At 68.2% G+C, this 55,508-nt stretch carries 57 protein-coding genes (2 of these 57 cut by a window edge); 26 read left to right on the top strand and 31 right to left on the bottom strand.

Going from position 1 to position 55,508, the window contains the following annotated elements; translation table 11 throughout:
* Window positions 1–58, bottom strand: the 5' end (the start) of a protein-coding gene (rpoZ, locus tag C6569_RS05510) for a DNA-directed RNA polymerase subunit omega (protein ID WP_106747897.1). The gene continues 332 nt to the left of window position 1, outside the view; only the first 58 of its 390 coding nucleotides appear in the window; it begins with the start codon at window positions 56–58; the stop codon falls past the left edge of the window.
* 341 nt (window positions 59–399) lie between these two features.
* On the opposite strand from rpoZ, the gene C6569_RS05505 reads away from it, so the two are divergent.
* The 4 genes from C6569_RS05505 (at window position 400) to C6569_RS05490 (ending at window position 2,895) form a co-directional block, all read left to right on the top strand.
* Window positions 400–1,047, top strand: a complete 648-nt coding sequence (locus C6569_RS05505) for a LabA-like NYN domain-containing protein (protein WP_106747895.1) — start codon at window positions 400–402, stop codon at window positions 1,045–1,047.
* A 6-nt stretch (window positions 1,048–1,053) separates the two neighbouring features.
* Window positions 1,054–1,695 carry a uracil-DNA glycosylase gene (locus tag C6569_RS05500; RefSeq protein WP_106747894.1) on the top strand — a complete coding sequence of 214 codons (642 nt, stop codon included), beginning with the start codon at window positions 1,054–1,056 and terminating at the stop codon, window positions 1,693–1,695.
* A 72-nt stretch (window positions 1,696–1,767) separates the two neighbouring features.
* Window positions 1,768–2,067: a hypothetical protein gene (locus C6569_RS05495; protein WP_106747892.1), complete on the top strand. Its 300-nt coding sequence runs from the start codon at window positions 1,768–1,770 to the stop codon at window positions 2,065–2,067.
* A 108-nt stretch (window positions 2,068–2,175) separates the two neighbouring features.
* Window positions 2,176–2,895 (top strand): superoxide dismutase, encoded by a 720-nt coding sequence (locus C6569_RS05490; protein ID WP_281260391.1) that lies wholly within the window; start codon window positions 2,176–2,178, stop codon window positions 2,893–2,895.
* Between the two features lie 119 nt (window positions 2,896–3,014).
* On the opposite strand, the gene C6569_RS05485 is transcribed toward C6569_RS05490, so the two are convergent.
* Window positions 3,015–3,407 (bottom strand): VOC family protein, encoded by a 393-nt coding sequence (locus C6569_RS05485; RefSeq protein ID WP_106747891.1) that lies wholly within the window; start codon window positions 3,405–3,407, stop codon window positions 3,015–3,017.
* An 86-nt stretch (window positions 3,408–3,493) separates the two neighbouring features.
* Between C6569_RS05485 and C6569_RS21675 the strand changes: the two genes are divergently transcribed.
* A complete protein-coding gene (locus C6569_RS21675; RefSeq protein WP_146144740.1) occupies window positions 3,494–4,195 on the top strand; it encodes an SLATT domain-containing protein in 702 nt (233 codons plus the stop codon).
* On the opposite strand, the gene smpB is transcribed toward C6569_RS21675, so the two are convergent.
* Window positions 4,196–4,669, bottom strand: a complete 474-nt coding sequence (gene smpB / locus C6569_RS05480; RefSeq protein ID WP_106747889.1) for an SsrA-binding protein SmpB — start codon at window positions 4,667–4,669, stop codon at window positions 4,196–4,198.
* Window positions 4,670–4,692: 23 nt separating this feature from the next.
* Window positions 4,693–5,577, bottom strand: coding sequence for a 4-hydroxy-tetrahydrodipicolinate synthase (dapA, locus tag C6569_RS05475; RefSeq protein WP_181313921.1), 885 nt, complete (start codon window positions 5,575–5,577; stop codon window positions 4,693–4,695).
* 159 nt (window positions 5,578–5,736) lie between these two features.
* On the opposite strand from dapA, the gene map reads away from it, so the two are divergent.
* Both map and C6569_RS05465 read left to right on the top strand, forming a co-directional pair.
* Window positions 5,737–6,489 carry a type I methionyl aminopeptidase gene (gene map / locus C6569_RS05470; protein WP_106747888.1) on the top strand — a complete coding sequence of 251 codons (753 nt, stop codon included), beginning with the start codon at window positions 5,737–5,739 and terminating at the stop codon, window positions 6,487–6,489.
* Between the two features lie 257 nt (window positions 6,490–6,746).
* Window positions 6,747–8,879, top strand: coding sequence for a lytic transglycosylase domain-containing protein (locus C6569_RS05465; protein WP_146144739.1), 2,133 nt, complete (start codon window positions 6,747–6,749; stop codon window positions 8,877–8,879).
* A 373-nt stretch (window positions 8,880–9,252) separates the two neighbouring features.
* On the opposite strand, the gene C6569_RS05460 is transcribed toward C6569_RS05465, so the two are convergent.
* Window positions 9,253–10,800 carry an EAL domain-containing protein gene (locus C6569_RS05460; protein WP_146144738.1) on the bottom strand — a complete coding sequence of 516 codons (1,548 nt, stop codon included), beginning with the start codon at window positions 10,798–10,800 and terminating at the stop codon, window positions 9,253–9,255.
* Between the two features lie 145 nt (window positions 10,801–10,945).
* Window positions 10,946–13,243 (bottom strand): NADP-dependent malic enzyme, encoded by a 2,298-nt coding sequence (locus C6569_RS05455; protein ID WP_106747882.1) that lies wholly within the window; start codon window positions 13,241–13,243, stop codon window positions 10,946–10,948.
* Window positions 13,244–13,435: 192 nt separating this feature from the next.
* Between C6569_RS05455 and purM the strand changes: the two genes are divergently transcribed.
* Both purM and purN read left to right on the top strand, forming a co-directional pair.
* Window positions 13,436–14,512 (top strand): phosphoribosylformylglycinamidine cyclo-ligase, encoded by a 1,077-nt coding sequence (gene purM / locus C6569_RS05450; protein WP_245898247.1) that lies wholly within the window; start codon window positions 13,436–13,438, stop codon window positions 14,510–14,512.
* Window positions 14,513–14,568: 56 nt separating this feature from the next.
* Window positions 14,569–15,108, top strand: a complete 540-nt coding sequence (purN, locus tag C6569_RS05445; protein WP_106747880.1) for a phosphoribosylglycinamide formyltransferase — start codon at window positions 14,569–14,571, stop codon at window positions 15,106–15,108.
* 2 nt (window positions 15,109–15,110) lie between these two features.
* Here the strand turns inward: purN and C6569_RS21890 are convergent, their stop codons facing one another.
* The 6 genes from C6569_RS21890 to ndk form a co-directional block, all read right to left on the bottom strand.
* A complete protein-coding gene (locus C6569_RS21890; protein WP_181313920.1) occupies window positions 15,111–15,284 on the bottom strand; it encodes a hypothetical protein in 174 nt (57 codons plus the stop codon).
* Window positions 15,275–15,715, bottom strand: a complete 441-nt coding sequence (locus C6569_RS05440; protein WP_146144737.1) for a hypothetical protein — start codon at window positions 15,713–15,715, stop codon at window positions 15,275–15,277. The genes C6569_RS21890 and C6569_RS05440 overlap by 10 nt, the downstream gene beginning before the upstream one ends.
* A 213-nt stretch (window positions 15,716–15,928) precedes the next feature.
* Window positions 15,929–16,561 (bottom strand): PilZ domain-containing protein, encoded by a 633-nt coding sequence (locus tag C6569_RS05435; protein WP_106747878.1) that lies wholly within the window; start codon window positions 16,559–16,561, stop codon window positions 15,929–15,931.
* A 164-nt stretch (window positions 16,562–16,725) separates the two neighbouring features.
* Window positions 16,726–18,828, bottom strand: a complete 2,103-nt coding sequence (locus C6569_RS05430; protein ID WP_181313919.1) for a molybdopterin-containing oxidoreductase family protein — start codon at window positions 18,826–18,828, stop codon at window positions 16,726–16,728.
* Window positions 18,829–18,842: 14 nt separating this feature from the next.
* Entirely contained in the window at window positions 18,843–19,829 is a 987-nt protein-coding gene (locus C6569_RS21670; RefSeq protein WP_146144736.1) for a hypothetical protein, read from the bottom strand.
* Window positions 19,830–19,987: 158 nt separating this feature from the next.
* Complete coding sequence (ndk, locus tag C6569_RS05425; RefSeq protein WP_106747875.1) at window positions 19,988–20,413, bottom strand: nucleoside-diphosphate kinase; 426 nt, start codon at window positions 20,411–20,413, stop codon at window positions 19,988–19,990.
* Window positions 20,414–20,573: 160 nt separating this feature from the next.
* Here ndk and C6569_RS21885 point away from each other — a divergent pair, with 160 nt between their 5' ends.
* Entirely contained in the window at window positions 20,574–20,975 is a 402-nt protein-coding gene (locus C6569_RS21885) for a hypothetical protein (RefSeq protein ID WP_181313918.1), read from the top strand.
* Window positions 20,976–21,102: 127 nt separating this feature from the next.
* On the opposite strand, the gene C6569_RS05415 is transcribed toward C6569_RS21885, so the two are convergent.
* Entirely contained in the window at window positions 21,103–21,810 is a 708-nt protein-coding gene (locus C6569_RS05415; protein ID WP_106750909.1) for an aquaporin, read from the bottom strand.
* Window positions 21,811–21,982: 172 nt separating this feature from the next.
* Between C6569_RS05415 and C6569_RS05410 the strand changes: the two genes are divergently transcribed.
* Window positions 21,983–23,842: an ABC-F family ATP-binding cassette domain-containing protein gene (locus C6569_RS05410; RefSeq protein ID WP_106750908.1), complete on the top strand. Its 1,860-nt coding sequence runs from the start codon at window positions 21,983–21,985 to the stop codon at window positions 23,840–23,842.
* 7 nt (window positions 23,843–23,849) lie between these two features.
* Here C6569_RS05410 and C6569_RS05405 read toward each other — a convergent pair whose 3' ends face one another.
* The 8 genes from C6569_RS05405 to C6569_RS05370 all read right to left on the bottom strand — a co-directional run bounded on the left by C6569_RS05405 (window position 23,850) and on the right by C6569_RS05370 (window position 30,963).
* Entirely contained in the window at window positions 23,850–24,716 is an 867-nt protein-coding gene (locus tag C6569_RS05405) for a VOC family protein (protein WP_106747874.1), read from the bottom strand.
* Window positions 24,713–25,396 (bottom strand): aspartate/glutamate racemase family protein, encoded by a 684-nt coding sequence (locus C6569_RS05400; RefSeq protein WP_106747873.1) that lies wholly within the window; start codon window positions 25,394–25,396, stop codon window positions 24,713–24,715. The genes C6569_RS05405 and C6569_RS05400 overlap by 4 nt, the downstream gene beginning before the upstream one ends.
* The gene (locus C6569_RS05395) at window positions 25,393–26,433 is read right to left on the bottom strand and encodes a Bug family tripartite tricarboxylate transporter substrate binding protein (protein WP_106747872.1); all 1,041 of its coding nucleotides are present in this window, start codon (window positions 26,431–26,433) and stop codon (window positions 25,393–25,395) included. Before C6569_RS05395 ends, C6569_RS05400 begins: the two co-directional genes overlap by 4 nt.
* A gap of 25 nt (window positions 26,434–26,458) precedes the next feature.
* Window positions 26,459–26,953 carry a MarR family winged helix-turn-helix transcriptional regulator gene (locus C6569_RS05390; protein ID WP_106747871.1) on the bottom strand — a complete coding sequence of 165 codons (495 nt, stop codon included), beginning with the start codon at window positions 26,951–26,953 and terminating at the stop codon, window positions 26,459–26,461.
* Between the two features lie 109 nt (window positions 26,954–27,062).
* On the bottom strand, window positions 27,063–27,746 hold the full coding sequence (locus C6569_RS05385) for a helix-turn-helix transcriptional regulator (RefSeq protein ID WP_106747870.1): 684 nt from the start codon (window positions 27,744–27,746) through the stop codon (window positions 27,063–27,065).
* A gap of 63 nt (window positions 27,747–27,809) precedes the next feature.
* Window positions 27,810–28,988: an MFS transporter gene (locus C6569_RS05380; protein WP_106747869.1), complete on the bottom strand. Its 1,179-nt coding sequence runs from the start codon at window positions 28,986–28,988 to the stop codon at window positions 27,810–27,812.
* The gene (locus C6569_RS05375) at window positions 28,985–29,437 is read right to left on the bottom strand and encodes a DNA polymerase III subunit chi (RefSeq protein ID WP_106747868.1); all 453 of its coding nucleotides are present in this window, start codon (window positions 29,435–29,437) and stop codon (window positions 28,985–28,987) included. The genes C6569_RS05380 and C6569_RS05375 overlap by 4 nt, the downstream gene beginning before the upstream one ends.
* A gap of 32 nt (window positions 29,438–29,469) precedes the next feature.
* A complete protein-coding gene (locus C6569_RS05370; RefSeq protein WP_106747867.1) occupies window positions 29,470–30,963 on the bottom strand; it encodes a leucyl aminopeptidase in 1,494 nt (497 codons plus the stop codon).
* A gap of 200 nt (window positions 30,964–31,163) precedes the next feature.
* Here C6569_RS05370 and lptF point away from each other — a divergent pair, with 200 nt between their 5' ends.
* The 7 genes from lptF (at window position 31,164) to C6569_RS05335 (ending at window position 40,249) form a co-directional block, all read left to right on the top strand.
* On the top strand, window positions 31,164–32,342 hold the full coding sequence (lptF, locus tag C6569_RS05365; protein WP_106747866.1) for an LPS export ABC transporter permease LptF: 1,179 nt from the start codon (window positions 31,164–31,166) through the stop codon (window positions 32,340–32,342).
* A complete protein-coding gene (lptG, locus tag C6569_RS05360) occupies window positions 32,342–33,424 on the top strand; it encodes an LPS export ABC transporter permease LptG (protein WP_106747865.1) in 1,083 nt (360 codons plus the stop codon). The genes lptF and lptG overlap by 1 nt, the downstream gene beginning before the upstream one ends.
* Window positions 33,424–36,087 carry an LPS-assembly protein LptD gene (locus C6569_RS05355; RefSeq protein ID WP_106747864.1) on the top strand — a complete coding sequence of 888 codons (2,664 nt, stop codon included), beginning with the start codon at window positions 33,424–33,426 and terminating at the stop codon, window positions 36,085–36,087. Before lptG ends, C6569_RS05355 begins: the two co-directional genes overlap by 1 nt.
* An 81-nt stretch (window positions 36,088–36,168) precedes the next feature.
* On the top strand, window positions 36,169–37,113 hold the full coding sequence (locus C6569_RS05350; RefSeq protein ID WP_106747863.1) for a peptidylprolyl isomerase: 945 nt from the start codon (window positions 36,169–36,171) through the stop codon (window positions 37,111–37,113).
* 32 nt (window positions 37,114–37,145) lie between these two features.
* Complete coding sequence (gene pdxA / locus C6569_RS05345) at window positions 37,146–38,132, top strand: 4-hydroxythreonine-4-phosphate dehydrogenase PdxA (RefSeq protein ID WP_425440711.1); 987 nt, start codon at window positions 37,146–37,148, stop codon at window positions 38,130–38,132.
* Window positions 38,129–38,977, top strand: a complete 849-nt coding sequence (gene rsmA, locus C6569_RS05340) for a 16S rRNA (adenine(1518)-N(6)/adenine(1519)-N(6))-dimethyltransferase RsmA (protein ID WP_106747861.1) — start codon at window positions 38,129–38,131, stop codon at window positions 38,975–38,977. The genes pdxA and rsmA overlap by 4 nt, the downstream gene beginning before the upstream one ends.
* A 126-nt stretch (window positions 38,978–39,103) precedes the next feature.
* The gene (locus C6569_RS05335; protein WP_245898246.1) at window positions 39,104–40,249 is read left to right on the top strand and encodes an MFS transporter; all 1,146 of its coding nucleotides are present in this window, start codon (window positions 39,104–39,106) and stop codon (window positions 40,247–40,249) included.
* 33 nt (window positions 40,250–40,282) lie between these two features.
* Here C6569_RS05335 and gmk read toward each other — a convergent pair whose 3' ends face one another.
* The 7 genes from gmk to fabD form a co-directional block, all read right to left on the bottom strand.
* Window positions 40,283–40,966 (bottom strand): guanylate kinase, encoded by a 684-nt coding sequence (gmk, locus tag C6569_RS05330; protein WP_106747859.1) that lies wholly within the window; start codon window positions 40,964–40,966, stop codon window positions 40,283–40,285.
* Window positions 40,967–40,968: 2 nt separating this feature from the next.
* Window positions 40,969–41,856 (bottom strand): YicC/YloC family endoribonuclease, encoded by an 888-nt coding sequence (locus tag C6569_RS05325; protein WP_106747858.1) that lies wholly within the window; start codon window positions 41,854–41,856, stop codon window positions 40,969–40,971.
* Window positions 41,857–41,937: 81 nt separating this feature from the next.
* Window positions 41,938–43,122, bottom strand: a complete 1,185-nt coding sequence (mltG, locus tag C6569_RS05320; RefSeq protein WP_245898245.1) for an endolytic transglycosylase MltG — start codon at window positions 43,120–43,122, stop codon at window positions 41,938–41,940.
* A gap of 79 nt (window positions 43,123–43,201) precedes the next feature.
* Complete coding sequence (fabF, locus tag C6569_RS05315; RefSeq protein WP_106750907.1) at window positions 43,202–44,455, bottom strand: beta-ketoacyl-ACP synthase II; 1,254 nt, start codon at window positions 44,453–44,455, stop codon at window positions 43,202–43,204.
* Window positions 44,456–44,554: 99 nt separating this feature from the next.
* Window positions 44,555–44,794, bottom strand: a complete 240-nt coding sequence (locus C6569_RS05310) for an acyl carrier protein (protein ID WP_106747857.1) — start codon at window positions 44,792–44,794, stop codon at window positions 44,555–44,557.
* Window positions 44,795–44,992: 198 nt separating this feature from the next.
* Window positions 44,993–45,730, bottom strand: coding sequence for a 3-oxoacyl-[acyl-carrier-protein] reductase (fabG, locus tag C6569_RS05305; RefSeq protein ID WP_106747856.1), 738 nt, complete (start codon window positions 45,728–45,730; stop codon window positions 44,993–44,995).
* 14 nt (window positions 45,731–45,744) lie between these two features.
* On the bottom strand, window positions 45,745–46,689 hold the full coding sequence (gene fabD / locus C6569_RS05300; protein WP_106747855.1) for an ACP S-malonyltransferase: 945 nt from the start codon (window positions 46,687–46,689) through the stop codon (window positions 45,745–45,747).
* A gap of 166 nt (window positions 46,690–46,855) precedes the next feature.
* Here fabD and C6569_RS05295 point away from each other — a divergent pair, with 166 nt between their 5' ends.
* Entirely contained in the window at window positions 46,856–48,079 is a 1,224-nt protein-coding gene (locus tag C6569_RS05295; protein WP_106747854.1) for a GTP-binding protein, read from the top strand.
* A 6-nt stretch (window positions 48,080–48,085) separates the two neighbouring features.
* Here the strand turns inward: C6569_RS05295 and C6569_RS05290 are convergent, their stop codons facing one another.
* Together C6569_RS05290 and C6569_RS05285 are read right to left on the bottom strand one after the other, a co-directional pair.
* Window positions 48,086–48,364: a hypothetical protein gene (locus C6569_RS05290; RefSeq protein WP_106747853.1), complete on the bottom strand. Its 279-nt coding sequence runs from the start codon at window positions 48,362–48,364 to the stop codon at window positions 48,086–48,088.
* A gap of 74 nt (window positions 48,365–48,438) precedes the next feature.
* Window positions 48,439–48,654: a hypothetical protein gene (locus C6569_RS05285; protein WP_146144734.1), complete on the bottom strand. Its 216-nt coding sequence runs from the start codon at window positions 48,652–48,654 to the stop codon at window positions 48,439–48,441.
* Between the two features lie 296 nt (window positions 48,655–48,950).
* Between C6569_RS05285 and rpsF the strand changes: the two genes are divergently transcribed.
* The 4 genes from rpsF to rplI all read left to right on the top strand — a co-directional run bounded on the left by rpsF (window position 48,951) and on the right by rplI (window position 51,351).
* Window positions 48,951–49,448 carry a 30S ribosomal protein S6 gene (rpsF, locus tag C6569_RS05280; RefSeq protein ID WP_106747851.1) on the top strand — a complete coding sequence of 166 codons (498 nt, stop codon included), beginning with the start codon at window positions 48,951–48,953 and terminating at the stop codon, window positions 49,446–49,448.
* Window positions 49,449–49,450: 2 nt separating this feature from the next.
* The gene (gene rpsR, locus C6569_RS05275; protein WP_106747850.1) at window positions 49,451–49,696 is read left to right on the top strand and encodes a 30S ribosomal protein S18; all 246 of its coding nucleotides are present in this window, start codon (window positions 49,451–49,453) and stop codon (window positions 49,694–49,696) included.
* A gap of 132 nt (window positions 49,697–49,828) precedes the next feature.
* Window positions 49,829–50,773 carry a DUF2232 domain-containing protein gene (locus C6569_RS05270; protein WP_106747849.1) on the top strand — a complete coding sequence of 315 codons (945 nt, stop codon included), beginning with the start codon at window positions 49,829–49,831 and terminating at the stop codon, window positions 50,771–50,773.
* A gap of 29 nt (window positions 50,774–50,802) precedes the next feature.
* Window positions 50,803–51,351, top strand: a complete 549-nt coding sequence (rplI, locus tag C6569_RS05265) for a 50S ribosomal protein L9 (RefSeq protein WP_106747848.1) — start codon at window positions 50,803–50,805, stop codon at window positions 51,349–51,351.
* 116 nt (window positions 51,352–51,467) lie between these two features.
* On the opposite strand, the gene C6569_RS05260 is transcribed toward rplI, so the two are convergent.
* Complete coding sequence (locus tag C6569_RS05260; RefSeq protein WP_181313917.1) at window positions 51,468–52,277, bottom strand: outer membrane protein; 810 nt, start codon at window positions 52,275–52,277, stop codon at window positions 51,468–51,470.
* Between the two features lie 389 nt (window positions 52,278–52,666).
* Here C6569_RS05260 and C6569_RS05255 point away from each other — a divergent pair, with 389 nt between their 5' ends.
* The 3 genes in view from C6569_RS05255 to radA are tightly spaced (at most 4 nt apart) and all read left to right on the top strand, a layout consistent with a single transcriptional unit that may run on beyond the window.
* On the top strand, window positions 52,667–54,160 hold the full coding sequence (locus C6569_RS05255) for a replicative DNA helicase (RefSeq protein WP_106747846.1): 1,494 nt from the start codon (window positions 52,667–52,669) through the stop codon (window positions 54,158–54,160).
* A gap of 4 nt (window positions 54,161–54,164) precedes the next feature.
* Window positions 54,165–55,268: an alanine racemase gene (gene alr / locus C6569_RS05250; RefSeq protein WP_106747845.1), complete on the top strand. Its 1,104-nt coding sequence runs from the start codon at window positions 54,165–54,167 to the stop codon at window positions 55,266–55,268.
* A gap of 1 nt (window position 55,269) precedes the next feature.
* On the top strand, window positions 55,270–55,508 hold the start of the coding sequence (gene radA / locus C6569_RS05245) for a DNA repair protein RadA (RefSeq protein ID WP_106747844.1). 1,177 nt of this gene lie beyond the right edge of the window; the window shows 239 of its 1,416 coding nt (coding positions 1–239); its start codon is at window positions 55,270–55,272; its stop codon lies beyond the right edge, outside the window.

Raw genomic sequence — 55,508 nt, 5'->3', positions numbered from 1 at the left:
CGAGCTCGAAGCGGTTATCGACCTTGTCGATGCAATCCTCGACGGTGACGCGGGCCATCGCTTGTCCTCGGAAAAAAACGGGATGGGGCCATGGGGACAGGCATCTGTCCGGCAAGCTGGCGTGTATAGCCATTGCCGCGCCGCGATACAAGGCGTCGCGGCCGATTTGGCCGGAACGCCGGAGACGCGGCACGGAACCTGCGCAACCCTGGGGAACGATACCAATTATCAGATTGTTTCGGCAGAATGAGCTTGCTATAGAACAGCCTGTATAGGTTAGGAACGTTCTAAGCTGGCCTCTGGCCCAGCGTTTTGAAAGACCCGCCTTGTCACGCTTCGACCCATTCCCGCCCAAGTCAGCCTTTTCTTCACTGGATTGACCCCCGAGGACGTTACGTCATGTCGACTGGAAACGAACGCATTGCCCTCTTCATCGACGGGGCTAACCTTTACGCCACTGCAAAAACACTTGGGTTCGATATCGACTACAAGCGGCTGCTCGGCGAGTTCCGGAGCCGCGGCTACCTGTTGCGGGCGTACTATTACACCGCTCTGGTGGAGGACCAGGAATATTCCTCCATCCGCCCGCTGATCGACTGGCTCGACTACAACGGCTTCACCGTGGTCACCAAGGCCGCCAAGGAGTTCACCGATTCCATGGGCCGCCGGAAGGTGAAGGGCAATATGGACATCGAGCTGGCGGTGGACGCCATGGAGCTCGCGCCGCGCGTCGACCACATCGTGCTGTTCTCCGGCGACGGCGACTTCCGCTCGCTGGTGGAGGCGCTGCAGCGCCGCGGCGTCAAGGTCTCGGTGGTCTCCACCGTCTCGGTCCAGCCGGCGATGATCGCCGACGAGTTGCGCCGGCAGGCCGACGAGTTCATCGACCTCGCCCATCTCGCCCAGCGCGTCGGACGCGACCCCTCCGAGCGGCCGCTCCGGGCGCCGGGCGCCGACGTGCCGGGTTTCGTGCGTGACCGCCCGCGGCCGCCGCGGCCCATCGCCCCCACCTCCCCGGTCGCCGGCGACGATTTCGCCGACCGCTGACCTTCCATGGCCTGTCCGGACCAGCCGGGGCGCGACTGCCCCCTCTGCCCGCGCCTCGTCGCCTTCCGCGAGCGGCAGCGGGCGGCCCATGCCGACTGGCACAATGCGCCGGTGCCCTCCTTCGGCGGCGCCGATGCGCGCCTGCTCATCGTCGGCCTGGCGCCCGGCCTGCAGGGCGCCAACCGCACGGGGCGGCCCTTCACCGGCGACTGGGCCGGCGACCTCCTCTACGAGACGCTGATCGGCTTCGGCTTCGCCGCCGGCACCTATGACGAGCGGCCCGACGACGGGCTCGTTCTCCTCGACACCCGCATCACCAATGCGGTGCGTTGCGTGCCGCCCGAGAACAAGCCGACGACGGAGGAGATCGCCACCTGCCGCGGCTTCCTGGCCGCCACCATCGCCGCCATGCCGAAGCTCCGGGCGGTGGTGACGCTCGGCAAGATCGGCCACGACAGCGCCGTCCGGGCCCTCGGGCTCAAGCCCTCGCGGGTGCCGTTCAGCCACGGCGGCGTCCATGCGCTCGGCGCCGTCACGCTGTTCTCCAGCTATCACTGCTCGCGCTACAACACGAATACCGGCGTACTCACGCCGCAGATGTTCCGCGCCGTCTTCGCCGCCGTCCGCCGCCACCTCGACGGGGCGTGAACCCGGGGCGGGCCGGCTGCGACACAGGAGCGCGGTGATCGCCGCGCTCCCGCCCACCCGGAGACCCCGCCCATGTCGCCTTCCCTGCGCCGCATCCTCCGCATGGCGAGCCTCGCGGCCGGCGGCCTCGGCACGCTGTTCTGGCTCGGCGGCCTCGTCGCGGCCTTCGCCGTTCCGGCGGCACGCGCCGACGGATTCCACATGCTGGGGGCCATTCTCGTGACCCTCTACTGGGTGATTCTGGTGCTGCCCGCGCTCGTCCTCGCTCTCCTCGACCGCTGGCCGATCGTCTCCGCCCTGTTCGGCGCGATCGCCATGGCGGTGGCGACCGACGTCGTCGTGCCCTGGCTACCCTGGAGCCTGCTCTCCTGACGCCGTTCACGGCTTCGTGATCCCTCCTCCGCGTCCGGGCTGCTCTTCTCCGGTGTTGCCTCAAAGACCGCCCCTCGAAGCGGGTCTGAGACACGGGAGACGAAACCGATGAACCGACGCCACGCCCTCAAGCTGTTCGGCACCGCCGCCGCCATCGGCGCCACGATGTCCATCCCGGCGAGCCACAGGGTCTTCGCCCAGGCCGCCAGCGGGCCCTTCACCCTGCCCCCGATCGGCTATGCCTACGACGCGCTGGAGCCGCACATCGACAAGATGACGATGGAGATCCACCACACGCGTCACCACGCGGCCTTCCTCGCCACCATCAACAATGCCGCCAAGACCTATGACGAGCTGAAGCCCGCCAATACCGAGAAGGTCCTGCGCAACCTCTCCGCCGTGCCGGAAAACCTGCGCCCCGGCGTCCGCAATACGCTCGGAGGCTACTGGAACCACGTGCACTTCTGGGACATCATGACCCCCGGCGGCGCCAAGCAGCCCTCCGGGCCGCTGCTCCAGGCGATCAACGCGACCTTCGGCGACGTCGACAAGATGCGCCAGCAGTTCAACCAGGCCTCCGTCGGCCGCTTCGGCTCGGGCTGGGGCTGGCTGGTGGTCGGCCGCGACGGCAAGCTCGCCGTCGTCTCCACGCCCAACCAGGACAATCCGCTGATGGACGGCGTCAAGGGCGTGGTCATGGGCATCGACGTGTGGGAGCACGCCTATTACCTCAAGTACCAGAACCGCCGCCCCGACTACGTGACCACCTGGTGGAACGTGGTGAACTGGGACAAGGCCGCCGCCAACTTCCAGAAGGCGATGGGCTGACGGCCGGCGCCGGAGCGAGCCGGCGGGTCAGCCCCCGGCCGCCGCCTCGCTCCCTCCCGCCGCTGCAGCGGAACCCCGGTCGCGTCCCGCGGCCGGGGTTCCGTCATTCCGGACCGGGATCAGGCCGAGACCTGGCCGTGATAGCTCAGGAATTCCAGCAGCGAGCCGTCGGGGTCGCGGAAATAGACCGAGGTCGCTGGCCCGCCGACCCCATTGGTCGCCACCGGCCCGAGCTCGACCGGCACGCCGAGCCGCGTCAGGTGCTCGGCCGCCCCGCTGATCGGCCCGTCCCAGACGAAGCAGATGTCGGAATTGCCGGGCATGACCGGAACCCGCGCCACGGCGTTCACGGTGACGCCGGGGCCGTGGCAGTTCAGGCGGATGTCGCCGATCCTGTAGGCGAAGCCGGCGCCGCGCGGCACCACCTCCGCCCCCAGAACGTCGCGGTAGAAGGCGTTGGAGCGCTCCCAGTCGCTGACGTGGATGACCACGTGGTCGAGCTTGTAGGTCATGATTTCAACTTTTCCTTGCGACGACGGGCGTCATATTCTTTAAATAGTGCACCTTACCTTACGGTTCACGAATTTAAGAGGACATCTTGTCATCCGAAACCCCTCCAGTCGGCCCGCTAGTAGCTGCTTCAGATCTCCAGCAACGACTGACCGACACAGCAGAGCGCTATTGCCGATATGGCCGCATGACGGCAGGCGCTCAATTTGAGGCGGGCCGCAGGCACAAGAGTGCCTCTCGTACCTCAAATCTCTCGATTGTCATTCTATCAACTTGGGTCTTCTCGGCATCTGTCGTACTGCTAGTGTTTGATGCCACTCTCAATCCAACAGCAAAATCGGCTCTTGTGTCGATGAGCATGATATTTTCGTTCTTCGTAGTGGCATTCAGCCTACTCGAAGCAAGCAAACGACATGAAGTTCGGAGCGAATTGTTTCTTCAGTCCGCACGCGCAATTGGCGAAATATGCAAATCACTTGAAATCAATATCTTACTTAACAAAGTCACCGCGGAAAATATCGACAAATTTAATGTAGACTATCATCGCGCCCTCACCCGAATCCATGACAATCACGCGGAAATGGACTTCCAAATCCATCGAATGCGGACATCAAAGTCAACAGTGGACACAACGACATGGCGAGGATATTTTACATATTTACGCCGCTTTTATTGGAGATTGATATTCCAGCTATACATTTGGCAAACTGTCTTGATGGCATTCATAGCACCGGTAGCGGCCTTCTGCGTTCTGTACGTTCTGTATACATCGCAGTACCTCACAAAGTAGCTACCCCCGGTCCCGCATGATCCGTGCCTGGTCGCGCTGCCAGTCGCGCTTCTTCTCGGTCTCGCGCTTGTCGTGCAGCTTCTTGCCGCGGGCGAGCGCGAGCTGGAGCTTCGCCCGGCCCTGCTCGTTGAAATAGAGCTTGAGCGGCACGACGGTGAGGCCGTCGCGCTGCACCGCCCCGGTCAGCTTGGCGATCTCGCGCTTGTGCAGGAGCAGGCGGCGCGGCCGCTTCGGCTCGTGGTTGAAGCGGTTGGCCTGCAGATATTCGGGAATGTTGCAGTTGAAGAGGAAGAACTCCTCGCCCGAAGGCCCGGCATAGCTCTCGCCGATGGTCGCCTTGGCGGCGCGCAGCGACTTCACCTCGGTGCCGGTCAGCTGGAGCCCGGCCTCGAAGGTGTCGAGGATCTCATAGTCGAAGCGCCCGCGCCGGTTCTCGGCGATGACCTTGATCTTGGGGTCCGGCTTGGCCGCCATGGCGCGTGCTCTCTCAGCCCCCGTCAGTTCATCAGGCCGGCATGGACGAGCGCCTTCTTCAGCGTCTCGCGGGTCGCCTCGGAGGCCGCCACCATGGGCAGGCGCACCTCGTCCGCCATGCGGCCGAGCATCGCCAGCGCCGCCTTGGACGGGGCCGGGTTCGGCTCGACGAAGAGCGCCTGGTGCAGCGGGAACAGCTTGTCCTGGATCTCCAGTGCCTTGGCGTAGTCGCCGGCGAGGCAGGCGTTCTGGAACTCGGCGCAGAGCCGCGGCGCCACGTTCGCCGTCACCGAGATGCAGCCGTGGCCGCCATGGGCCATGTGGGCGAGCGCCGTGCCGTCCTCGCCGGAGAGCTGGATGAAGTCCTTGCCGCAGGCCTGGCGCTGGGCCGAGACGCGGTCGAGCTTCATCGTGGCATCCTTGACGCCGACGATGTTCGGGATCTCGGCGAGGCGCGCCATGGTCTCGACGCTCATCTCCACCACCGAGCGCGGCGGGATGTTGTAGATGAAGATCGGCAGAGACGTGGCTTCCGCAATCGCCTTGAAGTGCCGGTAGAGCCCCTCCTGGCTCGGCTTGTTGTAATAGGGCGTGACGTGCAGCAAGCCCTGCGCGCCCGCCTTCTCGGCGTGGCGCGAGAAGTCGATGGCCTCCGCGGTGTTGTTGGAGCCGGCGCCCGCCATGACCGGCACGCGGCCGCGGGCCTCCTCGATCGCCCATTCCACCACGCGCTTGTGCTCGTCGTGGGTCAGCGTCGGGCTCTCGCCGGTGGTGCCCACCGGCACGATGCCGTGGGAGCCCTCGGTGATGACCCAGTCGACATGGGCGCGGAACGCCTTCTCGTCCACCTTGCCGTCCTTGAACGGGGTGACGAGGGCAGGCAGCGATCCCTTGAACAGGCTGGACATGGAACGGTCTCCGGAAGCGGGAGATGGGTGGCGGCGATCCGCCGCGAAAGGCCGGCCACAAAGCCTTGAGACGGCGGCAACGTCAAGGGCGGAGGGCGAATGCCAGTGGCGGCCGGCCCACCCTTGGTGCTACCCGGGGGGCGACGAGGACGGGTGACCATGACCATTTCGAGCGAAACCGAGCTTGCCGCGCTGAAGGAGATCGGCCGCATCGTGGCCGAGACCCTGGCCGCCATGGGCAAGGCGCTGGAGCCCGGCATGACCACGGCCGAACTGGACGGGATCGGCCGCGCGGCTCTCGAGGCGGCGGGCGCCCGCCCCGCGCCCGAAATGCTCTACGACTTCCCCGGCGCCACCTGCATCAGCGTCAACGAGGAGATCGCCCACGGCATTCCCGGCGACCGCGCCATCCGGGCGGGCGACCTCGTCAACATCGACGTTTCCGCCGAGAAGAACGGCTATTTCTCCGACACCGGCGCCTCCTTCGCCGTGCCGCCGGTGACGCGGCAGGTCGAGCGCCTATGCCGGGACGGCCGCAAGGCGCTGTGGGCCGGGCTCGGGGCGGTGGGGGCCGGAAAACCCTTCGCCGGGATCGGCCAGGCCGTCGGCGATTTCGCCCGGCGGCGCGGCTACACGCTGGTGCGCAATCTCGCCAGCCACGGCGTCGGCGCCTCGCTGCACGAGGAGCCGACCGAACTCGCCACCTGGCCGGACGCCTCGGAGCGCCGCGTCATGGGCAACGGCATGGTCTTCACCGTGGAACCCTTCCTCTCCTTCGGCGCCGAAATGGCCGAGGACGGCGACGATCCCTGGACGCTCTACGCCCTGCCCCGCGCCCTCACCGTGCAATACGAGCACACGGTGGTCGCCACCCCGAGCGGGCCGATGGTGCTGACGCTGGCGGGGCGGTAGGGGGCGGGAACACGGCGCGGCAGACGCATTTCTGGGAATATCATCCTAGATACCACACAGCGTTACGCTGCCGCAAGCCCCGCCGCTGGCTGCGGCGCGGCGCCGCATTCTTAACGGCTGCTTTACCACGCCGGGCGGTTCACCCCCTCCCCGGAAAGGAAGCGTCAAGGAAAACGGCCTGATAACCACCTCTTCGAGGCCACATTCCCGTTCGAATGAGGCCGTTCCGCGTTGCGTATCAGGACGGACCCTCGCCCATGCCCGTTTGCCTGGCCCCGACCGCCCCCCGCATCCGTCTGTCCCTCTGGGCCGGCGTCGCCCTGACCACCCTGATCCTCGCCGGCTGCGCCCGCGGCGAGGTGTCGGGCGGCGATGGGGCCGGCCAGGCCGCGGGCGGCGAGATGATGACGGCCCAGCTCACGAGCTATGCGGCGGCCGATCCCGAGACCACGGCATCGATCTCGCGGGAGCAGCAGGTCTGGCGCCCCGCCGGGGGAGCGGCGAGCGAGGCGGACGTCGCGGCCCTCGGCCGGGTGGCGGCCGCGGCGCGGCGCGGCTCTGCCGAGCAGGCGACCGCCGCCCGCGACCAGATCCGCGACCCCGTCGCCAAGGTGCTGGCGGAATGGATGATCCTGCGCGCCATCGACACCGTCGGCTTCGAGCGGCAGGCGGCCTTCCTGCGCGCCAATCCGGCCTTTCCGGCGAGCCAGCGCATCCGGCTCCGAGCGGAGGGCTCGCTTCTCGACAACAATGCCGGCCCGGACGCGGTGCGCGCCTTCTTCCAGGGCAATCCGCCGCGCTCGGCCAAGGGGCGCATCGCCTATGCCATCGCGCTGAAGCGCGCAGGCGACGGCGCCCGCGCCCTCAGGCTCGCGAAGGAGGTCTGGCACGAATCGGATCTCTCCTCGGACTCCGAGGAGCGGCTGCTCGCCGTCTTCGGCTCCTCGCTGACCGCGGCCGACCACAAGATGCGGCTCGACCGCATGCTGCACGAGAACGAGCCGGCGACGGCACTGCGGGCGGCGCAGCGGCTCGGCGGCGGCCAGACGGCGCTGGCGCGAGCCTTCCTCGCGGTCGGCGGCCAGAAGCCGAACGGCGGCGCCCTGCTCGCCCAGGTGCCGGCCTCGCTGCACCGCGACCCCGCCTATCTCTTCGCGCGGGCCCAGTGGCTGCGGCGCGAGGACCGGGCGGCGGAGGCGGCGGCGATCCTCGTCTCGGCGCCGCGCGATCCGGCCGTGCTCGGCAAGGCGGAGGACTGGTGGGTCGAGCGCCGCGCCATGGTGCGCAAGCTGCTCGATGCGGGACAGGCGCGCACCGCCTATCAGGTGGCCGCCACCCATGCGGTGCGTTCGGGAGGCCACCGGGTCGACGCCGAGGCCCACGCCGGCTGGCTGGCGCTGCGCCATCTCAACGACCCCGCCACCGCCATCCGCCATTTCGAGGCGGCGCGGCAGGCGGCGACGACGCCGATGTCGCAGTCGCGGGCGTCCTACTGGCTCGGCCGGGCCCACGAGGCGGCGGGGCACCAGGGCCCCGCGCGCGCGCATTACGAGGCCGCCGCACGTCATGCGACGCATTACTACGGGCAGCTCGCGCGCGCGAAGCTCGGCCTCGCCGACCTGCCGATCCGCCGGCCGCAGAGCACCACGCCCGCGAGCGCCGCCTACGCGCACGCGCTGAGCCTGCTCTACCGCCTCGACGAACGCGACATGGCGCGCGCGATCCTCGCGGACCTCGGCATGCGCGCGAGCGATCACGGCACGCTCAACGCGGCCGCGGAGGTGGCGGCGCGCGCGCGTGACGCGCGCGGGGTCGTCACCCTCGGAAAACTCGCCAACAACCGCGGCCTGCCCTTCGACCTGCACGCCTTCCCGACCCACGGCATCCCGAACTATGCCCATGTCGGGCCGGAGGTCGACCGCGCGGTGGTCTATGCCATCGCCCGGCAGGAATCGACCTTCGACCACCGGGCGGTCAGCCACGCGGGCGCGCGCGGGCTCCTGCAGCTCATGCCCGCCACCGCGCGCGCGACCGCGCGCAGCCACGGCCTGCCCTTCGACCAGGGCCGGCTGACCAGCGACCCCGCCTACAATGCGCGCCTCGGCGCGGCGCATCTCGGCGAGCTGGTGGCCGAATTCAACGGCAGCTACATCCTCACCTTCGTCGCGTACAATGCCGGGCGATCGCGCGCCCGCGAGTGGATCCAGAAATACGGCGACCCGCGCGATCCCCGTGTCGATCCTGTGGATTGGGTCGAACGCATCCCCTTCACCGAGACCCGCAACTACGTGCAGCGCGTCATGGAGAACGTGCAGGTCTACCGCGCCCGCCTCGGCGGCGGCTCGGCCCTGCGCATCGAGGCGGACCTGAGGCGCGGCCGCCCGAACTGAGGGCTGAAGCTCCGATTCCGATTCAGGGGCTTTTGCGGAGTCCCGCCAAGGGCTTGCGGCAGGCTGTGGAAGCTCTGATTCCGATTCAGCGGGCGCGACCTGTCGCAGGCTGCCGCGAAGTCCATCGAGACGGGGTCTCCCGCCGCGGCATGGCGGACGCTTCCCCCAGCCACGGACGAGCGTCGAACAGGGTCTGAAGTCGATGCCGTCGAGATCGCTCCCTTCGGCCTACGGCTCGCGGCCGTCCTGATCCGCCCGCGGCCTCGGCACCGTCCCCATCGACCGGGCGTTCGCGGCATCGCCCTCGCCCGCTGAGGTTCGGAGACGGCGTTCGGGCGCCGCCGGTCTGGTGCCGGTCAGGCCCCGGGGTGCGTCAGCCGCGCAGGGACTTGCGCAAGGGCTCGCGCTGCACGGTCGCCGGCTCCATGGCCTGGACGAGCTGGCAATAGGAGGAACCCGGCAGCGGCGGGGCAAAGACATAGCCCTGGGCCGAACGGACGCCGCGTCGGCGCAGAGCCTCCACCTGTTCGAAGGTTTCGACGCCCTCGGCGATCACCTCCATGTTGAGGTGAGCGGCGAGGTCGATGAGGCTGTCGACGATGGCGGTGGACTGGCGCTCCGCCCCCAGCGCGTCGATGAAGAGCTTGTCGATCTTCATCACGTCGACCCTGAGCTTCAGCAGATAGCTCATGCCGCCGTGGCCGGTGCCGACATCGTCGAGGGCCACCCTGACGCCCATCTCCTGGAACCGGGCGATGATGGCCCGGGCAGCGTCCATGTCGGGCAAGGGATCGCGCTCGGTCACCTCGAGCAGAACCTGCGAGAGCTTGACGTCGGAATGGGAGAAGATGGAGACCACATCACCGACGATCCGTTCGTCGCGAAAATGGGCTGCACAGAGGTTGAACCCGCATTTGAGGTCGGGACGACCGGCATAGGTCGGCCCCAGTTCCTCGGCGGCCTGGCGCATCAAGGCGAGGGTGAGCGGGAAGATGAAGCCGGAGCGCTCCGCTTCGCCGATGAAGGCACCGGGTGGGATCAGCCTGCCATCGGGCTTCCGCCAGCGGACGAGAACCTCGCAGCCGAGGATTCTGCCGGTGTCGAGATCGATGAGGGGCTGGTAGTGGGGAATGAACTCCCCGTTGCGCAGGGCCCGGTACATGTCGGCCACCGGACCGCGCTCGCGCCAGCCGAACAGGACGAGACCGGCGAGGCCGATGCCGAAGCCGAGCCCGCCGCCCACCGCCGCCCCCACGACCCAGCCCTTCTGCTGGCGCCAGGATCCGGAGGACGCCGCGACCTCGACCCGGACGGGATAGACACTCGACTGCACCGTGGCTTTCACGTCTGGCGTCCCGGCCACGCCACCGGGCCCGTGCACCGACACGAGCCGGCCTCCCGGGACCAGTTCGATGTCGACGCCGAGGCCGAGGTCAGAGGTCTGGACCTCGGTATAGGGCACGAACAGACCGACGGCGATGATGCCTCCCGTCATGACACCGGAGGGCGATGCGAGAGTCAGGCGCAAGGCGCGGCCGTGAGGGCCGCGGGTCAGCGCGATGGCCAGCGACAGGTTGGGATCACGGGTGGCGAAGGGCGTGGAGGCTGCCGTGATCTGCACCAGGCTGCCGATATTGTTGCAGCGGATGCGGCCGTCGGGACCGATGACCGCGATCTCCTTGAGGACGGGCGATTCGAAGACCAGCACCCGCAGCGTTTCACGCTCTCCCGCGTCGCAGTTCTCGATGCGAAGGCCCTGCGCCTCCTTGAGCGACAGGGTCGCCCGGTCCACGGCGTTGTCCATCCGGCCGAGGATCATCTCCGCGGTGGTGGTCACAAGGGTTTTCAGGCTGCGGTAGAGCCAGGCCTCGGCCAGGAAATAGCCGGCCAGAGGCAGGCCGGCGACCAGAAGCGCAGACACCAACCAGACCAGGCCTCTGTGCCTCGAGACCGTATTCACGGCCACCCCTTCGCCTGCCACGCAATCGGCGATCAACAGCCGGGATCACGTAAAATTTTCAGCAGTTTAGGGGCTGTCGCTTAATGGTATCTTTCTTGACCCAACGTTACAGGTTTCTTTCCTCGTCCTGCTCCTGCGCCTCCACCACGGCGAGCGCCGTCATGTTGACGACGCCGCGCGCCGTGACCGACGCTGTGAGGATGTGGGCAGGCCGCGCCTGACCGACGAGTATGGGCCCGACCGGCAGGGCGTCAGCCAGGACCTTGATCACCTGGAAGGCGATGTTGGCCGCCGACATGTTGGGCATGATGAGGACATTGGCCACCCCCTGGAGGCGCGATTGCGGGAAGACCCGCTCGCGGAGCTCGGGAAGCAGCGCCGAATCGGCGTGCATCTCGCCCTCCACCTCGAGGCCGGGCGCGCGCTCCCGGATGATCTTCAGCGCCTTCTGCATCTTCACGACCTGATCGTCGTCGTGGCTGCCGAAATCGGAATGGGAGACGAGGGCGATCTTCGGCTCGAGCCCGAAGCGGCGCACGTGCTCGGCTGCGGTGCAGACCATGTCGGCGAGTTCGTCCGGGCTCGGATCGGCGGTGACATGGGTGTCGGCGAGGAAGAGCGGACCCTTGGAGGTGATGAGCAGCGACAGGGCGGCGAGCCCGTTGGCGCCCTCCTTCAGACCGATGACCTGACGGATGTGGCGCAAATGGGTGGTGAAGCGCCCCTCGACCCCGCAGATCATGGCGTCGGCATCGCCACGCTCCAGCGCCACCGCGGCAATGGCCGAGTTGGACGTGCGGATGATCGTGCGGGCCGCATCCGGGGTCACGCCCTTGCGTCCCGTGCGGTCGTGATAGGTCGCGACATAATCGCGGTAGCGCGGGTCGGACTGGGGATCGATCAGCTCAAAATCCTTGCCCGGCTTCAGCGACAGGCCGAAGCGCTCGAGCCGCTGTTCCACCACGGCGGGCCGGCCGATCAGCACGGGGAAGGCCAGCCCCTCCTCCACGACGACCTGAGCGGCGCGCAGGATGCGCTCGTCCTCACCTTCGGCATAAATGACGCGCTTGGGGTTCTGCCGCGCCTTGTCGAAGACCGGCTTCATCAGGAGGCCTGAGCGGAAGACGAAGCGCGACAGCTCGGCCTCATAGGCCTTGAAGTCGGCGATCGGCCGGGTGGCGACGCCGGTCTCCATCGCCGCCTTCGCGACCGCCGGCGCGATGCGCAGGATGAGGCGCGGATCGAAGGGCGAGGGAATGAGATTGCCGGCGCCGAAGGTGCCGACCTCGCCGCCATAGGCGCGGGCGACCACGTCCGACGGCGCCTCGCGGGCCAGGCCCGCAATGGCGCGGACGGCGGCGAGCTTCATCGGCTCATTGATGGCGGTGGCGCCGCAATCGAGCGCGCCGCGGAAGATGTAGGGAAAGCAGAGGACGTTGTTGACCTGGTTCGGATAATCCGACCGCCCGGTACAGATCATGGCGTCGGGCTTCGCTGCGCGGGCCTCCTCCGGCATGATCTCCGGGTTGGGATTGGCCAGCGCCATGATGAGAGGCCCGGCCGCCATGCGCTGGACCATCTCCGGCTTCAGGACGCCGGCCGCCGACAGGCCGAGGAAGATGTCGGCATCGCCGATGATGTCGCCGAGGGTGCGGGCGTTGGTGTCCTTGGCATAGACCGCCTTGTAGGGGTCCATGAGCTTCTCGCGGCCCTTGTAGACGACGCCCTCGATGTCCGAGACCCAGATGTTCTCGACCCGCGCCCCGAGTTCGCGCAGCAGGTTCAGGCAGGCGATGGCGGCGGCACCCGCGCCGGAGGCGACGATCTTGACGTCTTCGATGGACTTGCCCATCAGCGCGAGCGCATTGGTGACGGCGGCGGCGACGATGATGGCGGTGCCGTGCTGGTCGTCGTGGAAGACCGGAATTCCCATCCGCTCACGCAGGCGCCGCTCCACCTCGAAACATTCCGGGGCCTTGATGTCCTCAAGGTTGATGCCGCCGAAAGTCGGCTCGAGCGCCGCCACCACGTCGACGATGCGGTCGACCTCGCGGGCGTCGATCTCGATGTCGAAGACGTCGATGCCGGCAAATTTCTTGAACAGGACCGCCTTGCCCTCCATGACCGGCTTGCCGGCGAGGGGCCCGATGTCGCCGAGGCCGAGCACCGCGGTGCCGTTGGAGACGACGGCGACGAGATTGGCGCGGATCGTGAGCTCCGCCGCCTGGGCGGGGTCTGCGACGATGGCCTCGCAGGCCGCGGCGACGCCCGGGGAATAGGCGAGCGCGAGGTCGCGCTGGTTGCCGAGCGGCTTGGTCGCCTGGATCTCGAGCTTTCCCGGCCGCGGCAGCCGATGATAGACGAGGGCGCCGGATTTGAGATCGTCCGTGATCGACTTTGTCATGCCAAGGGTCTCCTCGGCCGGTCATGCGCCGGCCGACCCGCCACCGTCAATGTCCGGTATAGTCGCAAGACGACAAGAGCGCCCGCCGCGGCAGCACTCGTGCCGGCGCAGAAAAGATGGCGCGGGGCGGCTTGGCCGTTGCGAGGCGGCGGCGCACGGGCTAATCGGGCCTCTTGCAGCGAGACGAGCGCCGTGACCGACACTCCCTACCCGAAGAACGGACTGACCTATGCCGAGGCCGGCGTCGACATCGACGCGGGCAATCGCATGGTCGACATGATCAAGCCGCTGGTGCGGGCGACCGCGCGCCCCGGCGCCGATGCCGAGATCGGCGGCTTCGGCGGCCTGTTCGACCTGAAGGCGGCCGGGTTCACCGATCCGGTTCTGGTGGCGGCCAACGACGGCGTCGGCACCAAGATCAAGATCGCCATCGAGACCGGGCGGCACGACACGATCGGCATCGACCTCGTCGCCATGTGCGTCAACGACCTGGTGGTGCAGGGCGCCGAGCCGCTGTTCTTCCTCGATTACTTCGCCACCGGCAAATTGTCGCCGGAGGCCGCCGCCCAGGTGGTCAAGGGAATTGCGCTGGGCTGCCGGCAGGCGGGCTGCGCCCTGATCGGCGGCGAGACGGCGGAGATGCCCGGGCTCTATGCCGACGGCGACTACGACCTCGCCGGCTTCTCGGTCGGCGCGGCCGAGCGCGGCACGTTGCTGCCGCGCCGCGACGTGGCCCCCGGGGACGTGGTGCTGGGCCTGCCCTCCTCCGGCGTCCATTCCAACGGCTATTCGCTGGTGCGCAAGATCGCGGCGGTGTCGGGCCTCGGATGGGACGCCCCCGCCCCCTTCGAGCCCTCGCGCAGCCTCGGCGAGGCGCTGCTGGAGCCGACCCGCATCTATGTGAAGAGCATCATGGCGGTTCATCGCGGCACCGGGGCGCTCAAGGCGCTCGCCCACATCACCGGCGGCGGCTTCGTCGACAACATTCCGCGGGTGCTGCCGGAGGGGACCGGGGCCGAAATCGACCTCTCCGCCATCGCGGTGCCGAAGGTGTTCGGCTGGCTGGCCGGTGTCGGCGGCCTCGCCCAGGCGGAGATGGTGCGGACCTTCAACTGCGGCATCGGCATGGTGATCGTCGTGGCGGAGGCCGAGGCGGCGAAGGTCACGGAGGCGTTCAGCCTCACCGGGGAGACGGTGGTCAGGCTCGGCCGGATCACCGAGGCGGCGGCCGAGCCGCGCGTCACCTTCACCGGGGCGCTGGCGCTGTGAGCAGGGCGGGAGCGCGCAAGCGCGTTGCGGTCCTGATCTCGGGGCGCGGATCGAACATGGCGGCGCTGATCGAGGCGGCGCGGGAACCGGACTATCCGGCAGAGATCGCGCTCGTCGTCTCCAACGTGCCGGGCGCGGGCGGCCTCGCCCGGGCCGAGGCGGAGGGCATCGCCACCGCCACCGTCGACCACCGCGCCTTCGGCCGCGACCGCGAGGCCTTCGAGCGCGCCGTGCAGGCGGTGCTGGACGCGCATGCGATCGACATCGTCTGCCTCGCCGGCTTCATGCGCATCCTGACGCCCTGGTTCGTGGCGCAGTGGGAGGGCCGGATGATCAACATCCACCCTGCCCTGCTGCCCGCCTACAAGGGGCTCGACACCCATGCGCGGGCTCTCGCCGACGGCGCGACCGAGCACGGCGCGACGGTGCATTTCGTCACGCCGGGCATGGACGAGGGCGAGACCATCCTGCAAGAGGCGGTGCCGGTGCTGCCGGGCGACACGGCGGAGAGCCTCGCCCGCCGCGTGCTGGAGGTGGAGCACCGCATCTATCCGCAGGCGCTGCGGATGATCGCGACGGACTATACCCTTCTCTGAGTTCACGCGCCGAGCAGAAGCTGTTCCAGGCTGCCGGCGGGGAGTTCCTCGAGATGGGCGACGGCGAAGCCCTCGGGAAAATGGCGGCAGACCCGCGCCGGCACGCGGCCGACGGTGACCAGCGCGCCGATCTCCGGCACCCGGTCGGCGGAGATCGCGGCGCCGGTCACCGACATGTCGAGGACGAGGCAGGAGAGGCACGTGCCGTCGGCATAGGTGATCTGGCCGAAGGGCTCCCGCGCACGATGCGGGCGTGTCGCCTGAGGTCGCGGGTGTCGTGGGCCTGGTGCTCCTGCAGCCAGGCGAGGCGGATGGCGATGCGCCGGCGCTGGGGGGCTGGCAGCATCAGATTCATCACGAAGCCGCCGGCCATGACCCGGCTGACGCGGCCGAAGAGCTTGCCGAAGCTGGGGATATAGGCGGTGACGCCGTCGCCCATGGTGGCGCGGGCGGGCGTCGCGAGCATCAGCGCCCGGCTCGACATGTTGATGGCGCGGCAGGGAAACTCGCGGCGGCGGCCGGCTTCGTCACGCAGGGCCGAGAGCTGGCACGTGCCGGCGAGGCTCATGATGACGAGGGTTTCGGCGCCGCCCGGCAAGACGGGCACGGCCGTAATATCGCGGGACGACGTCATCGCAGCAATTCAACGAGTCTTTTGAGTGCAATGACATCATTTTATACGATTCGTCCCAAATCGATACACACAAATCATCGTATCCGCGGCGGCGCGGCGCGATCTATATTTATACTTCCGACGTATTCGACCGGCGGTTTCTGTCATTTCCGGCCGACGCTGCGGCAGGAGGCGGCGCCAGCGCGATCAGGTGCCGAGGAGAAGCTGTTCGAGGCTGCCGGGCGGCAGCTCCTCGAGGAAGGCGACGGCGAAGCCCTCGGGGAAGTGCCGGCAGACGCGGGCCGGGACCCGCCCGACCACAAGCAGCGTGTGGAGATCCGGCACGATGTCGGCCGAGAGCGCGGCACCGGTCACCGACATGTCCATGACGAGGCAGGACAGGCAGCTGCCGTCGGCGAACGTAATCTGGCCGAAGGGCTCGCGCGGCACGATGCGCGCGTGCTGGCGGAGGTCGCGGGTGTCGTGCGCCTGGTGCTCCTGCAGCCAGGCGAGGCGCTTGGCGATCCTCTGCCGCTGCGTCTCGTTCACCATCAGGCTCATGACGAAGCCGCCGTCGAGGACGCGGATGACGCGGCCGGAGAGCTTGCCGAAGCTCGGGATATAGGCGGTGGCGCCGTCGCCCATGGTGGCGCGGGCCGGCGTCGCCAGCATCAGCGCCTGGCTGGACATGTTGATGGCGCGGCAGGCGAATTCGCGACGCTTGCCGGTCTCGTCGCGCAAGGCGGCGAGCTGGCAGGTGCCGGCGAGGCTCATGATGACGCGTGGCTCGGCGCGGCGCTCCACGCGGATGTCGTCGGCGAAGACGGTCTGCATTTTCATGGGCGCATACCCAATCGGACGGGGGTTCATCGCCCCATCTGTGCCAGTCCCGGGAGAATATGCCTTTAAGACGTTACGAAAACTTGAGTCTATTCGACGGTATAATCGACAGATTCCGTTGTCGCAGCGTCAATACCGCGAAAGTACTTTCCGCTGCGTCAGGCTCACGCCGGCCTGATCCAGACTTTGTTGTCGTGGAAGGCGGCCCCCCCGAAGGGCGCGACCGCATCGGCGCCGGTCAGCATGTTGATGCCGCGGCCGCCCTCGTGGTCGGCATTGGCCCAGAGCCCCTCGGCGATGAGCGTGCCGGGGCGGGTCTGGTCGGTCACCTTGGCATGGAGGATCACGGTGCCGCGCGGCGAGCCGAGTTCGACCCGCGCACCGGCGCCGATGCCGAGCCGCTCCGCATCGGCCGGGTTGATCATCACCTCCGGCCGCCCCTCGCGCTTGCGGGAGGACGGGGTCTCCGCGAACGTCGAGTTGAGGTAGCTGCGCGAGGGCGAGGTCGCGAGCTTGAACGGATAGGTGGCGTCCGGCTCCTCGGTCACCGCCCAGTGGTCGGGCAGCGAGGGCATTGACTCGATCGGGCCCATCGTGCCGATGCTGGCATAGGGCACGTTCGGCCAGTCCGGCTTGAAGCGGAACCTCTTGTCGCCATAGGCGAAGCCCCCGAGATAGTGCGCCTCCTCGAACTTCGGCTGGACGTCGCGGAAATTGGTGGCCTCGAGCTCGGCGAAGGTGCCCCAGCCGGACTTCTGCAGCGTCCAGTCGATGATCTCGCGCGGCGTCATCGCGAAGCCCGGATGCTCGGCGCCGAGCCGTCCCGCGAGATCGGTGATGAGATCATGGTTGGAGCGGCACTCGCCGGGCGGCTCCACGAGCTTCAGGCCCAGCATGATGTGCTGGTGGCCGCCGCCCTGATACATGTCGTCGTGCTCCATGAACTGGGTCGCGGGCAGCACGAGGTCGGCCATCTTCGCCGTGTCGGTCATGAACTGCTCGTGGACGACGGTGAAGAGATCCTCGCGGGCGAAGCCGGCGACGACCTTCGACTGGTCCGGGGCGACGTTGACCGGATTGGTGTTCTGGATGAGGAGCGCGGTCACCGGCGGCCCTTCCGACCCGTCGGGCCGGCGCAGGGCCGCGGCCTCGCCGGTCAGGATCGCACCGATGCGCGACTGGTCGAGGGTGCGCACCGCCGCGTCCTTCACGTCCAGCCCCTCGATCAGCGACTTGCGCCAGTGATAGATGGCGCCGTTGTTGTGGAAGGCCCCGCCCCCCTCGTATTTCCAGGCGCCGGTGATGGCGGGAATGCAGGAGGCGGCGTGCATGTTCACCGCGCCGTTGCGCTGGCGGCCGAAGCCGTAGCCGAGGCGGAAGAAGGTTTTTCTGTTCTCGCCGACCAGCTTCGCGAAAGCCTCGATCTCCTCCACCGTCAAGCCGGTGATGGCCGCCGCCCATTCCGGCGTGCGGCTCTGCAAATGTGATTCAAGCTCGGCCGGTACGTCGGTGAAATCCCTGAGATAGTCCCTGTCCGCGAAGCCGTCGCGGAAGAGCACGTGCATGACGGCGCAGGCGAGCGCCGCGTCGGTTCCCGGCTTCAGCACGAGGCCGAGATCGGCCTGTTTCACGGTGTCGGTGCGGTAGATGTCGACGACGACGATCTTCGCGCCGCGCTCCTTCCGCGCCTTCATGGCGTGGGTCATGACGTTGACCTGGGTGGAGACCGGGTTGGTGCCCCAGATCACCACCACGTCGGCCTTGGCCATCTCGCGCGGATCGACGCCGGCGAGGCGTCCGGTGCCGGCGATGAAGCCGGACCAGGCCATGTTGGTGCAGATGGTGGAATAGAAGCCGGAATATTTCTTCACGTGGCGCAGGCGATTGATGCCGTCGCGCTGCACGAAGCCCATGGTCCCCGCATAGTAATAGGGCCAGACCGTCTCGGCGCCGTAGCGGCGCTCCGCCTCCAGGAAGCGCTCGGCGGTCATCGCCAGTGCCTCGTCCCAGGAGATGCGCTGGAACTCTCCGGAGCCCTTCGGCCCCTTGCGGATCAGCGGATGGAGGAGCCTGTCCGGATGGTGGATGCGCTCGGCATAGCGGGCCACCTTGGCGCAGACGACGCCGGCCGTGTAGCTCTGGGCGGGATCGCCGTGCACACGGCCGATCGTCCTGCCGTCGATGACCTCCACCTCCAGCGAGCAGGCGGAGGGGCAGTCATGGGGACAGGTCGACTTCAGGCGCTGGACGCTGACGGGGGCGTTCATGAGCGTCGCACTCCTCATTTAATCCACTCAAACACAAAGGAAGCCGCCAAATTAAGCGCAATTGCAAGCATGCAGCCAAACCCAAATCTCAAAGCTCTGAAACGCCGTCTGTCCATTCTCTGACGCTCAAGCTCCAGCTGCCTTTCATCTCTTCTATTCAGGGCCAACAACGCGCCTTTGCGCTCCGAGAAAATATCTGACGCCATCATTCCGATGACGCCCCACACAATAGACACCGCAATCACTATAACTATATATATGAAACTTCCTATGCCTATGTTCGCCACCGATAGGCTTGGCCTCCATACTTTTTCGATTATCAGCCACGTAAAAACGCCAGCGCCAAATAGAAATGTAAGATAATAGAATATAATTGAGTATGTATGCACTATCGCTTTGGCGAATTTATCATCTTTTGGCTTCAATTCTTCAAGCGATTCCACCCAATGATCGACCGATGTCGACAGGTTCCGTGCTATAAGATAATCGACATACTCAATGCTAACATGCAGACTCGCAACTCTTCTCTTTTTTTCTTTAGATCCTAAATCAAAATCGGCCGCAGTCAACGGACGCGACACTGCAACGACATTGATTTTGTATTCCTGAAACGCACCAGTAGCGGGCTGCTGAATAAGAACTCCGCATTCGATAGACACATCGCTAGTTTCCGCCAATACATCTAAATCTGCCATCCTGAACAAATTAACATTGGCAAAATCAACAATCTTTCCTTTTTCATCAGTTATCACAATACGGTCTGATCGACCTTTTATGTTATACTGCGACAAAATCTGATCAAATATTTCAAAAAGCCCAACAATACTATCTCGATCTACTATCAATCGCTTTGAATGAGGTGTCGCGATCTCCTGTGTCCTACCGGTCAGATGGTAGTACACGGCCTGCATTACAGAAGGAGGCAGTGAGTTCAGTTCGGCAGTGTCTCCAGACGCACTAGACAGAATCAAGCTTGTGTTCAGGTTTTTTTCATCCGCCATCACTGACATCCCCCGCCTAAGCTGGAACACGTAAGGACTAACAATAAAGACCCATGAAACCTTCTTACGGTGATCGCAATACCACATACAAACGAAAAAGGCGGGCCGGAGCCCGCCTTCAACATTTGTCCGCCGCCAGTGCGGCGCCGAGAAGAGGATCAGGCCGGCAGGATCTCGTTCTCGGAAAAGAACTGGGCGATCTCGATCTTGGCGTTCTCGACCGAGTCCGAGCCATGCACGGAGTTCTCGCCGACGGAGACGGCGTAGAGCTTGCGGATGGTGCCCTCGGCGGCCTGGGCCGGGTTGGTGGCGCCCATGATCTCGCGGTACTTGGCGACGGCGTTTTCGCCCTCGAGCACCTGCACGACGACCGGGGCGGAGACCATGAAGTCGACGAGCTCGCCGAAGAAGGGACGCTCCTTGTGGACCGCATAGAACTTGCGGGCCTCGGGCAGCGACATGCGGATGCGCTTCTGGGCGACGATCTGCAGGCCGGCGGCCTCGATCACCGCGTTCACGGCACCGGTGAGGTTCCGCTTGGTGGCGTCCGGCTTGATGATGGAGAAGGTGCGCTCGATGGCCATGGATCGTTCCTTGAGGGACTGGTGGGATCAGGTGGCGCGCTTCTAGCAGCGGCCCGGTGCGCCCGCAACGCCCCCGCGCCCGCCGCCCCGCCGCGGGGCTGAACGGCAGGTGAAGAAGGGCCTCAGAACGCGTTCAGTGCGCCCGCCGCACCATCCTCCCATGATCGCCAACGGAGCGATCCAGCGACTGGAGATGGTCACGATGCGCAGCCTGGTTCTGTCAACCCTCGCAGGCCTCGCCGCCCTGGCGGCCGTGGCCGCCGCGCCGGGCGATGCCCGGGCGCAGGTCGGAGTCGGCGTCGAGGCCGGCATCGTGCCGGTCCAGTGGGGTCCGCATCCCGGCTGGGACGGCCCCCCGCGTCCCCACCGCCCGCCGCATGGCGGCTATCACAGCCCCCCGCCGCCGCACTGGGGCCACCGCCCGCCGCCGCCCCCGCCGCCGCACTGGGGCGGCTACCGTCCCCATCGCCCGGCCTATGTCGAGCCGACCTGCTGGCGCGAGCGCCGCTGGGTGGAGACGCCCTGGGGCCGCGAGGTCCGCCACGTGAGAATCTGCCGCTGACGCCCTGAGGCGCGACAGGCCGACCGCTTCACGCGCGGGTCCTCATCGCCCCACCCGAGCCGACCCGCGCGGGTTCGGGCCCGCCTCCGGAGACGATCCGGTGGCGGGCTTGCGGCGTTGCGCGCGTTCAGGCCTCCAGGATCTTCGCCTTGAACAGGGCGCCCGCGGCGAAGGCCGCGACCGTCGGCACCACCAGGAAGAGCCAGAGCTGCGACAGGGCGTTGCCGCCGACGAAGAGCGCCGGTCCGAAGGAGCGCGCCGGGTTGACCGAGGTGCCGGTGACCGGGATCAGCAGCAGGTGGATGGCGGTGAGGGTCAGGCCGATGGCGAGGCCCGCCACGGCGGGCGTGCCGGCCTTGGAGGTGACGCCGAGGATGGCGACGAGGAAGAGGAATGTGCCGACGAACTCGCCGATGACGGCGGAGGTGACCCCGTAGCCCTTGGCGGCGTCCCAGCCGTTCTGGCCGAGACCGGCGGCCGAGACGTCCCAACCACCCGCCTTGCCGGCGAGCGCCACATAGAGGATGGCGGCGCCGACGACGGCCCCCGCGACCTGAGCGACGACATAACCGACGAGTTCGTCTGTGGGCATGCGGCCGGCGGCCCAGACGCCGACGGAGACGGCCGGGTTGACGTGGCAGCCCGAGACCGGGCCGATGCCGTAGGCCATCGCGACGATGGCGAGGCCGAAGGCGAGCGCGATCGGAAGGGTGGCGAGGGCCGAATAGGGCTGGCCGGCGCCGAAGACGGCGCCCTGCCCTCCGAGCGTGACGACGCCGCAGCCGATGATCACCAGCGCGGCCGTGCCGATGAACTCGGCGACATACTTCTTCATGGACGCGTTCATGCGCCTGTCCTCCCCGTCGATCACCCCTGTCTTCGCTGCGGGGGATCCGCGGCATCATAGCACCGCGCGGCGTCCGGGCATGCGCAGTCTCACGGAGCTTGACGGTGCTGCGCAGCCCCGCGCCCTTGCATTGCCCGCGCGGCTCCGCCAAAAGCCGGCCATGCTGCAGATCAACGACCTGACGGTGCGGGTGGCCGGCCGCGTGCTCATCGACAATGCGTCGGTGACGCTGCCGCCGAACGCGCGCGTGGGCTTCCTCGGCCGCAACGGCACGGGCAAATCGACCCTGTTCAAGGTCATCCAGGGCGAGATGGCCGCCGACGGCGGCTCCTTCAAGCTGCCGGCGCGGGCTCGTCTCGGCGGCGTGGCGCAGGAAGCGCCCGGCGGCCCGCAGTCCCTGCTCGATTTCGTGCTGGACGCCGACAAGGAGCGGGCGCGCCTCCTCGCCGAGGCGGAGACGGCGAGCGACCCGCACCGGATCGCCGAGATCCAGACGCGGCTCGTCGACATCGACGCCCATTCGGCCCCGGCCCGCGCGGCGGCGATCCTCGCCGGCCTCGGTTTCGACACGGCGGCGCAGGCCCGGCCCTGCTCGGATTTTTCAGGCGGCTGGCGCATGCGCGTGGCGCTCGCCGCGGTGCTGTTCACCGCCCCCGACCTGCTGCTGCTCGACGAGCCGACCAACTATCTCGACCTCGAGGGCACGCTCTGGCTGCAGGACTATCTCGCCGGCTATCCGCACAGCGTGCTGCTGATCAGCCACGACCGCGACCTGCTCGACGCCTCGGTGGAGCACATCCTGCACCTCGACCAGGGCAAGCTGACGCTGTGGAAGGGCTCCTACACGACCTTCGCGAAGTCGCGCGCCATCGAGATGGCGGTGCGCGAGAAGGCAGCCAAGAAGCAGGAGGAGAAACGGGCCCACCTGCAGAGCTTCGTCGACCGTTTCCGCGCCAAGGCGACCAAGGCCCGGCAGGCGCAGTCGCGGCTGAAGATGCTGGAGAAGATGGAGACGGTGACGACCATCGTCGACACCGACGTGCCCCCCTTCGTCATCCCGGAACCGGCGCGCAAGGCCTCGCCGCCGATCATCACCATGGAGGGCGCCTCCGTCGGCTATGCCGAGGGGCAGCCGATCCTGCGGCGGCTGGACCTCAGGATCGACGACGACGACCGCATCGGGCTCCTGGGCGCCAACGGCAACGGCAAGTCGACCTTCCTGAAGCTGATCTCCGACCGGCTGAGGGCCATGTCGGGCCGGATGGTGCGCGCCGACAAGCTGAAGATCGCGTATTTCGCCCAGCACCAGCTCGACGAGCTCCGGCCGGCGGAGAGCGTCTACCAGCATCTGAGGCGGCTGATGCCGGACGACCCCGAGGCCAAGGTGCGGGCCGCCTGCGCCCGCTCGGGCTTTTCCGGCGAGCGCTCGGACACGAAGGTCTCCTCTCTCTCGGGCGGCGAGAAGGCGCGTCTCCTCTTCGCCCTGGCGGTCTTCGAGGGCCCGCACCTCCTGATCCTCGACGAGCCGACCAACCACCTCGACATCGACAGCCGTGCCGCCCTGGTGGAGGCGCTGAACGGCTATTCGGGCGCGGTGCTGATCGTCTCGCACGACCGGCACCTGCTGGAATCGACGGTGGACCGGCTCTGGCTGGTGCGCGAGGGGACGGTGAAGCCCTTCGACGGCGATCTCGACGACTACCGCAAGATCGTGCTGTCGGGCGCGGCGCCGGAGAAGGCCGTAAAGCCGGAGCGGACCGCGGAGGCAAAGCCCGCCTCGCCCCCGCGCGGCGAGAGCAAGGCGCTGGCGAAGCGGGTCGCCGAGATCGAGGCGGCGATGGAGAAGCTGCGCGCGGACATCGACAAGATCGACCGCATCCTCGCCCAGCCCGGCTATTTCGAGGCCCACCCCGACAGCGCGGCCCAGGCGGCGAAGACGCGGGGCCTTCGGGAAAGGCAGCTCGCCGAGGCCGAGGAGGCCTGGCTCGCGGCGAGCGCCGAGCTCGAGGCGGCCGGCTGAGCCGGCCTCAGGTGGTGACCTCGACGAGGTTGCCGAACATCTGCGCCGGAGGCAGCGTAAATCCCGCCTTGACCGGAGAAGGGGTCATTCCGGCCCGGCTCGCGAAACCGGCCACAACAGCGGGATCGCGGGCACGCAGGCGGTAGCCGACATAGGCGGGGAGCTCGGCCGGCGCCGCGGCGTCCAGGCCATAGCGCGCCGCCAGGGCCTCGGGCCCGTAGATGTCGAGCGCGACGCCCCCCGCCTCGACGACCAGACAGCCGTCCTGCTGCCGCACCGGACATTGGAGGATACCGGCAAACCGCGCCGCCAGGGCGCCGGGATCCGGTGCGACGGCGAGGACCGCATCCAGCCCGGTCACCGTGTTGGGATGGGCGGTCCAGTCCGGCCGCCGGTAATGCTCGACGTTGTAGTAGCGGCAGGCGTTGAAGGTCAGACCGGCCGTCGCGGGCAGGATGACGTCGAATTCCGGGTGAACCGACGTGCCGTCGTCCAGTTTCCATTCGCGCCGCACGTGGACCGGAGCGGCAAACGGCAGCTGCTGCGCAGCCAGATGGGTGTGGCAGCCGAAGGCATCGGCGGTCGACAGCACCATGGACTTGGCGCGCTCCTCGCCGCCGAGCAGGGCGACCATGGGCGGCGGCAGCCGGTCGGGATCGCTGACCGACATCAGCTCGATGAAATTCGCCGCTCCCGGCACGGCATCCTGAAACAGCACCATCTGGTTGGTGATGCCCATGCTCTCGATCCGGCTGACCGGCGAGAGCGTGAAACCGAGCCGGCGGAAGGTGTCGGCCGCCGCCGCACCGTCCGCGACATAGGTCAGCAGATGGTCGATCGCCGTGATCACCGGTACAGCAGACTGCGTAGTCATAGGTCCATCCTCACTACCGCGGCATCCGCGTGGGACGTGACCGCGTCAACGACCGGCGCCCGGTCATACCGGCGCCAGGCCAACAGCGGCAGCTCGGTGCAGGCGAGAAGGACAGCCTCGGCCCCAGCCGCCATGAGATCATCCGCGAGTTCCATCGCCCGCCGCTCGGCGCGGGCCGTGACGACGCCCTGGGTCAGTTCGTCCTGGATCATGGCGTCGAGATCGCGGCGTCCCGGCTCGTCCGGAATGCGCCATGCGAGGCCGGCGGCATCGATCCGGTCGAGAAACGGGGCGGCCGTCAGCGTGTAGGACGTCCCGAGCACGCCGACGCAGCCGATGCCCTGCTCGTCGAGCATCGCGAGTGCGGGATCGAGCACGTGGAGCAGGGGAATCGGAGAGGCGGCGGTGATACGGTCGAACATGCGGTGCGGCGTGACGGCGGTCAGCAAGCCGAGCGTGGCGCCTGCCGCCGAGGCACGCGCGAGCGCGGCCACGATGGCGTCGGCGACGCCATCCCAGTTCCCCGCCCGACCCTGCTCCAGCAGGGTTTCGTAACGCAGGGAGACGATGACGCTTTCGGCATTGGCGTTTCGGCCACCGCGTCGCTCGGCGGCCTCGTTGATCCGCTGGTGATACAGCGCCGTCGAGCGCCAGCTTATCCCGCCGATGAGGCCGATCATTGCTTCTCGATCGCCAGATCGGCGTAGACTTTCCCGACGATCTCCAGCTCGGCCTCGATCCTCCGGCGAAATTCGGCGGGGGGGAGCGCGTCGGATGTATAGGCGAGCGACTGCATGCGCGAGGCGACGGCCGGCTCGGTGATGACGGCCCGTGTTTCCTCCGCGAGGCGCTCCACGATCGCCGGCGGTGTGCGGCCTGGCGCCAGGAGACCCAGCCAGATGCCCATGCCGAAGATCGGATCCGTCAGACCGATCTCCGCAAATGTCGGGACGTTCGGCAGCAGCGCCGTGCGGGCATTGCCCGACACCGCGACCGCCTTCAACGCGCCGCCCTTGATGTGCTGCTGCGTGTTGGCCACGGAGGCGGTCGCCAGGCTGATGTGTCTGGCCACGAGGTCCGTCACGGCCGGGTTTTCCCCCCTGTAGGGAACGGCGTTCAGACCGAGGCCGAGCTTCCGGTTGAACGTCTCGCCCAGCAGGTGCCCGAGACCGCCGAGACCCCAGTGCCCGTAGCTGGCCTTCGCCGGATTGGCTTTGAAGTGGGTCACGAGGTCGGCGGGGGCCGTGGATGTCAGCTCCGCACTGGCGGCCAGAATGATCGGCGCGCGGAACGCCATGGTGACGGGGGTGAAGTCCTTGAGCGAGTCGTAGAGAGGCCTCTTGAACAGCAGCATGGCGTTCACCTGGGTGTCCGTCACGGTGAACAGAAGCGTGTGTCCGTCAGGGTCGGCCTTCGCCACCTCCGCCGCGCCGAGCATGCCGCTCGCCCCGGTCTTGTTCTCCACCACGATCGATTGGCCGAGGCGCCGGCCGAGGCCCTCCGCGACGACGCGGGCGGCCGAGTCCAGGGGCCCACCGGCGGTATAGGGCACGACCAGCCGGATGACGCGGGCCGGATAGCCGGTCTGTGCCCTGACGAGCGGGGCCGCCACGGTGGAAGCCGCCAGCCCGGCGGCAAGGGATCGGCGCGTGATGACCATCATGTCCCCCTCTTCGGATGGACAGAGCCAAACATGGCCGCCGGTAATCGTCAACATAGTTGACGATATGGAGCTGCCTCAATTATCGCCGGCGCCGCCGCGCCGTCTCGACTTCCCGCTGAATTGTTGTGCTTTTGTCCCGAACGAGCCGCAGAATGCGCCGCAGACCCTCGAGCTCGGTTCGGCCGATCCGGGCGGCCAGATCGTCCTCGGCCTGGCGCAAAGCCTCGACCCCGTGGACCAACAGGTCACAGCCGGCGTCCGTGACGACCGCGATCCTGTTGCGCCCGTCGCCGGGATCGTCCTCGACGCGCAACAGTCCCTTCGCGCGGAACTGCATGACCAGCTTGCTCATGGCTTGTTTGGAGATTCTGGCCTGCGCCGCCATGGCGCTGATGCTGGCGCCTTCGAGCTGCATGGTCCGCATCACATGGCTGTGCGCGGGATTGAGCCACGGATAGCCGCGCGCCCGCAGGTAGGCCAGCGCCGCGTGGTCGAAACCCAGATGCACCTCGTCGAGCAGCCGCCCGAGATTGGTGAAGCGCAACTGTTCCAGGGCCTGATGGGTCAAGGTCATGGTGCGGACTATGCCTGAACCCGGATGATTCATCACCCGGCACGAGGGATGGAGCAGGCCGACCGGCCCCTCGCGCCACGGCCGAGGTCTGGGCGGTCGCGACCGGCGCCTAATTCTCCTTGATCGTCTTGCGCCACCTGGCCCTGAGCACGCTCGGGCGCTCGGGGTAGCGCTCCTCCAGGAATTCGGCGGAGGCGATGCGGTCGGTGCGGAAGGAGCGGAAGTCGCGGCGCAGCTCGCACCACGCGATGAGGTGGCGGACGCTGTCGAAATAGCCCACCGCCACCGGCCAGAGGATACGCTGGGTCGCCCTGCCCTGCTCGTCGCTGTAGCCGAGGGAGATCTTCTTGCCCTCGTGGATCCAGCCGCGGACGCGGGCGAGGTCGATGCGGTCCTCGGTCGGCTCCCAGGCGGGGCCGGTGCGCGAGACGGGGTCGAGGGCGACGTCGCGCAGCTTCTCCGGCACGATGGCGGCGAGCTTGGCAATGAGGTCGGCGGCGGCGCGCGACAGAGCGGGGTCGCCGCGCGACTGCACCCAGCGGGCGCCGAGGGCGGCCGCCTCGATCTCGTCCGACGTCAGCATGAGCGGCGGCAGGTCGAATCCACCCTCCAGCACGTAGCCGAGCCCCGCCTCCCCGCGGATCGGCACGCGCTGGCCGATGAGCGTGGATATGTCGCGATAGATCGTGCGCTTGGACGTCTCGAGCTCCGAGGCGATGGCCTCGGCGGTGAGCGGCCGGCGCGAGCGGCGCAGGATCTGGATGATCTGGAAGAGTCGGTCGGAAGGTCTCATGGCGACATCCTGCCGCGGGGCTGCTGACATCGTTATGACAGCAGCCTGGCAACAGAGCCAGCCTCAGCGCCGGAAACGCCTCGACCAGGCGGCGACGAGCACCGCGGCGAGGCCGAGGGCGGAGACCGACAGGCTCACCATGACCCACACATAGCCGAAGGCGCCGATGGCGAGGCTCGCCGGCAGGGCGATCACCGTCATGGCGGCGAAGAAGGTGGCGTTGAACACGGCCATCGGCGTTGCCCGCTGCTCGGGCGGGGTGCCGTCGCAGATCCACGCCGAGAGCACGGGAAAACCGATGGAATGGCCGAGGCCGAAGACGAAGCCGGCCGCAACCACCTCGGTCATGGAACCGGCGAAGGCGACGAGGACGAGGCCGGCGGCGAGCAGCATGGCGCCGCCGGCGACAACGACGCGGCGGTCGACGTTCTCGATCAGCGCCAGGCCGCCGAAGCGCACGGCGAAGATGGAGATGGTGAAGGCGGTGAAGAAGGCGCCGACGACGATGCCGCGCTCGACCAGAATCGGCGCCGCATAGGCACTGATGAAGCCGAACATGTAGCCGTAGACGATGGCGGAGAGCAGAGGCAGCCAGATGCGGGGGTTCCGGAGGAGGCCCGCAATGCCGCCGACAGGCCCCTCGGTGCGGTCGACCGGCCGGATGGTCCAGAGCAGCGGCAGGCCGAGCACGGCGGGAACGGCGCCGGCGACGAAATAACCGTGCGCGCCGAAGGCGTGGTAGAGAAATTCGGCGAGGATGGGACCGAAGGCATAGGGCAAGGGCGCCATGGCCGAGAGCAGGCCGAAGAGGCGCACGAAGCGCTCGCGGGTGAGCCGGGTCGAGCCATAGGTCATGACCGGCGCGTGGAACAGCGCGAATCCGGTGCCCTGGATGAGGCGCGAGGCGAGCGAGCCGAGAAAGGTCTCGTGGGTGAAATAGAGGCTGATGAAGCCGAGCGTGGTCAGCACCGCGCCGATGCGCACCGTCTGGAGGATGCCGATCCGGTTGGCGAGCGGCCCGGAGAACAGGCTCATCAGCACCAGCGGGACGCCATAGACGGCGATGAGCAGGCCGATGTCGCGGTGCGGGAATCCCGCCTCCTCCCAAACCACCGCCAGCAGCACCGATTGCTGGTTGGTCATGGCGGTCAGGAAGATGATCGCGGCGAGACGCCAGAACTCTGACCTGGCGGCGAGATCGATGAAACCGCGGGGAGGCTCGGCCGACGGCAGGGCGTTCACGCCCTCTTCCCCCAGCGGCCGTTCTCGTCCTGCTGCCAGTAGGTGCAGGCATGGCCGGCGGCCTTGGCCGCCTTCCAGCTCGAGCGGGCCTGGTCGAGGGCGTCGGGGTCGTTGCCGTCGAACATCAGCACGATGCGCTCATAGGCCTCCATGTCGGCGGGCAGCGCCGCACCGTCCACCAGGAAACGCACGCTGGCGCCGTTGGCGCGGTCCGGCCCGGCCGTCAGCAGCACGGGCTGCAGGGCGGCGTCCGCCTCGCGGTCGGTGCCGTGGGGCAGGAAGCTCTCGTCGGAATAGGTCCAGAGCAGGGCGTCGAGCGCCTCGACCCTTTCGGGCGAGGCGGCCTCGACGGCGACCTTCCAGCCGCGTTCCACCGATTTTTCGAGCAGCACCGGCAAGACCCTTTCGAGCGGCTGGTTCTGCAGATGGTAGAACAGGATGTCGGTCACGAGTTCCGTCGTTTTTGCATAGCTCCGGGCGATCAGCGCTCGTAGCCGTCCGCCACGAACCTGTCGAGCAGCCTGACGCCCCAGCCGGCGCCCCAGCTCCGGTTGATGTCGCCCTTGCTGGAGTTCATTGCCGTGCCGGCGACGTCGAGATGGGCCCAGGGCACGTCGCCGACGAAGCGCTGGAGGAACTGGGCGGCGGTGATGGCGCCGCCATAGCGGCCGCCGGTGTTCTTCATGTCGGCGAACTGGCTGTCGATCAGCTTGTCGTATTCGGCCGAGAGCGGCATGCGCCAGACCTTCTCGCCGGTGGTGAGGCCGGCCTCCGTCAGCGCCTTGGCCACGTCGTCGTTGTTCGAGAACAGGCCGGCATTCTCCTGGCCGAGGGCGACCATGATGGCGCCGGTCAGCGTGGCGAGATTGACCATGGCCTTCGGCTTGAACCGGTCCTTGGCGTACCAGAGCACGTCGGCGAGGACGAGGCGGCCCTCGGCGTCGGTGTTGATCATCTCGATGGTCTGGCCGGACATGGAGGTGAGGATGTCGCCGGGCCGGTAGGCGTTGCCGTCCGGCATGTTCTCGACGAGGCCGATGAGACCGACGACGTTGGCGCGCGCCTTGCGGGCGGCGAGCGCATGCATGGCGCCGACCACGGCGGCAGCGCCGCCCATGTCGCCCTTCATGTCCTGCATCCCCTCGCCGGGCTTGAGCGAGATGCCGCCGGAATCGAAGCAGACGCCCTTGCCGACGAGACAGACCGGCGCCTCGCCGTCCTTGCCGCCGTCCCAGCGCATCACCACCACGTGGCTGTCGCGGGCCGAGCCCTGGCCGACGGCGAGGAGCGCGCCCATGCCGAGCTTCTTCAGGTCCTTCTCGTTGAGCACCTCGACGTCGACGCCGAGGCGGGCGAGATCGCCGGCGCGCTTGGCGAATTCGGTGGGGAAGAGGACGTTCGGCGGCTCGTTGACGAGGTCACGGGCGACGTCGACGCCGTCGGCGACGGCCTCGCGCGCCTTGAAGGCCTTGCGGGCGGCCTTCTCGTCGGCGACCAGCAGGGTGACGGAGCGCTTGCGGCTGCCGGCCTCGCCCTCCTTCTTCTTCGTCTTGTAGCGGTCGAAGCTGTAGAAGCGCAGGCGCAGGCCGAGGGCAAGGTCGGCCGCCTGATCGGCGCTCAGCGCACCGGAGGCGGTGGCGACGACGACGCTCGCCTCGGTCGCCGCGTCCGGCAGGCGGGCGCAGATCGCGCCGCCCAGCTTGATCACGTCGAGCTCCTTCCAGTCGGCGGCCTTGCCGATGCCGGCGGCGATCAGCCGCGAGGCGGCGAGCTTCTCGGGCGCGATGATGTCGAGGAAGCCGCCGGCCTTGCCCTTGAAGCCGTCCTGCGCCGCGGCGCGTTCGAACAGGGCGCCGGCCGTGGCCGGGAGCGAGGCCGCCTCAGGCAGGGCCATGTCCTCGCCGACGAGGCAGACCAAAAGCCCCGTGACGGGGGCGGACAGCGGCGCGAAGCTGATCTTCAGGGTATCGGGCATGGGGCCAACTTGCTGTGGATGAGAATCGGGCGCAATGCCCTGATGCATCACACTAACGCGACGTTGTGGCCGGTGGGAGACGCCCGGCCGGGAATCGGCAATGCCGGACCGCGCCACCTTGCCGTCGCCATGATCGGCTTCTAACCGTTGGCCGTGAACCAAGCGCGGGTTGGCGGACCCTGCACCAGCATGAGCCGGGAATGGGATCCCTCGAACGCTACATCTTCCGGCAGGCTGCCCTCGCCTTCGTGGCCGGGCTGTTCATCCTGACCCTGGTCGTCTGGATCACCCAGGTCCTGCGACAGCTCGACCTCGTGACCAACAGCGGCCAGACCATCGCCCTGTTCTTCATGATGACGAGCCTCGGCATCCCGGTGCTGCTCGCCCTCATCGCGCCCATCGCGCTGTTCATCGCCGTGGTGCAGACGCTGAACAAGCTGAACAGCGATTCCGAGCTGATCGTCATGTCGGCCGCCGGCGTGTCGCCGGCGCGAGTCGCCCGTCCGCTCTTCGTGCTGACGATGCTGGTCATGGTCTTCGTCGGCGCGCTGTCGCTGTGGCTGACGCCCTCCTCCATCCGGCACTTCCGCCTGCTGCTGACGCAGGTCCAGGCGAACCTGCTCACCGCCATCGTGCGGCCGGGCCAGTTCACCCAGGCGGATCGCGGCCTCACCTTCCACATCCGCGACCGCGCCCCGGGCGGCGTGCTCCTCGGCATCGTGGTGGCCGACACCCGCGATCCGCAGGTACACATGATCTACGTGGCCGAGCGCGGCGTGATCAGCGAACAGCCGCAGGGCACGTTCTTCGTGCTGGAGAACGGCAACCTGCAGCGGCGCGAGACGAAGGACGGGGCCACGTCGATCGTCGTCTTCGACCGCTACGCCTTCGACCTGTCGCAGCTCACGCAGGCGGCCGAAACGATTTATAGACCATCCGAGCGCTATACGTCCGAACTCATGAGCCCCGACCCCGCCGATCCCATGCTGGAGCGGTGGCGTGGGAGGTTCCGTCAGGAGCTGCACGACAGGTTCGCCGCGCCGCTCTACCCACTGGCCATGTTGTGTATTGCGTTCGCCATGCTGGGACAGGCCCGTACGACGCGGCAGAGCCGCGGAGCCGCGATCGCCGGTGCGATCATCATCATGGCCGCCTTCCGCGGCGGCGGCTTTGCCGTGTCCGGAATCGTGGCGGCGCGGCCGGCGGCGGTGCCCCTCGTCTATCTCCTCCCCGTCGTCACCATCGTGTTCTTCGGCGCCATGTCGCTCGGGTTGATCAAGGTCCGCCCGCCCGAGGTGCTCACGCGCCTGTCGAACGAGATCACCGACCGCGTCACGCGGATGATCGCGGCACGCACGGCGCAGGGAGGCAGCGCCTGATGGTGTCGACCTTCTCCCGCTATATGACGCGCAAGTTCCTGGCGGCGGTGGGCGGCACCTTCCTCGGCACGTTCGGCCTGGTGCTCATCGTCGACTTCGTGGAGCAGCTCCGCCGCGTGGAGGATGCCAGTCGCGCGCCGACCCATCTGGTGGCGCTGCTGACCGTCTACCGCGTTCCCGCCTTCATCGAGATCGTGCTGCCCTTCGCGGTGCTCGTCGGCGCCATGCTGTGCTTCCTCGGGCTGTCGCGGAAACTGGAGCTTGTGGTGGCGCGGGCGGCGGGCCTGTCGGCCTGGCAGTTCCTGACGCCCCCCGTGGTGGTGGCGGTGCTCCTCGGGGTCTTCGCCGCCACCGTTTACAATCCGGTGGCCTCCGATTTCCGCGAGCGCAGCTTCAAGCTGGAGTCCGATCTGTTCGGCCGGGCCCTTCAGGGCGATCAGCGCACCAATTTCTGGCTGCGCCAGGCGACACCCGACGGTCAGGCCGTGATCAACGCCGCCTCCGCAACCGAGCGCGGCCAGCGCCTGAGCGGCGTCAGCGTGCTGGTCTATGGCGCCGACGGTGCCTTCAAGGAGCGGATCGACGCGGAAAGCGCCGAGCTGGACGAGGGATTCTGGCTGCTGCGCAAGGCGGTCGTCACCCCCGTCGGGGCAGAGCCGGTGAAGCGCGAGACCCACCGGGTCGCCACCCAGCTCACCGCCGACCAGGTCCGACAAAGCTTCGTGATGCCCGAGCAGGTGTCGTTCTGGGAACTGCCGCAATTCATCGAGCTCGCGCGCCGTTCGGGCCTGCCGGCGGCCCGTTTCGAGCTGCAGTACCAGCTTCTGCTCGCCAGACCGCTGCTTCTGGTGGCGATGGTGCTGGTGGCCGCCGCCGCCAGCCTGCGCTTCGCCCGGCTCGGCGGATTGGGCAAGACGATTCTGGGTGGCGTGGTCGCCGGATTTTTGCTTTACGTGGGTTCGGAACTGGCCGGCAATCTGGGGCGCTCGAATCTCGTGCCCCCGGTTCTCGCCGCCTGGTCGCCTGCATTTATCGGTGCGTTGATGGGTTTCATGGTTCTACTGAAGCTGGAGGACGGCTGATGCTTCGCGCAGCACGCCGCCCGGCGGCTTCCACGACCCGAATCGCCCGCTCTGCCCTGACCGCGACCGCCAGCCTCTTGGCGCTGGTCGTCGCGTCGGGTGGACTTGCACCCCTGCGCGCCCAGACGGCCGATGCGCCGGTGGAGGGGCGGTCCTACATTCTCGACCCGACGCAGGTGCAAAATCAGCCGGCGCCGCCCTCGCCCGTGCGGTCCGCCGGTCCCCCCACCGCCGTCGCGGGGCCGACCTTCTCCTCCACGCCCCCGGGCACGCCGATGCAGGTCAATGCCGGCCAGCTCGTCTATGATGAGCGGACGAGCCGGGTGTCGGCGCGCGGCAACGTCCAGATCTATTACGACGGCCGCACGATCGAGGCCGACGTCGTCACCTACGACCAGCGCTCGGGCCGCGTTCGGGCCACCGGCAACGTCCGCATCACCGAACCGTCGGGCAACATCGCCCACGGCCAGGACATGGAGTTCGACCAGCAGTTCACCAACGGCTTCATCCGTTCGCTGAACCTGGAGACGCCGGACCGCCGGTTCATCGGCGCCACCGACGTGACGCGCGAGGGCGGCGACACGACGACCTTCGAACGTGCCGCCTATACGGCCTGCGCCTCCTGCCGCGCCGACCTGTCGAAGCCGCCGACCTGGGTGATCAAGGCCAAGCGCATCATCCACCGGGAATCCGAGCGGACGATCTATTTCGAGGACGCGCGCTTCGAGATGTTCGGCGTGCCGATCGCCTATATGCCGCGCTTCTGGTCGCCCGACCCGACCGTGCGCAAGGCGTCCGGCATCCTCGTGCCCGGCATCGCCGGCTCCAACCGCACGGGCATCGGCGTCGAGGTGCCCTATTTCTGGAACATCCAGCCGAACTACGACCTCCTGATCGCGCCGCGCTACTATTCGCGCCAGGGCTTCATGCCCATCGCCGAGTGGCGGCACGGCTTCGAGAGCGGCTATTATTCGATCCGGGCCGCCGGCATCCGGCAGAACGACCCCGGCGTGTTCATGTACAACGACGGCGTGACACGGGAGGTGGGCAACCGCGAGTTCCGCGGCATCCTGCACACGACCGGCATCTTCCGCGTCACCGAGCGGTGGTCCGTGGGTTGGGACCTCAACCTCATGTCGGACACGGCCTTCCTCAGGGACTATTCCCTGTCGCTGCCGGGTCAGACCGAGGCCAATTCCCGCGTCTTCCTGCGGGGACAGGGATCGCGCAGCTGGTTCGACCTGTCCGCGACCCGCTATGTCGGCATCACCGCGACCGACACCGACAACAAGATCCTGCCCACCACCCACCCGGTGCTCGATTATTTCCGGGTTCTCGACCAGTCGGTCATGGGGGGTGAGTTCTCCTGGCGGACGAGCGTCGTCAGCCTGTCGCGCGAGGCGGCGGACGTGTCGCGCCGGAACCCGTTCGCGGTGGACACGACCAACCCGCAGAACCCGCTGGCGCCGATGATCTGCAATCGCAGCCTCCCCAGGGGTCAGACGGCTCTCTACACCAATCTCGACCCGCGCAACTGCCTCGTGAACGGCATCGACGGCAACTACTCGCGCGTTTCCGCCGAGGCGGCCTGGCGCCGCCGCGTCATCGACGCCATGGGCCAGGTCTGGGAGCCCTTCGTCTCGGTGCGCGGCGACGTGACCTATCACCATCTCAAGGACGAGAGTGCCGTGCTCGGCTCCTTCTCGCGCCTGGCGCAGGACGACAGAATCTACACGCGGTTCATGCCGGCCGTCGGCATGACCTACCGCTATCCCTGGATCGCCGGGAACGCCTACGGCACGACGACGGTCGAGCCGATCCTCCAGATCATCGCGCGGCCGAGCGAGCAGAACATCGGCTACATCCCGAACGAGGACGCGCAGAGCCTCGTCTTCGACGACACCAACCTGTTCCAGGTCAACAAGTTCTCGGGCTGGGACCGGGTCGAGGGCGGCGGGCGGCTGAACTACGGCCTCAACGTCACCCACCGTTTCACCAACGGCTCGTCGATGAACGTGATGTTCGGCCAGTCGCTCCACCTGTTCGGAATCAACTCGTTCTCGGCCGGCGCGCTCTACGACATGGCGGCGACCGGGGCCAATTCCGGTCTTGACAAGCAGCGCTCCGACTATGTGGCGCGGTTCCAGTACCAGCTCGATCGGAACTTCCGCTTCTCGGCCCGCGGCCGCTTCGACGAGCGGACCTTCGCGGTCCAGCGCGGCGAGATCGACGCCACCGGGCGCTTCGGCAATTTCGCCCTGACCGGCACCTACGGCTTCCTCGCGCCGCAGCCCGACCTCGGCTATCTCGTGTCGCGCAGCGCCGTCGGCGCGGCCCTCTCCTACACGGTCGCCACCAACTGGACGCTCTACGGCGCGGCGCGCTTCGCCTTCCAGCGGCAGAACCTGGCTGCGACGGTGGCGTCGGACCTCACCGAGCGCAACAAGATCGAGGGCCTGACCGTTGGCGTGAACTATCTCGACGACGCGATGCAGCTCGGCTTCTACTATTCCCGCGACTTCGCCGCCGAGGTGGTGACGCTGAACAACGTCGCGACGACGCGCGACGTCCACCGCTTCATGTTCCGGTTCAACCTGCGCACGATCGGCGAGCTGACCCTGTCCCAGAACGTCTCGAACTGGTTCAATCCGCCCTCGCAATGACCCCCCTGCCCTGATTGCGCCACCCTCTTGGGCGAGGGAGCAGGCTCGGCATTTTCGTTCCCTGTCCAAGGAGGCGCCCTCATGGTTCCCGTGCGACCCTTGCTCGCCGCTGCTCTCGCCGTCGCCCTGTCCGCCGGGGTCGTCGCCGGCTCCGCCTCCGCCCAGGAAGGCCGGGTCATCGCCACCGTCGGCGGCGTCCCGATCACCAGCTTCGACATCCCCCAGCGCCAGCGCCTGCTGCAAATCCGCGAGGGCCGGCCGCATTCGGCGGAGCAGGCGCTCCAGGACCTGATCAACGACCGCATCAAGTTCGCCGAGGCCCGGCGCTACCGCGTCGAGGCCAACGAGCAGCAGGTGGCGGCTGCCTATGCCCAGGTCGCCCAGCGCTCCGGCTTCGACCCTCGCGGTTTCGACCAGGTGCTGCGCTCCCAGGGCATCGAACCCAGAGTCTACAAGGGCAAGCTGCGCGCCGACCTGTCCTGGTCCAACCTGATCGGTGCCCGCTACGGCCGCACGATCTTCATCACCGATACCCAGCTCGTCGACGCCCTGTCGCGCCGGCAGGGCGCGACGCGCCCGGTCAACTACGTGCTCCGGCCGGTCGTGCTTCTGGTGGCGGCGAACGCGCCGCCGGCCCAGGTGCAGCGCCGGATGGCCGAGGCCAACGCCCTGCGCGGCCGGTTCTCCAGTTGCGCCACCGATATGGAGAAGGTCGCGGCCATTCCCGACGCCGCCGTGCGCGAGCAGTTCCGCCGCCTCAATACCGACCTTAGCCCCGCCTTCCGCCAGGTGCTGGACCAGACTGCAGTGGGCAAGCTGACGCCGCCGAGCCGCACCCAGCAGGGCATCGAGATGATCGCCGTCTGCTCCAAGGAAGAGGCGAGCACCAGCGATACCGCCGCCCGCAACCAGGTGCGCGAAGAAATGACCACGGCCGAGATGAAGCGCATCTCCGAGACCTACCTCGCCCGGCTGCGGCAGACCTCCGTGATCAATTATCGCGACGGCCGCGGCGAGCGGCGCTGAGCGGCGCCGTGCTCCTGCCCCTCGCCATCTCCATGGGCGAACCGGCCGGCATCGGTCCGGATGTCGCCCTCATGGCCTGGCGGGACCGGGCGGCACACCGCCTCCCCCCCTTTTACGTGATCGGCGACGCGGGCCTGATGGAGGCTCGAGCCGTACGGCTCGGGATCGGCGTGCCTGTCGTCCCCTGCCTGCCGGAAGAGGCGGTGGAGACCTTTCCCTACGGCCTGCCGGTGCTCGATATCGGCGAGGGCATGGACGACCGGCCGGGCCAACCGACCTCGGAGACGGGCATTTTGGTCATCGAGGCGATCCGGACGGGCGTCGACCACATCCGCTCGGGCAGGGCGGGGGCGATCGTCACGGCACCGATCTCCAAGTCGGTGCTGGCAGAGGCGGGTTTCGCCCATCCGGGCCATACCGAATTCCTCGGCGAACTGGCGCGGGCTTTCCGCGTCGGGCCGGTGCGACCGGTGATGATGATCTGGAGCGAGACGCTGGCCGTCGTTCCCGTCACCATCCACATCCCCGTCGCCGCGGTGCCCGTGCGCCTGACGACGAACCTGATCGTCGAGACCGGCGCCATCGTCGCCCACGACCTCGCGACCAAGTTCGGCATCGCCCGCCCGCGGCTCGCGGTCTGCGGGCTCAACCCGCACGCGGGCGAGGACGGGCTGATCGGCCGCGAGGACATCGAGGTGGTGGCTCCCGCCGTGGCGGAACTCCAGCGCCTCGGCATCGCCGCCACCGGCCCCCATCCCGCCGACACGCTGTTCCACCCGGCAGCGCGCGAGACCTATGACGCGGTGCTCGGCATGTATCACGACCAGGTGCTGGCGCCGGTGAAGACCATCGCCTTCGACGAGGGCGTCAACGTCACGCTCGGCCTCCCCTTCATCCGCACCTCGCCCGACCATGGCACGGCCTATTCCCTCGCCGGCACCGGCACGGCCCGCCCGACCAGCATGATCCAGGCGATCGCGCTCGCCGGCCGGCTCGCCCAGAAGAAGCCCGCCGCTTGAGCGCGATCGACCCTCTGCCGCCGCTGCGCGAGGTCATCGCCCGCCACGGGCTGATGGCGAAGAAGGCGCTCGGCCAGAACTTCCTGCTCGACCTCAACCTGACGAGCCGCATCGCCCGCGCCTCCGGGCCGCTGGAGGGCGCGACGGTGGTGGAGGTGGGTCCGGGGCCCGGCGGCCTCACCCGGGCGCTGCTCGCCGGCGGGGCGGGCCGGGTCATCGCCATTGAGCGCGACGCGCGCTGCCTGCCGGCCCTCGCGGAGATCGCCGCGGCCTATCCCGGCCGGCTTGAGGTGATCGAGGGCGATGCCTTGAGGGTCGACTTCGCCGCGCTCACCGGCGGCGCGCCGGCCCGCATCGTTGCCAATCTGCCCTACAATGTCGGGACGAACCTCCTCACCGGCTGGCTCACGGGAGAGGCCTGGCCGCCCTGGTACCAGTCGCTGACGCTGATGTTCCAGAAGGAGGTGGCGCAGCGCATCGTCGCGGCGCCGGGCTCGGACGCTTACGGCCGCCTCGGGGTGCTCGCCGGCTGGCGCACGAGCGCGAAGATGGTGTTCGACGTGGCGCCTTCGGCCTTCGTGCCGCCGCCGAAGATCACCTCGACGGTGGTCCATCTCGTGCCGCGGGCTGAACCCCTGCCCTGTTCGGTGAAGATGCTGGAGCGGGTGACGCTCGCCGCCTTCGGCCAGCGCCGCAAGATGATCCGCCAGAGCCTCAAGGGCCTCGGCCGCGATCCCATGCCGCTGATCGAGGCGGCGGGGCTCGACCCGACCGAGCGGGCGGAGAACCTGACGATCGAGGACTTCTGCCGGTTGGCGCGGCTGGCCGAAGGCGGAGAGGCCTAGGCGAGCCTGCCGGCGGATGAAGAGCAGGCATGCAGGCTGACGGCTTCTTTGTCACCCGCCGGTCACCTTCCCTCGCCGCCTCCGCCATATCATTCGGCCATGCAGTACCAAGGCACCCCTCTGGCGATGACGCTCACCGTCCTGGCGGTTACCCAGACCCTGGGATGGGGCGTGCTCAGCCTGCTCCCGGTGGTCGGCCCTGTCGTCGCCACCGACCTCGGCATGTCCTTGCCGTCGGTATTCCTCGGAACATCGACCATGTATGTCGTCACCGCGCTCGCGGCACCGATGCTGGGACGCTGGCTGGTTCGGTTGGGGGCGCGCACGCTCATGCTGGCTGGCTTCGCAACCGGCGCCGGCGGCCTGCTTCTTCTCGCCGCCGCGTCCGGACCTGCAGGTTATTTCGCCGGTTGGACGCTTCTCGGGCTTTTCAGCGCATCGTCCCTGACCACTTCCGCCTATGTCCATCTCAACGCCGTCGGCGGGCAGCGCGCCAGGACAGCGATCGGATCGCTCATGCTGGTCACAGGCCTCGCATCGAGCATCTTCTGGCCGCTGACGGCCTCGCTCTCCTCCCAAATGGGCTGGCGGGCGACGGTGGTCGTCTATGCCGTCGCGCTGATCGTCGTTGCTCTGCCTCTGATCCGGTTCGGCCTGCGCGACAGCGGCGGGTCAGCGGAGCCCGCTTCGCCAAGGGAGACCGGCGGAGGCGCGGGGCCGCCCCGCGGGACATTCGGCCTGATCGTCGGGGCCATCGTCTGCAACGGCTTCGTCACCGTCGGCTTCGAGGCCGTCATCATCGAAACCGCCAAGGCACTGGGGGTCGGAGCGGCCGAGGCGATCGCGATGGGATCGCTGGTCGGTCTGCTGAAGGTGGGCGGACGGTTGCTCGATATTGCCGGCGGCGGGCGCTGGGACGGGCTGGCGACGGGCCTGATCGCCGCCATGGTCATGCCGCTGGGGATCGGCGCGCTGCTCGTCGGCGGAGATGCGCTTTGGGCCCTGGGCCTCTTCGCCCTGCTCTTCGGCCTGGCCGGAGGCGCCTTCGCCGTGGCCCGGGCTACCATGCCGCTCGTCTTCTACGACAAGGCCACCTATGCCCTGGCCATGGCGCGCATCGGGCTGCCGCTCAATCTCATCTACGCGGCGGCCCCGCCACTGCTCTCGGCCTTGCTGGTCCATGTCGGGGCACAGGCGGTGCTCGGATGCGCCCTCGGCTTCAGCCTCGTCGCTCTGGGCTTCCTCGCAGTGCTCCAAACGCGGCGGCGCTGAGCCGACGCGGCCGGACATGTCGGCCAGCCGACCTCAACGAGCCTCCGGCAGCCCCGACACACCGTTCGCGATCACCGCATCCAGGTCCCGGCCGAGCTCGGCGATCAGCGCCTCCAGCTTCGGGCGGCGGCGCTGCTTCAGCCGCTCGGCGTGGAGGATGGCCTTCAGCTCGGCGAAGGCGCGGCCGAGGTCGTCGTTGACGAGGATGTAGTCGAAATCCGCCCAGTGGCCGATCTCGTCGCGCGCCGTGCGCAGGCGCTTCAGGATGGCCGCCTCATCGTCGCTGGCGCGGCGCTTCAGCCGGGCGATCTGCTCGGCGACGGAGGGCGGCAGCAGGAAGACGGTCGCCATGTCCTCGCGCACCATGGCGGCAAGCTGGCGCACGCCGGCGACGTCGATGTCGAACAGCACGTCCTTGCCGGCGGACAGGGCCTCCTCCACCGCCCGGCGCGGCGTGCCGTAGCAATTGCCGTGGACCTCGGCCCATTCGAGCAGGTCGTTCGCCTCGCGCATGCGCTCGAAGGTGGGGCGATCGATGAAGTGGTAGTGGACGCCGTCAATCTCGTCCTTGCGGCGGGCGCGGGTCGTCACCGAGACGGAGAGCGCGATATCGGTCTCCTCGGCGAGGAGCTGGCGGGTGAGCGTCGATTTCCCCGCGCCCGAGGGCGAGGTGAGGATGAGCATGAGGCCGCGGCGGGCCGTAACGGGGTCGGCCATGGCTACTCCAGGTTCTGGACCTGCTCGCGGAACTGCTCGACCACCGCCTTGAGGGCGAGGCCGGTCGCCGTGAGCGTCACGTCGTTGGCCTTGGAACAGAGCGTGTTGGTCTCGCGGTTGAACTCCTGGGCGAGGAAGTCGAGCTTGCGGCCGACGGCGCCACCCTCTCCCATCAGCTTGCGGGCGGCGGCGACATGGGCGTCGAGCCGGTCCAGCTCTTCCCGGATGTCGGCCTTGGAGGCGACCATCAGGGCTTCCTGGTGCAGCCTGTCCGGATCGAAGTTGCGGCCGGGTTCGAGCAGCGCCGCGATCTGGTCGGCGATCCTGGCGCGGATCGCCTCGGGGCGGCGGCAGGGATTGTCCTCGGCCTCGCGCTTCAGGGCGGCGATCTCGTCGAGACGCTCGGTGAGCACGGTGCCGAGAGCGGCGCCTTCGCTGCGGCGCATGTCGAGGAGGCGGGCGAGCGCCACGTCGAGGCCGGCGAGAATGTCGGCGACGAGCCGGGCCTTCTCCTCCTCGCTCTCCTCGGCCTCCACCACGTCGATGACGCCCTTGATGGCGAGGAGGCCGTCGATCGCGGGGGCACGGGCGTCGATCCGCTCGGCGACGAGGCGCGCCGCCTCGGCGACCTGCGCCAGGACCGCCTCGTTGATGCGAACCTCGGTGGTGGCGGTCTCGCGCTTCACCGAGAGGGAAGCGAAGACCGACCCGCGGGCGACCGCGGCGGAGATCTTCTGGCGGACAGCCGGCTCGGCCGCATCGAGGCCGGGGGGCAGCTTGAGCTTGACGTCGAGACCCTTGGAATTGACGGACTTGATCTCCCAGGCCCAGAGGGCTGCGCCCGTCGCGCCTTCGGCACGGGAAAATCCCGTCATGCTGGACAGGGCCATGGATTCCTCTGAGGCGGAGTGACCCTGAGGGCGTTAAGTCGCCGCCGCGGCGAGGTCAAGCACCGCCGTGGCGGGCACCCGTCAACGGGTGGTGGCGCGGGGCGGCGTGCCGGCGGGAGCTGCCGGCGTATCGGCGGTGGCCGCGGGGGTGCCCGCCGCCTCGGCGCGCTCGCGCTCGATGCGCCGCCAGTTGGCGACGTTGCGGTTGTGCTGCTCCAGCGTCTCGGCGAAGACGTGGCCGCCGGTGCCGTCGGCGACGAAGAAGAGATCGCGATGGCGAACCGGGTTGGCGACGGCCTCCATGGCGGCGCGGCCAGGATTGGCGATCGGCGTCGGCGGCAGGCCGTCGATCTGGTAGGTGTTGTAGGGCGTCAGACGCTGGATTTCCGACTGCAGGATCGGCCGGCCCAGAGCACCGCGGCCGCCGACGATGCCGTAGATGATGGTCGGGTCGGACTGCAGGCGCATGCGGCGGTTCAGGCGGTTGACGAAGACGCCGGCGACGCGCGGCCGCTCCTCGGCCTTGCCGGTCTCCTTCTCGACGATGGAGGCGAGGATGACGAGCTCTTCCGGCGTGCGCAGCGGCAGGTCCTGGCTGCGGCGCGCCCATATCTGCTGCAGCAGCCGGGTCTGGAACTGCGTCATCTGGTCGATCATCTGCTGGCGGGTGGTGCCGCGGGTGAAGCGGTAGGTGTCCGGCAGCAGCGAGCCTTCGCGCGGGATGCGGGCGATGTCGCCGGTGAGCACGTCGTTGTCGCGCAGGCGCCCGACGATCTGCTCCGAGGTCAGGCCTTCCGGGATCGTGACGCGGTATTCGATGGGCTTGCCGTCGAGCACGATGGCGAGGGCCTCGGCGGTCGAGGCGCCGCGGGGGAAGAGATACTCGCCCCATTTCAGGTCGCCGCGTACGCCGTAGAGCTGGACGGCGGCCGAAAAGAGCAGCGCGCTGTTGATGACGCCGTTGCGCTCCAGGGTCTGGGCGATCGCCTCGGCGGTCGAGCCGCGCTCGATGAAGACGGCGCGATCCTGCTGCAGCGGACCCTGGGCGACGAAGGCCTGGCGGGCATAGAGGAACGCCGCCATGCCGCCGACGAGGCCGACCAGCAGGATGGTGATGATCAGGTTGCCGATGACGACCCACTGGTTGCGGGCATGGCGCGAGGCCGGCGGCGGCGGCGGCGCCGATTCGGGCTCGAGGGCCGCTCGGGGCGACTTGATGGCCGGGCGGGACCCGTTCTGCGGGTTGGGTCCGGGACGATCGATCATGGGGCCGCGCTCTGATCAGGTGCTCGCATCACGGTGGGGAGTGATGCGCAGGGAATGTGGCGAAAGGCGGGTCCCCGCCTCAAGCCGCAGCGCGGAAGATGACCGATGCGTTGGTTCCACCGAAGCCGAAGGAATTGGACAGGACCGTCTCGATGGGGCGCTTGCGGGCCACGTGCGGCACGAGGTCGATGGCCGTTTCCACCGAGGGATTGTCGAGGTTGAGGGTGGGCGGCGCCACCTGGTCGCGGATCGCCAGGATGGAGAAGATCGCCTCGACCGCGCCGGCCGCACCGAGGAGGTGGCCGATGGAGGACTTGGTCGAGGACATGGAGATCTTCGAGGCGGCATTGCCGACGAGGCGCTCGACCGCCCCGAGTTCGATGCCGTCGGCCATGGTCGAGGTGCCGTGGGCGTTGATGTAGTCGACGTCGGAGGCGCTGATGCCGGCGCGCTTCAGCGCCGCCTGCATGCAGCGGAAGGCACCGTCGCCGTCTTCGGCGGGCGCCGTGATGTGATGGGCGTCGCCGGAGAGGCCATAGCCGATGACCTCGGCATAGATCTTCGCGCCGCGGGCTTTGGCGTGCTCGTATTCCTCCAGCACGACCATGCCGGCGCCCTCGCCCATCACGAATCCGTCACGGTCGCGATCGTAGGGGCGCGAGGCGCGGGTCGGCTCGTCGTTGAAGGTGGTGCAGAGCGCTCGGCAGGCGGCGAAGCCGGCGAGCGACAGGCGGCTGATGGGCGATTCGGTGCCGCCGGCCACCATCACGTCGGCATCACCGAAGGCGACGAGGCGGGCGGCGTCGCCGATGGCGTGGGCGCCCGTCGAGCAGGCGGTGACCACCGCGTGGTTCGGGCCCTTGAGGCCGTGGGCGATGGAGACGTAGCCGCCGGCGAGATTGATCAGGCGGCCCGGAATGAAGAAGGGCGAGATGCGGCGCGGGCCCTTGTCGCGGAGGATCATCGCCGCCTCGGCGATGCCGTCGATGCCGCCGATGCCCGAGCCGATGAGGACGCCGGTGGTGTTCTGGTCGTCGGGAGTCCTGGGATGCCAGCCGGCGTCGTCGAGAGCCTGCTTGGCGGCGCACATGGCGAAGACGATGAACTCGTCGACCTTGCGCTGCTCCTTCGGCTCCATCCAGTCGTCTGGATTGAAGGCGCCGGCGCCTTCGCGCGGGATCTGGCAAGCGATCTTGGCGGCGATGTCGGAGACGTCGAAGCGCTCGACCTTGGAGGCCCCGCTCTCGCCCTTGATGAGACGCGACCAGGTTTCCTCCACGCCGCAGCCGAGCGGCGTGAGAAGGCCCATTCCCGTCACAACTACGCGGCGCATCATCGTCTCACCCATGTCCCGCCCGGTGAACGAAAAGCCGGAGACGCTGCGCGCTCCCCGGCTCTTTGGACGTCAAAGTCGAATTTGACGGTGCTGAAATCAGGCGCTGGCGGCCTTGTCGAGGAACTTCACGGCGTCGCCGACCGTCAGGATCGTCTCGGCCGCGTCATCCGGGATTTCCACGCCGAACTCTTCTTCGAACGCCATCACGAGTTCGACGGTGTCGAGGCTGTCGGCCCCGAGGTCGTCGATGAAGCTCGCGGTCGGAACGACCTTCTCGGCATCGACGCCGAGCTGTTCCACGACGATCTTCTTCACGCGTTCAGCGGTATCGCTCATTAGATTATCCTCGTTCCATCCGACGATGAGGCACCGCTCTCGAACGGATGCGGTGTGCGGCTTAGTAGTCTTGCAGGCGGCGCGCCGCGTCGCCGTGAATTCCGGATCGTTTGGGAAGCCCCTTGCCCGAACCTGAAGGCTCTCTATCACAGGCCTTCCGGTTTTGCCAGCTTGCCTCCCAAAGAGTGAATTAGCCAACTAGATCATGGCCATACCACCGTTCACGTGGAGTGTCTGCCCGGTGACGTAGGCCGCTTCCTCCGACGCAAGATAGACGACAGCGGCGGCGATTTCATCCGCCCGGCCAAGCCGGCCGGCCGGAACGCGCGTCAGGATCGTTTCCTTCTGCTTGTCGTTCAGGACGTCGGTCATGGCGGTTTCGATGAAGCCGGGCGCGAGGCAGTTGACCGTGACGTTGCGGCTGGCGATCTCGGCCGCGAGCGACTTCGACATGCCGATGAGGCCGGCCTTGGCGGCCGCGTAATTGCCCTGGCCGGGATTGCCGGTGACGCCGACCACGGAGGTGATCTGCACGATCCGGCCCCAGCGCTTGCGCATCATCAGCTTGGCGGCGGCGCGGCTCAGGCGGAAGTTGGCGGTGAGGTTCACCTGGATCACCTGGTCCCACTCCTCGTCCTTCATACGAATGAAGAGGTTGTCGCGGGTGATGCCGGCATTGTTGACGAGGATGTCGAGCCCGCCCATGGCCGCTTCCGCGGCCGGCACCAGCGCGTCGACCTCGTCGAGGGCGGAGAGGTTGGCGGGAAGGACATGGGCGCGGCTGCCGAGGGCGGCGGCGAGCTCGTCGAGCTTCTCGCGCCGCGTGCCCGAAAGGGCGACGGTGGCGCCGCGGCCGTGCAGCGCGCGGGCGATGGCGCTGCCGATGCCGCCGGTCGCGCCGGTGACGAGGGCGGTCTTGCCGGTCAAGTCGAACATGGTCGATCTCCCTGTCAGCCGCGCGCGGCTTTGAACGCCGCGACGTCGTCGGGCGTTCCTATGGCGGTTCCGGTGGCGCCGTCGGCGATGCGCTTGACGAGGCCGGTCAGCACCTTGCCGGAGCCGATCTCGTAGAAGGTGGTGACCCCCGCCCCGGCCATGGCGGCGACGCATTCGCGCCAACGCACCGTGCCGGTCACCTGCTCGACGAGGCGGCGGACGATCTCGGCGGGGTCGCTAACGGGCGCGGCGACGACATTGGCGACGACGGGCACGACCGGTGCCTTCACCGTCACCTTCGCAAGGGCCTCGGCCATGGCGTCGGCCGCCGGCTGCATCAAAGCGCAGTGGAAGGGGGCGGAGACGGGCAAGGGTATCGCGCGCTTGGCGCCCTTGGCCTTGGCGAGTTCGCAGGCCCGGTCGACGGCGGCCTTGTGGCCGGAGATGACGACCTGGCCGCCGCCGTTGTCGTTGGCGGCCTGACAGACCTCGCCCTCCGCCGCCTCGGCGGCCACCGCCACGACAGCCTCGAAATCGAGACCGAGAATGGCGGCCATGGCGCCGGTGCCGACCGGCGTCGCCGCCTGCATGGCATTGCCGCGGATGCGCAGGAGGCGCGCGGCATCGGCGATGGAGAAGGTGCCGGCGGCGGCGAGCGCCGAATACTCGCCGAGCGAATGGCCGGCGACGAAGGCGGCGTCGCGGGCGAGGTCGAGGCCGGCCTCGGCCTCGAGCACGCGGATGGTGGCGAGGGACACCGCCATCAGCGCCGGCTGGGCGTTCTCGGTCAGCGTCAGGGTCTCGATCGGCCCGTCCCACATGACGGCCGAGAGCTTCTGGCCGAGCGCCGCATCGACCTCGTCGAAGACCGCGCGGGCGACGGGAAAGGCATCGGCCAGCGCCTTGCCCATGCCGACGCTCTGGCTGCCCTGACCGGGAAAGGTGAATGCGGCTGTCATGGACCGGACCTCGCGACGCCCCTGGAGAAGGTGCGCGGGACTGGCATCGGGCTGGCGCGGAGTCAAGCGCGAGCGACCCTTATCGACAGTCTGGAGCGGTACCAGCCGCCTCTTGCCAGACGCCCCGTCATCCACGATATGTTACATTATAACCTATGAGGATCCCATGGCCCGCGACCAGCGCCTGCCCGTCACCGTCCTTTCCGGCTTCCTCGGCGCCGGCAAGACGACCCTGCTCAACCACATCCTCAACAATCGCGAGGGACGGCGGGTGGCGGTCATCGTCAACGACATGTCGGAGGTGAACATCGACGCCGACCTGGTCCGCGAGGGCGGCGCCGACCTGTCGCGGACGGACGAGAAGCTGGTCGAGATGACGAATGGCTGCATCTGCTGCACCCTGCGCGATGATCTGCTGACGGAGGTGCGCCGCCTCGCGGAGGCCGGGCGCTACGACTACCTCTTGATCGAGGGCACCGGCATCGCCGAGCCGCTGCCGATCGCCGCGACCTTCTCCTTCCGTGACGAGAAGGACCGGGCGCTGGAGGACGTGGCGCGGCTCGACACGATGGTGACGGTGGTCGATGCCATCAACCTGCTGACCGATTTCGGCAGCCGGGATTTCCTGAGAGACCGCGGCGAGACCGCCGGCGGCGAGGACGAGCGCACCCTCGCCGATCTCCTCACCGACCAGATCGAGTTCGCCGACGTGGTCATCGTCAACAAGATCTCCGACGTCGACGCCGAGCGGCGCGACCTCGTGCTGAAGGTGGTGCGCGGGCTGAACCCCGATGCCCATGTCATCACCACCGACTTTGCGTCCGTCGACCTCGCCGAGGTGCTGGACACCGGCCGCTTCGATGCCGAGAAGGCCGAGATGCACCCGCTCTGGGCCAAGGAACTCTACGGCTTCAAGGACCATGTGCCGGAGACGGAGGAATACGGCATCTCCTCCTTCGTCTATCGCGCCTCCCGCCCCTTCGACCCCGGGGCCTTCGACGCCGTCCTGAAGACGACGTGGCCGGGCCTGATCCGCGCGAAAGGTCATTTCTGGCTGGCGACGCGGCCGGACTGGTGCGGGGAACTGTCGATCGCCGGCGCGGTGTGCCGGACCTCCGCCATGGGCTTCTGGTGGACCGCGGTGCCGAAGGCGCGCTGGCCGCAATCGGAGGAGTGGCGCCAGATGCTCAAGCGCCACTGGCATCCGGTCTATGGCGACAGGCGGCAGGAACTGGTCTTCATCGGCACGGGCATGGACGAGGCGGCGATGCGCGCGGCGCTCGACGGATGCCTCGTCGGCCGCGCTTCGGCGACGCGCTTCGATCCCGCGGCGTTTGAGGGGTTGCCGGACCCCTTCCCCGCCTGGCGGCGGGAGGCGGACGCGGCCTGACCGGCTTCAGTGTCCAACGCGGTCGGTGATGGCGACGACGAGTTCCTCGCCCTCGAAATAAAGCGTCTCGGTGCCGGTGGGAACCGCGTCGTCGGCAATAGCGAGTTCGACCTCGCCGCGGGCGACGGCCTCGACCAGGGCCCGGCCGAGTGAACGGCGGGCCGACTCGTCCTCGGCGAAGACGCCGAGTTCCTCGCAGGTCCGGTCGAACTTGCGCTTGATGAGGGTGAGGTCGCGCGCCGTCAGGACGCAGCCGCGACTTTGCATGTGATGGACATCGGCCATGGATTCGCTCCCGGAAAGGTCCGCCTCGCGAACTATTTCTTCTTGTTTCATCGCATCACGGCAGGATCATGGCGTCAGTCGGCGAGGCTGTAACGCTTCTTCTTCTTCGGCGGCGCGCCGCGGATGACGTCCTCCGGCCCGGCCTGGCGGTCGGCGAAGGTGCCCTCGCCGACCTCGTCGCCACCGACCCGGTCCTCGCCACGATTGCCGGGGCTCGTCCGCCCGTCGGGATGGGCGGTTCCGCGCCCGGTTTCCGGTCGAGGTGTTCCCGCCTTGGGCGTGGTGGCCATGGTCGTCTCCCCATTCATCCGCGTCTCACAACCCGGTGCCGGGCCCCGTGGTTCCCGTCGCGGCGACGAAAACCGCAGCGCTCCTGCGGAAACGGCCTTGAATCCGTGCGGCGATCGCGTATAAGGCCGCCTTCGCTTCGGACGGCCGGTGGCTGAACGGACGGCAGGCTCGCCTGCAGGATGGTGTTTTCCATCCGTCGTCCGGTGTCTCCGCCTTCGAGAAAACTGTCGGGCCTGTCCAGGGCTCGGGGGGCTTCGCGCCGGACAAAGCGTCACTCGAACCGGAGACAGGCCGAATGCCTCTCTATGAACATGTGTTCCTGGCGCGCCAGGACGTGACCTCTCAGCAGGCGGAAGCGCTTGCCGAGCAGTACAAGGGCGTCATCGAGGCCCATGGCGGCTCGGTGCCCAAGGTCGAGCCCTGGGGCCTGAAGTCGATCGCCTTCCGCGTCCGCAAGAACCGCAAGGCCCACTACACGCTGATGAACATCGATGCTCCGCCGGCGGCGATCTCCGAGATGGAGCGCCAGATGGCGATCAACGAGGACATCCTGCGCTTCATGACCGTGAAGGTCGAGGAGCTCGAGGAAGGCCCGTCGGCCATGCTGCAGAAGCGCGACCGCGACGATCGCGGCGAGCGCGGCTTCGGCGGCGACCGCGGCTTCGGCGGCGGTGGCGGTCGTGACCGCGGCTTCGGCGGCGGTGGTGGCGGTGGCGGCGGCGCGCGCCGTTTCCGCGATCGTGATGGCGGGGATGTCGAAGCCTCCGCCGATGTCGAACAGACGGAGGAGTGACCATGTCTGCCGCAGCCGGTGGCGCCCGTCGCCCCTTCTTCCGCCGTCGCAAGACCTGCCCCTTCTCCGGCCCGAACGCGCCGAAGATCGACTACAAGGACGTGCGTCTCCTGCAGCGCTACATTTCCGAGCGCGGCAAGATCGTCCCGTCCCGCATCACGGCGGTTTCCGCCAAGAAGCAGCGCGAGCTCGCCCAGGCGATCAAGCGCGCCCGCTTCCTCGGCCTGCTGCCCTACGTGATCAAGTGATTTCCTGCGGCGGGACGCGCCAGCGCCCCGCCGCAACCGCCTGACGTAATCGTCGGCCGTGCCGGTCAGAACCGCCGCGGCTGAAGCTGGGGATCCTCCCCTAACCCTCTGCCATGAGCGGGACAGCTGACGATGGGACCGACCCTGGCCATCGCCTTCGGGGCAGGACTTGCCTCCGCACTGCTCTTCGCGACGCTCGCGTCGGGGAGCCCGATGGCGCTCATCCTGTTCTATTTCGCCGCGCTGCCCGTGCTCATCGCCGGGCTCGGCTGGGGCCACTATGCCGGTGCCTTCGCCGGAACCATCGGCGCGCTCGCCCTGTCGGTGGCGCTGCGCTCGCAGTTCGGCCTGTTCTTCTTCTTCTCGATCGGCCTGCCCGCCTGGGTGCTCACCTATGCGGCGCTGTCGCTGCGGCCGGCGCCGCGGGAGGACGATCCGCAGGCGGTCGAATGGATGCCGGCCGGCATGATCCTCACGCTCGTCGGCGCCTGCGCGGTGCTGCTGACGCTCTTCGCCATCGTCGCCCTCTACGGCCTCGACTACACCGCGTTCCAGGCCTCCATCCGCCAGGCCGTGGGCCGCACGCTCGACCAGATGCGCGCCGGCAATACCGATCGGGAGGCGCTGGTGGCGCTGATGGCGGCGGCCGTGCCGGTGGCGGCGGCGGTGGTCTGGACCTTCGTCACCACCATCAACCTCTATTTCGCCGGCCGCATCGTCCGCGCCTCGGGCCGGCTGATCCGGCCCTGGCCCGACCTGCCGTCGCTGAAGCTTCCCAAATGGACCTCGCTCGTCCTCCTCGCCGGCTCCATCGGATCCTTCGCCTCCGGCTTTCCGGGCCAGCTCGCCGCCATCATGCTGGCGGTCGGGCTCGCCATCTACGCGCTGCAGGGCTTCGCGCTGGCGCACGACATCACCCGCGGCTGGGGCATGCGCGGCTTCGCGCTGGGCCTGCTCTATGCCCTCACCTTCGTCATCGGCTGGCCGATGATCTTCGTGGCGCTCGCCGGCCTCGCCGACGTGCTCTTCGACATCCGGGCGCGGCGCAAGCCGCCCGCGCCTCCCTTCAACACCTGACACCGACCGACTGAACAAGGAGCATCATCATGCAGGTCATTCTTCTCGAGCGCGTCGCCAAGCTCGGCTACATGGGCGAAGTGGTGGACGTGAAGCCGGGCTACGCCCGCAACTTCCTCCTCACCACCGGCAAGGCGCTGCGCGCCACCGAGGCCAACCGCAAGAAGTTCGAGACGATGAAGGCCCAGCTCGAGGCCCGCAACCTCGAGATGAAGAAGGAAGCCGAGGCCGTCGCCGCCGAGCTCGACGGCACCTCCTACGTGCTGATCCGCCAGGCTGGCGAGACCGGCCAGCTCTACGGCTCGGTCTCGGCCCGCGACCTGTCGGACGCCATCACCGCCGCCGGCATCACCGTGTCGCGCGCCATGATCCAGCTCGACACGCCGATCAAGACGATCGGCCTCCACAAGGTCACCGTGTCGCTGCACCCGGAGGTCGAGGCCACCGTCACCGTCAACGTCGCGCGCTCCGAGGGCGAGGCCGACCGGCAGACCGAGGGCGAGGATCTCACCCAGCGCGCCGACGAGCCGACCTTCGAGACCTTCAACCCGGAAGAGTTCGGCGACTCCGAGGGCTGAGCCCGGCGCCGCCTCCGGGCGGCACCATCGATCCCATCAAAAAAACGCCCGGTCTCGCGACCGGGCGTTTTGCATCGGAGGGGGACCGGCGGGCCTGCGCGGCCCGCCCTCCCCGATCAGTAGCGGGCGATGATCGGGGCCGCCGGCAGGGCCGGTGCACCGAAGAGGTAGCTGACGCCCACGCGCACGGCATGGGTGTCGACGCGGTTGCGGACGTCGGAAGCGTTGGCGTTGATCGCGCAGGGATCGGTGGCAAGGCAGGTGCGCGAGCCGTAGCTGGTGTAGCGATACTCGGCGCGGATGGACCAGTTGTGGGTCAGCCTGTGCTCCATGCCGGCGCCGATCACCCAGCCCCAGCGCGTCGCGGAATACTTCACCACGTGGCCGACGGGGTTGTTGCAGTCGTCGAGCACGGTGCAGGCGGTCATGCTCGCCGCCGCGAAGCCGCCGAGCACATAGTAGAGCGACTTGTGGTGCACGAAGCCGGCGCGGGCCACCAGCGAAGCCTGCCAGTTGATGCCGATGCGCTGCTGGTACTGGTTGCCGCCGTTGGGCGGGACGGTGAAGGCGACGTGGCCGTTGTACCAGGGCGAGTTGGCCTTGCCGCTGGGACCGTCGAGGCTGAACTCGGCGCCGAGCAGGAAGGCGCCGAACAGGCGCTGGATGCCGAGGTGGACGCCGTAGTTGAACTGCGCCTTCATGTAGTCGTACTCGAAGTTCCAGACCTGGCGGCCGGTACCATCGTCGATCGTCGTGCCGGTGGCATCGCTGTGGAAGCCGCGGTTGTGGACGAACTGGGTGCCGACATGGCCGCCCAGATAGACGCCGCTCCAGTGGTCACTGTACTCGTAGGACGGCGCGACGACCTCGGAGCCGCGCAGGACCGGCCCGCCGAGATCGGCAGCGCCGGCGACGCTGGATGTCATGAGAACCGCAGCGGCGGCCATGGGTATTGCGACACGCTTGAACATGGGAGCGCCCCTTGGAAATGAACGATTCACCGCGATTGCGGCTCGCATGAGGGATCGCACGTTAATCTTAACGTTAGGTTTCCAAACGTGGCGCAAGTAACCCGCAGGTTGTATTCTTGGCTCGACGTCGGATTGCTTGCGCAGCGGCGTGGCGCCGGGGCCACAGGGCGCCGTTCCGATCAGGCGGCGCGAGTCAAGCGTCCACCTGCGATGCGCGCCCTTCCCGGATGGGCCTGTGAGAATCGGGGAGAGCGGGCGATGATGGCCGCTGCTGCCAAAGGATTGGCCCCGGCACTGCTCCGCTCTGCTAGACAGGCCTGCCCCAGCACAGACTCAGAAGCCCCATGTCCGCACTGCCCGCCCTGAAATCCGTCGGCCCGTCCGACCTGCCGTTTCGCCAGGCGCCGCACAACATCGAGGCGGAGCAGGCGCTGCTGGGCGCGATCCTCGTCAACAACGAGGCCTTCTACCGTGTCTCCGACTTCCTGGAGCCGAAGCACTTCTTCGACCCGCTGCACCAGAAGATCCACGAGATCGCCTCGCAGCTCATCCGCGCCGGCAAGATCGCGACGCCGGTGACGCTCAAGACCTTCATGAACGACGCGGCCATCGAGGTCGGCGGCATGACCGTGGCGCAATATCTCGGGCGCCTCGCGGCGGAAGCCACGACGATCATCAACGCCGAGGATTACGGCCGGGCGATCTACGACCTCGCCATCCGCCGCAACCTGATCCTCATCGGCGAGGGCATGGTCAACGTCGCCTACGACGCGCCGGTGGACATGCCGCCGCGCCAGCAGATCGAGGACGCCGAGAAGAGCCTGTTCGAGCTCGCCGAGACCGGCCGCTACGACGGCGGCTTCCGCCGCTTCACCGACGCCATGGCGCGCGCCATCGACATGGCGGCGGCGGCCTATCAGCGCGACGGCAAGCTGTCGGGCATCTCGACCGGACTGAACGATCTCGACCAGCGCCTCGGCGGCCTGCAGCATTCCGACCTCGTCATCCTCGCGGGACGCCCGGGCATGGGCAAGACGGCGCTCGCCACCAACATCGCCTTCAACATCGCCAAGGCCTACAAGTTCGAGGTCGAGCCCGACGGCACCCACAAGACCACCAACGGCGGCATCGTCGGCTTCTTCTCGCTGGAAATGAGCGCCGACCAGCTCGCCACCCGTATCGTCGCCGAGCAGGCGGCCATCCCTTCCTACAAGATCCGTCGCGGCGACATGCGCGAGGACGAGTTCTACAAGCTCACCCAGGCGGCGCAGGAGATCCAGTCGCTGCCGCTCTACATCGACGACACGGGCGGCCTGTCCATCGTCCAGCTCGCGGCGCGCGCCCGGCGCCTGAAGCGCCAGCGCGGCCTCGACTTCATGGTGGTGGACTATCTCCAGCTCCTCTCCGGCTCGTCGAAGAAGGGCGACAACCGCGTGCAGGAGCTGACCGAGATCACGACCGGCCTCAAGGCGCTGGCCAAGGAGCTGCACGTGCCGATCATGGCGCTGTCGCAGCTCTCGCGTCAGGTCGAGAACCGCGACGACAAGCGTCCCCAGCTCTCGGACCTGCGCGAATCCGGCTCCATCGAGCAGGACGCCGACGCCGTGATGTTCGTGTTCCGCGAGGAATACTATCTGAAGAACAAGGAGCCGAAGCCCGGCACCGAGGAACACCTGAAGTGGCAGACCGACATGGCGCAGGTCCACGGCCGCGCCGAGGTGATCATCGGCAAGCAGCGCCACGGCCCCACCGGCACGGTCATGCTGCAGTTCGAGGATTCGGTGACGCGCTTCTCCGATCTCGCCGATGCCGACCGGCTGCCCGAACGCTTCGAGTAGGCCCATGACCATTCCGCAGAGCGAGGCCGGCGCGGTCCTGACCATCGACCTCGCGGCCCTGGCCGCCAATTACCGGGCGATCGTCGGCATGGGCGGCGGCGTCGCCACGGCGGCGGTGGTGAAGGCCGACGCCTACGGGCTCGGCATCGAGCGGGCCGGCCCGGCGCTCGCCGGCGCGGGCTGCACGACCTTCTTCGTCGCGCATCTGTCGGAGGCGAAGCGGCTGCGCGCCGCGCTTCCCGCCGCGACCGTCTACGTGCTCAACGGTCTTTTCGGCGCGGCCCTGGACACCTATACGGCCCACGACATCCGCCCGGTACTCGGCAGCCGCGAGGACGTGGAGATCTTCGCCGCCCATTGCGAGACGGTCGGCCGCCGCCTTCCCGCCGCCATCCATGTCGACACCGGCATGAACCGGCTGGGGCTCGACCTCGCCGAGGCCGCCCTGCTCGCCGAACCCGGTGCCAACGCCCTCGCCTTCGAGCCGGCCCTGTTGATGAGCCACTTCGCCTGCGCCGACGAGCCGGGCCATCCGCTCACCGCCCGGCAGATCGACCGGTTCCAGCAGATCCGCGGCCTGTTTCCGGGCATTCCCGGCTCGCTCGCCAATTCCGCCGGTTGCACCCTGCCCGCGGCCCGCCACGACCTGATGCGGCCGGGCGTCGCGCTCTACGGCGCCCGCTACGTCGCCGGCCGCGACCCGCTCGCGCCGGTCGTGACGCTGGAAGCGCCCATCGTGCAGGTGCGCAGCGTGCGGGTGGGCGACACCGTCGGCTACGGCGCCGCGTGGACGGCCGGGCGCAACAGCCGCATCGCCGTGGTCTCGGTCGGCTATGCCGACGGCTACCTGCGCCAGGCGGGCTCGACCGACCGGAAGACCGGCGCGCCGATGCGGGTCAACGGCGTCCTCTGCCAGCCCGCCGGCCGCGTCTCCATGGACCTCATCGCCATCGACGTGACGGATGCGGGTGCGGTCGCAGCCGGCGACACCGCGACCCTCATCGGCGACGGAATCGGCGTCGACGACGTGGCGGAAGCGGCCGGCACCATCGGCTATGAGATCCTGACGAGCCTCGGCAGGCGCTACCACAGGCGCTATACCGGCTGACATGGCCCGCTCCACCACCACCTATGTCTGCCAGTCCTGCGGCGCGACCTACGGCCGCTGGCAGGGCAAGTGCGAGAGCTGCGGGGCCTGGAACACCATCGCCGAGGAGAGCGTGGCAGCCACCGGCGTCGGCGGCGCACCGGCCAAGGCCGGCAAGACACGCGGGCGGGCTTTCGCCCTCGCCGGCCTCGACGGCGTCAACGACCAGGCGCCCCGGACGGAGACGCAGGTCGGCGAGCT

The organism is Phreatobacter cathodiphilus, from assembly GCF_003008515.1.
GTDB lineage: Bacteria > Pseudomonadota > Alphaproteobacteria > Rhizobiales > Phreatobacteraceae > Phreatobacter > Phreatobacter cathodiphilus.
This window is presented reverse-complemented; position numbering and strand designations above follow the sequence as displayed.

Coding starts and splice junctions, on each gene's coding strand:
- C6569_RS05495 (WP_106747892.1), top strand. CDS start 1,768: ATGTCGCCTTCCCTGCGCCGCATCCTCCGCATGGCGAGCCTCGCGGCC.
- fabF (WP_106750907.1), bottom strand. CDS start 44,455: ATGCGCCGCGTAGTTGTGACGGGAATGGGCCTTCTCACGCCGCTCGGC.
- fabG (WP_106747856.1), bottom strand. CDS start 45,730: ATGTTCGACTTGACCGGCAAGACCGCCCTCGTCACCGGCGCGACCGGC.
- C6569_RS21670 (WP_146144736.1), bottom strand. CDS start 19,829: ATGGCGGATGAAAAAAACCTGAACACAAGCTTGATTCTGTCTAGTGCG.
- C6569_RS05505 (WP_106747895.1), top strand. CDS start 400: ATGTCGACTGGAAACGAACGCATTGCCCTCTTCATCGACGGGGCTAAC.
- C6569_RS05435 (WP_106747878.1), bottom strand. CDS start 16,561: ATGAAAATGCAGACCGTCTTCGCCGACGACATCCGCGTGGAGCGCCGC.
- C6569_RS05485 (WP_106747891.1), bottom strand. CDS start 3,407: ATGACCTACAAGCTCGACCACGTGGTCATCCACGTCAGCGACTGGGAG.
- lptF (WP_106747866.1), top strand. CDS start 31,164: ATGGGATCCCTCGAACGCTACATCTTCCGGCAGGCTGCCCTCGCCTTC.
- lptG (WP_106747865.1), top strand. CDS start 32,342: ATGGTGTCGACCTTCTCCCGCTATATGACGCGCAAGTTCCTGGCGGCG.
- C6569_RS05350 (WP_106747863.1), top strand. CDS start 36,169: ATGGTTCCCGTGCGACCCTTGCTCGCCGCTGCTCTCGCCGTCGCCCTG.
- C6569_RS05405 (WP_106747874.1), bottom strand. CDS start 24,716: ATGACTACGCAGTCTGCTGTACCGGTGATCACGGCGATCGACCATCTG.
- gmk (WP_106747859.1), bottom strand. CDS start 40,966: ATGGCCGACCCCGTTACGGCCCGCCGCGGCCTCATGCTCATCCTCACC.
- alr (WP_106747845.1), top strand. CDS start 54,165: ATGACCATTCCGCAGAGCGAGGCCGGCGCGGTCCTGACCATCGACCTC.
- C6569_RS05465 (WP_146144739.1), top strand. CDS start 6,747: ATGCCCGTTTGCCTGGCCCCGACCGCCCCCCGCATCCGTCTGTCCCTC.
- C6569_RS05260 (WP_181313917.1), bottom strand. CDS start 52,277: ATGACATCCAGCGTCGCCGGCGCTGCCGATCTCGGCGGGCCGGTCCTG.
- C6569_RS05430 (WP_181313919.1), bottom strand. CDS start 18,828: ATGAACGCCCCCGTCAGCGTCCAGCGCCTGAAGTCGACCTGTCCCCAT.
- C6569_RS05410 (WP_106750908.1), top strand. CDS start 21,983: ATGCTGCAGATCAACGACCTGACGGTGCGGGTGGCCGGCCGCGTGCTC.
- C6569_RS05500 (WP_106747894.1), top strand. CDS start 1,054: ATGGCCTGTCCGGACCAGCCGGGGCGCGACTGCCCCCTCTGCCCGCGC.
- C6569_RS05325 (WP_106747858.1), bottom strand. CDS start 41,856: ATGGCCCTGTCCAGCATGACGGGATTTTCCCGTGCCGAAGGCGCGACG.
- smpB (WP_106747889.1), bottom strand. CDS start 4,669: ATGGCGGCCAAGCCGGACCCCAAGATCAAGGTCATCGCCGAGAACCGG.
- C6569_RS05270 (WP_106747849.1), top strand. CDS start 49,829: ATGGGACCGACCCTGGCCATCGCCTTCGGGGCAGGACTTGCCTCCGCA.
- rplI (WP_106747848.1), top strand. CDS start 50,803: ATGCAGGTCATTCTTCTCGAGCGCGTCGCCAAGCTCGGCTACATGGGC.
- C6569_RS05335 (WP_245898246.1), top strand. CDS start 39,104: ATGACGCTCACCGTCCTGGCGGTTACCCAGACCCTGGGATGGGGCGTG.
- C6569_RS21885 (WP_181313918.1), top strand. CDS start 20,574: ATGATCGCCAACGGAGCGATCCAGCGACTGGAGATGGTCACGATGCGC.
- C6569_RS05455 (WP_106747882.1), bottom strand. CDS start 13,243: ATGACAAAGTCGATCACGGACGATCTCAAATCCGGCGCCCTCGTCTAT.
- C6569_RS05295 (WP_106747854.1), top strand. CDS start 46,856: ATGGCCCGCGACCAGCGCCTGCCCGTCACCGTCCTTTCCGGCTTCCTC.
- ndk (WP_106747875.1), bottom strand. CDS start 20,413: ATGGCCATCGAGCGCACCTTCTCCATCATCAAGCCGGACGCCACCAAG.
- map (WP_106747888.1), top strand. CDS start 5,737: ATGACCATTTCGAGCGAAACCGAGCTTGCCGCGCTGAAGGAGATCGGC.
- mltG (WP_245898245.1), bottom strand. CDS start 43,122: ATGATCGATCGTCCCGGACCCAACCCGCAGAACGGGTCCCGCCCGGCC.
- C6569_RS05490 (WP_281260391.1), top strand. CDS start 2,176: ATGAACCGACGCCACGCCCTCAAGCTGTTCGGCACCGCCGCCGCCATC.
- purN (WP_106747880.1), top strand. CDS start 14,569: ATGGCGGCGCTGATCGAGGCGGCGCGGGAACCGGACTATCCGGCAGAG.
- C6569_RS05355 (WP_106747864.1), top strand. CDS start 33,424: ATGCTTCGCGCAGCACGCCGCCCGGCGGCTTCCACGACCCGAATCGCC.
- C6569_RS05255 (WP_106747846.1), top strand. CDS start 52,667: ATGTCCGCACTGCCCGCCCTGAAATCCGTCGGCCCGTCCGACCTGCCG.
- C6569_RS05400 (WP_106747873.1), bottom strand. CDS start 25,396: ATGATCGGCCTCATCGGCGGGATAAGCTGGCGCTCGACGGCGCTGTAT.
- C6569_RS05370 (WP_106747867.1), bottom strand. CDS start 30,963: ATGCCCGATACCCTGAAGATCAGCTTCGCGCCGCTGTCCGCCCCCGTC.
- C6569_RS05290 (WP_106747853.1), bottom strand. CDS start 48,364: ATGGCCGATGTCCATCACATGCAAAGTCGCGGCTGCGTCCTGACGGCG.
- pdxA (WP_425440711.1), top strand. CDS start 37,146: ATGGGCGAACCGGCCGGCATCGGTCCGGATGTCGCCCTCATGGCCTGG.
- fabD (WP_106747855.1), bottom strand. CDS start 46,689: ATGACAGCCGCATTCACCTTTCCCGGTCAGGGCAGCCAGAGCGTCGGC.
- rpsF (WP_106747851.1), top strand. CDS start 48,951: ATGCCTCTCTATGAACATGTGTTCCTGGCGCGCCAGGACGTGACCTCT.
- rpsR (WP_106747850.1), top strand. CDS start 49,451: ATGTCTGCCGCAGCCGGTGGCGCCCGTCGCCCCTTCTTCCGCCGTCGC.
- dapA (WP_181313921.1), bottom strand. CDS start 5,577: ATGTCCAGCCTGTTCAAGGGATCGCTGCCTGCCCTCGTCACCCCGTTC.
- C6569_RS05285 (WP_146144734.1), bottom strand. CDS start 48,654: ATGGCCACCACGCCCAAGGCGGGAACACCTCGACCGGAAACCGGGCGC.
- C6569_RS05385 (WP_106747870.1), bottom strand. CDS start 27,746: ATGAGACCTTCCGACCGACTCTTCCAGATCATCCAGATCCTGCGCCGC.
- C6569_RS05310 (WP_106747857.1), bottom strand. CDS start 44,794: ATGAGCGATACCGCTGAACGCGTGAAGAAGATCGTCGTGGAACAGCTC.
- C6569_RS05415 (WP_106750909.1), bottom strand. CDS start 21,810: ATGAAGAAGTATGTCGCCGAGTTCATCGGCACGGCCGCGCTGGTGATC.
- C6569_RS05390 (WP_106747871.1), bottom strand. CDS start 26,953: ATGACCTTGACCCATCAGGCCCTGGAACAGTTGCGCTTCACCAATCTC.
- C6569_RS05395 (WP_106747872.1), bottom strand. CDS start 26,433: ATGTTGACGATTACCGGCGGCCATGTTTGGCTCTGTCCATCCGAAGAG.
- C6569_RS21890 (WP_181313920.1), bottom strand. CDS start 15,284: ATGTCGGTGACCGGCGCCGCGATCTCCGCCGACCGGGTGCCGGAGATC.